The organism is Nonomuraea sp. NPDC049624, from assembly GCF_040675255.1.
Lineage (GTDB): Bacteria > Actinomycetota > Actinomycetes > Streptosporangiales > Streptosporangiaceae > Nonomuraea.
In genome coordinates this window covers 53,490-109,756 of record NZ_JBFAOR010000006.1, presented here as the reverse complement: position 1 = coordinate 109,756, position 56,267 = coordinate 53,490, and the positions used below count along the sequence as shown (strand labels likewise).

The 56,267-nt window shown below is 72.5% G+C and carries 52 protein-coding genes (1 of these 52 only partly in view); 32 read left to right on the top strand and 20 right to left on the bottom strand.

Annotation, left to right across the window (positions count from 1 at the left end):
* Positions 1–385: 385 nt before the first annotated feature.
* A complete protein-coding gene (locus tag AB0J76_RS25175; protein WP_352328846.1) occupies positions 386–2,629 on the top strand; it encodes an alpha/beta hydrolase in 2,244 nt (747 codons plus the stop codon).
* 98 nt (positions 2,630–2,727) lie between these two features.
* Positions 2,728–3,183 (top strand): GNAT family N-acetyltransferase, encoded by a 456-nt coding sequence (locus AB0J76_RS25170; protein WP_364390622.1) that lies wholly within the window; start codon positions 2,728–2,730, stop codon positions 3,181–3,183.
* A 266-nt stretch (positions 3,184–3,449) separates the two neighbouring features.
* On the opposite strand, the gene AB0J76_RS25165 is transcribed toward AB0J76_RS25170, so the two are convergent.
* Positions 3,450–4,022 (bottom strand): TetR family transcriptional regulator, encoded by a 573-nt coding sequence (locus AB0J76_RS25165; RefSeq protein WP_352323455.1) that lies wholly within the window; start codon positions 4,020–4,022, stop codon positions 3,450–3,452.
* A gap of 72 nt (positions 4,023–4,094) precedes the next feature.
* Here AB0J76_RS25165 and AB0J76_RS25160 point away from each other — a divergent pair, with 72 nt between their 5' ends.
* Genes AB0J76_RS25160 through coaE form a run of 3 tightly spaced genes read left to right on the top strand, consistent with a single transcriptional unit; the run spans position 4,095 to position 5,501 of the window.
* The gene (locus tag AB0J76_RS25160; RefSeq protein ID WP_352323456.1) at positions 4,095–4,667 is read left to right on the top strand and encodes a dihydrofolate reductase family protein; all 573 of its coding nucleotides are present in this window, start codon (positions 4,095–4,097) and stop codon (positions 4,665–4,667) included.
* A 24-nt stretch (positions 4,668–4,691) separates the two neighbouring features.
* Positions 4,692–4,850, top strand: a complete 159-nt coding sequence (locus tag AB0J76_RS25155) for a hypothetical protein (protein ID WP_352323457.1) — start codon at positions 4,692–4,694, stop codon at positions 4,848–4,850.
* A gap of 48 nt (positions 4,851–4,898) precedes the next feature.
* Entirely contained in the window at positions 4,899–5,501 is a 603-nt protein-coding gene (gene coaE, locus AB0J76_RS25150) for a dephospho-CoA kinase (RefSeq protein WP_352323458.1), read from the top strand.
* Between the two features lie 13 nt (positions 5,502–5,514).
* Here the strand turns inward: coaE and AB0J76_RS25145 are convergent, their stop codons facing one another.
* Positions 5,515–11,109 carry a TIR domain-containing protein gene (locus AB0J76_RS25145; protein WP_352323459.1) on the bottom strand — a complete coding sequence of 1,865 codons (5,595 nt, stop codon included), beginning with the start codon at positions 11,107–11,109 and terminating at the stop codon, positions 5,515–5,517.
* A gap of 75 nt (positions 11,110–11,184) precedes the next feature.
* Between AB0J76_RS25145 and AB0J76_RS25140 the strand changes: the two genes are divergently transcribed.
* Positions 11,185–12,339 carry an SLC13 family permease gene (locus AB0J76_RS25140; RefSeq protein ID WP_352323460.1) on the top strand — a complete coding sequence of 385 codons (1,155 nt, stop codon included), beginning with the start codon at positions 11,185–11,187 and terminating at the stop codon, positions 12,337–12,339.
* Between the two features lie 12 nt (positions 12,340–12,351).
* On the opposite strand, the gene AB0J76_RS25135 is transcribed toward AB0J76_RS25140, so the two are convergent.
* From AB0J76_RS25135 to AB0J76_RS25125, 3 genes are read right to left on the bottom strand one after another with little or no spacing between them, the layout of a single operon-like run.
* Positions 12,352–13,131: an inositol monophosphatase family protein gene (locus AB0J76_RS25135; RefSeq protein ID WP_364390618.1), complete on the bottom strand. Its 780-nt coding sequence runs from the start codon at positions 13,129–13,131 to the stop codon at positions 12,352–12,354.
* A gap of 34 nt (positions 13,132–13,165) precedes the next feature.
* Positions 13,166–13,786: a hypothetical protein gene (locus tag AB0J76_RS25130; RefSeq protein ID WP_352323462.1), complete on the bottom strand. Its 621-nt coding sequence runs from the start codon at positions 13,784–13,786 to the stop codon at positions 13,166–13,168.
* A 9-nt stretch (positions 13,787–13,795) separates the two neighbouring features.
* Positions 13,796–14,860, bottom strand: coding sequence for a hypothetical protein (locus AB0J76_RS25125; protein ID WP_352323463.1), 1,065 nt, complete (start codon positions 14,858–14,860; stop codon positions 13,796–13,798).
* A 179-nt stretch (positions 14,861–15,039) separates the two neighbouring features.
* Here AB0J76_RS25125 and AB0J76_RS25120 point away from each other — a divergent pair, with 179 nt between their 5' ends.
* Entirely contained in the window at positions 15,040–15,924 is an 885-nt protein-coding gene (locus AB0J76_RS25120) for a PIG-L family deacetylase (RefSeq protein ID WP_352323464.1), read from the top strand.
* Between the two features lie 34 nt (positions 15,925–15,958).
* Here AB0J76_RS25120 and AB0J76_RS25115 read toward each other — a convergent pair whose 3' ends face one another.
* The 3 genes from AB0J76_RS25115 to AB0J76_RS25105 are packed head-to-tail and all read right to left on the bottom strand — an operon-like array spanning position 15,959 to position 19,597.
* Positions 15,959–16,732: a sporulation protein gene (locus AB0J76_RS25115; RefSeq protein WP_352323465.1), complete on the bottom strand. Its 774-nt coding sequence runs from the start codon at positions 16,730–16,732 to the stop codon at positions 15,959–15,961.
* A gap of 10 nt (positions 16,733–16,742) precedes the next feature.
* Positions 16,743–17,984, bottom strand: coding sequence for an SPFH domain-containing protein (locus tag AB0J76_RS25110; protein ID WP_352323466.1), 1,242 nt, complete (start codon positions 17,982–17,984; stop codon positions 16,743–16,745).
* Positions 17,981–19,597 carry an SPFH domain-containing protein gene (locus AB0J76_RS25105; protein ID WP_352323467.1) on the bottom strand — a complete coding sequence of 539 codons (1,617 nt, stop codon included), beginning with the start codon at positions 19,595–19,597 and terminating at the stop codon, positions 17,981–17,983. Before AB0J76_RS25105 ends, AB0J76_RS25110 begins: the two co-directional genes overlap by 4 nt.
* 140 nt (positions 19,598–19,737) lie before the next feature.
* Here AB0J76_RS25105 and AB0J76_RS25100 point away from each other — a divergent pair, with 140 nt between their 5' ends.
* The 4 genes from AB0J76_RS25100 to AB0J76_RS25085 all read left to right on the top strand — a co-directional run bounded on the left by AB0J76_RS25100 (position 19,738) and on the right by AB0J76_RS25085 (position 24,023).
* Positions 19,738–19,971, top strand: a complete 234-nt coding sequence (locus AB0J76_RS25100; protein ID WP_352323468.1) for a helix-turn-helix transcriptional regulator — start codon at positions 19,738–19,740, stop codon at positions 19,969–19,971.
* A 35-nt stretch (positions 19,972–20,006) separates the two neighbouring features.
* Positions 20,007–22,115, top strand: coding sequence for an excinuclease ABC subunit UvrB (uvrB, locus tag AB0J76_RS25095; protein ID WP_352323469.1), 2,109 nt, complete (start codon positions 20,007–20,009; stop codon positions 22,113–22,115).
* A 148-nt stretch (positions 22,116–22,263) separates the two neighbouring features.
* Entirely contained in the window at positions 22,264–22,887 is a 624-nt protein-coding gene (locus tag AB0J76_RS25090) for a PepSY domain-containing protein (protein WP_352323470.1), read from the top strand.
* Positions 22,888–23,078: 191 nt separating this feature from the next.
* The gene (locus tag AB0J76_RS25085) at positions 23,079–24,023 is read left to right on the top strand and encodes a COX15/CtaA family protein (RefSeq protein ID WP_352323471.1); all 945 of its coding nucleotides are present in this window, start codon (positions 23,079–23,081) and stop codon (positions 24,021–24,023) included.
* Between the two features lie 57 nt (positions 24,024–24,080).
* On the opposite strand, the gene AB0J76_RS25080 is transcribed toward AB0J76_RS25085, so the two are convergent.
* Entirely contained in the window at positions 24,081–24,953 is an 873-nt protein-coding gene (locus AB0J76_RS25080; RefSeq protein ID WP_352323472.1) for an RIO1 family regulatory kinase/ATPase, read from the bottom strand.
* A 249-nt stretch (positions 24,954–25,202) separates the two neighbouring features.
* Here AB0J76_RS25080 and AB0J76_RS25075 point away from each other — a divergent pair, with 249 nt between their 5' ends.
* Positions 25,203–25,760: a hypothetical protein gene (locus AB0J76_RS25075; RefSeq protein WP_352323473.1), complete on the top strand. Its 558-nt coding sequence runs from the start codon at positions 25,203–25,205 to the stop codon at positions 25,758–25,760.
* A gap of 39 nt (positions 25,761–25,799) precedes the next feature.
* Here the strand turns inward: AB0J76_RS25075 and AB0J76_RS25070 are convergent, their stop codons facing one another.
* Positions 25,800–26,123 carry a transcriptional regulator gene (locus AB0J76_RS25070; RefSeq protein WP_352323474.1) on the bottom strand — a complete coding sequence of 108 codons (324 nt, stop codon included), beginning with the start codon at positions 26,121–26,123 and terminating at the stop codon, positions 25,800–25,802.
* The gene (locus AB0J76_RS25065; RefSeq protein WP_352323475.1) at positions 26,123–26,596 is read right to left on the bottom strand and encodes a hypothetical protein; all 474 of its coding nucleotides are present in this window, start codon (positions 26,594–26,596) and stop codon (positions 26,123–26,125) included. Before AB0J76_RS25065 ends, AB0J76_RS25070 begins: the two co-directional genes overlap by 1 nt.
* Before the next feature lie 175 nt (positions 26,597–26,771).
* Between AB0J76_RS25065 and AB0J76_RS25060 the strand changes: the two genes are divergently transcribed.
* Together AB0J76_RS25060 and AB0J76_RS25055 are read left to right on the top strand one after the other, a co-directional pair.
* Positions 26,772–28,274, top strand: a complete 1,503-nt coding sequence (locus AB0J76_RS25060) for a hypothetical protein (RefSeq protein WP_352323476.1) — start codon at positions 26,772–26,774, stop codon at positions 28,272–28,274.
* An 87-nt stretch (positions 28,275–28,361) separates the two neighbouring features.
* Entirely contained in the window at positions 28,362–28,925 is a 564-nt protein-coding gene (locus AB0J76_RS25055) for a dihydrofolate reductase family protein (RefSeq protein ID WP_352323477.1), read from the top strand.
* A 24-nt stretch (positions 28,926–28,949) separates the two neighbouring features.
* On the opposite strand, the gene AB0J76_RS25050 is transcribed toward AB0J76_RS25055, so the two are convergent.
* Positions 28,950–29,504: a Uma2 family endonuclease gene (locus AB0J76_RS25050; RefSeq protein ID WP_352323478.1), complete on the bottom strand. Its 555-nt coding sequence runs from the start codon at positions 29,502–29,504 to the stop codon at positions 28,950–28,952.
* A gap of 59 nt (positions 29,505–29,563) precedes the next feature.
* On the bottom strand, positions 29,564–30,169 hold the full coding sequence (locus tag AB0J76_RS25045; protein ID WP_352323479.1) for a hypothetical protein: 606 nt from the start codon (positions 30,167–30,169) through the stop codon (positions 29,564–29,566).
* Between the two features lie 161 nt (positions 30,170–30,330).
* Between AB0J76_RS25045 and AB0J76_RS25040 the strand changes: the two genes are divergently transcribed.
* From AB0J76_RS25040 to AB0J76_RS25030, 3 genes are read left to right on the top strand one after another with little or no spacing between them, the layout of a single operon-like run.
* Positions 30,331–31,125 (top strand): glucose 1-dehydrogenase, encoded by a 795-nt coding sequence (locus AB0J76_RS25040; RefSeq protein ID WP_352323480.1) that lies wholly within the window; start codon positions 30,331–30,333, stop codon positions 31,123–31,125.
* The gene (locus tag AB0J76_RS25035; protein WP_352323481.1) at positions 31,115–32,023 is read left to right on the top strand and encodes an alpha/beta hydrolase; all 909 of its coding nucleotides are present in this window, start codon (positions 31,115–31,117) and stop codon (positions 32,021–32,023) included. The genes AB0J76_RS25040 and AB0J76_RS25035 overlap by 11 nt, the downstream gene beginning before the upstream one ends.
* An 11-nt stretch (positions 32,024–32,034) precedes the next feature.
* Positions 32,035–32,829, top strand: coding sequence for an alpha/beta hydrolase (locus tag AB0J76_RS25030; protein WP_352323482.1), 795 nt, complete (start codon positions 32,035–32,037; stop codon positions 32,827–32,829).
* A 143-nt stretch (positions 32,830–32,972) separates the two neighbouring features.
* Here the strand turns inward: AB0J76_RS25030 and AB0J76_RS25025 are convergent, their stop codons facing one another.
* The 3 genes from AB0J76_RS25025 to AB0J76_RS25015 are packed head-to-tail and all read right to left on the bottom strand — an operon-like array spanning position 32,973 to position 35,685.
* Positions 32,973–34,109 carry a ScyD/ScyE family protein gene (locus AB0J76_RS25025; RefSeq protein ID WP_352323483.1) on the bottom strand — a complete coding sequence of 379 codons (1,137 nt, stop codon included), beginning with the start codon at positions 34,107–34,109 and terminating at the stop codon, positions 32,973–32,975.
* A gap of 60 nt (positions 34,110–34,169) precedes the next feature.
* Positions 34,170–34,775: a DUF4126 domain-containing protein gene (locus AB0J76_RS25020; RefSeq protein ID WP_352323484.1), complete on the bottom strand. Its 606-nt coding sequence runs from the start codon at positions 34,773–34,775 to the stop codon at positions 34,170–34,172.
* Between the two features lie 4 nt (positions 34,776–34,779).
* Positions 34,780–35,685 carry a phosphotransferase gene (locus tag AB0J76_RS25015; protein WP_352323485.1) on the bottom strand — a complete coding sequence of 302 codons (906 nt, stop codon included), beginning with the start codon at positions 35,683–35,685 and terminating at the stop codon, positions 34,780–34,782.
* Between the two features lie 68 nt (positions 35,686–35,753).
* Here AB0J76_RS25015 and AB0J76_RS25010 point away from each other — a divergent pair, with 68 nt between their 5' ends.
* Complete coding sequence (locus tag AB0J76_RS25010; protein WP_364390609.1) at positions 35,754–38,132, top strand: FAD-dependent oxidoreductase; 2,379 nt, start codon at positions 35,754–35,756, stop codon at positions 38,130–38,132.
* Here the strand turns inward: AB0J76_RS25010 and AB0J76_RS25005 are convergent.
* The 3 genes from AB0J76_RS25005 to AB0J76_RS24995 form a co-directional block, all read right to left on the bottom strand.
* Entirely contained in the window at positions 38,089–38,868 is a 780-nt protein-coding gene (locus AB0J76_RS25005; RefSeq protein WP_352321931.1) for a GntR family transcriptional regulator, read from the bottom strand. The two genes, AB0J76_RS25010 and AB0J76_RS25005, sit on opposite strands and share 44 nt — an antisense overlap.
* A 35-nt stretch (positions 38,869–38,903) precedes the next feature.
* Complete coding sequence (locus AB0J76_RS25000; protein ID WP_352321929.1) at positions 38,904–40,022, bottom strand: nitronate monooxygenase family protein; 1,119 nt, start codon at positions 40,020–40,022, stop codon at positions 38,904–38,906.
* Positions 40,023–40,089: 67 nt separating this feature from the next.
* Positions 40,090–40,752: an acyltransferase gene (locus AB0J76_RS24995; protein ID WP_352321928.1), complete on the bottom strand. Its 663-nt coding sequence runs from the start codon at positions 40,750–40,752 to the stop codon at positions 40,090–40,092.
* A 131-nt stretch (positions 40,753–40,883) separates the two neighbouring features.
* Between AB0J76_RS24995 and AB0J76_RS24990 the strand changes: the two genes are divergently transcribed.
* The 9 genes from AB0J76_RS24990 to AB0J76_RS24950 all read left to right on the top strand — a co-directional run bounded on the left by AB0J76_RS24990 (position 40,884) and on the right by AB0J76_RS24950 (position 50,405).
* Positions 40,884–42,548, top strand: a complete 1,665-nt coding sequence (locus AB0J76_RS24990; protein WP_352321926.1) for a CTP synthase — start codon at positions 40,884–40,886, stop codon at positions 42,546–42,548.
* 76 nt (positions 42,549–42,624) lie between these two features.
* Positions 42,625–43,233 (top strand): NUDIX hydrolase, encoded by a 609-nt coding sequence (locus tag AB0J76_RS24985; protein ID WP_352321924.1) that lies wholly within the window; start codon positions 42,625–42,627, stop codon positions 43,231–43,233.
* Positions 43,234–43,248: 15 nt separating this feature from the next.
* Positions 43,249–44,154 (top strand): site-specific tyrosine recombinase XerD, encoded by a 906-nt coding sequence (locus AB0J76_RS24980; protein ID WP_352321922.1) that lies wholly within the window; start codon positions 43,249–43,251, stop codon positions 44,152–44,154.
* A gap of 117 nt (positions 44,155–44,271) precedes the next feature.
* Positions 44,272–45,213, top strand: a complete 942-nt coding sequence (locus AB0J76_RS24975) for a ParA family protein (RefSeq protein WP_352321920.1) — start codon at positions 44,272–44,274, stop codon at positions 45,211–45,213.
* Positions 45,210–46,031, top strand: a complete 822-nt coding sequence (locus tag AB0J76_RS24970; RefSeq protein WP_352321918.1) for a segregation/condensation protein A — start codon at positions 45,210–45,212, stop codon at positions 46,029–46,031. Before AB0J76_RS24975 ends, AB0J76_RS24970 begins: the two co-directional genes overlap by 4 nt.
* Before the next feature lie 361 nt (positions 46,032–46,392).
* Positions 46,393–46,914 carry an SMC-Scp complex subunit ScpB gene (scpB, locus tag AB0J76_RS24965; protein WP_352321935.1) on the top strand — a complete coding sequence of 174 codons (522 nt, stop codon included), beginning with the start codon at positions 46,393–46,395 and terminating at the stop codon, positions 46,912–46,914.
* Positions 46,911–48,788, top strand: coding sequence for a pseudouridine synthase (locus AB0J76_RS24960; protein ID WP_352321917.1), 1,878 nt, complete (start codon positions 46,911–46,913; stop codon positions 48,786–48,788). Before scpB ends, AB0J76_RS24960 begins: the two co-directional genes overlap by 4 nt.
* Positions 48,789–48,859: 71 nt before the next feature.
* Complete coding sequence (gene aroH, locus AB0J76_RS24955; protein ID WP_352321915.1) at positions 48,860–49,219, top strand: chorismate mutase; 360 nt, start codon at positions 48,860–48,862, stop codon at positions 49,217–49,219.
* Between the two features lie 91 nt (positions 49,220–49,310).
* Positions 49,311–50,405, top strand: a complete 1,095-nt coding sequence (locus AB0J76_RS24950; protein ID WP_352321913.1) for a prephenate dehydrogenase — start codon at positions 49,311–49,313, stop codon at positions 50,403–50,405.
* A 65-nt stretch (positions 50,406–50,470) separates the two neighbouring features.
* Here the strand turns inward: AB0J76_RS24950 and AB0J76_RS24945 are convergent, their stop codons facing one another.
* Complete coding sequence (locus AB0J76_RS24945) at positions 50,471–51,325, bottom strand: glycosyltransferase (protein ID WP_352321911.1); 855 nt, start codon at positions 51,323–51,325, stop codon at positions 50,471–50,473.
* A 118-nt stretch (positions 51,326–51,443) separates the two neighbouring features.
* On the opposite strand from AB0J76_RS24945, the gene AB0J76_RS24940 reads away from it, so the two are divergent.
* From AB0J76_RS24940 to aspS, 5 genes are all read left to right on the top strand, one after another.
* Complete coding sequence (locus tag AB0J76_RS24940; protein ID WP_352321909.1) at positions 51,444–52,049, top strand: TetR/AcrR family transcriptional regulator; 606 nt, start codon at positions 51,444–51,446, stop codon at positions 52,047–52,049.
* A 13-nt stretch (positions 52,050–52,062) separates the two neighbouring features.
* Positions 52,063–53,421 carry a carotenoid oxygenase family protein gene (locus AB0J76_RS24935; protein WP_352321907.1) on the top strand — a complete coding sequence of 453 codons (1,359 nt, stop codon included), beginning with the start codon at positions 52,063–52,065 and terminating at the stop codon, positions 53,419–53,421.
* 54 nt (positions 53,422–53,475) lie between these two features.
* On the top strand, positions 53,476–54,132 hold the full coding sequence (cmk, locus tag AB0J76_RS24930) for a (d)CMP kinase (protein WP_352321906.1): 657 nt from the start codon (positions 53,476–53,478) through the stop codon (positions 54,130–54,132).
* A 36-nt stretch (positions 54,133–54,168) separates the two neighbouring features.
* Positions 54,169–55,560 (top strand): ribosome biogenesis GTPase Der, encoded by a 1,392-nt coding sequence (der, locus tag AB0J76_RS24925; protein WP_352321904.1) that lies wholly within the window; start codon positions 54,169–54,171, stop codon positions 55,558–55,560.
* Positions 55,561–55,833: 273 nt separating this feature from the next.
* On the top strand, positions 55,834–56,267 hold the 5' portion of the coding sequence (gene aspS, locus AB0J76_RS24920; protein WP_352321902.1) for an aspartate--tRNA(Asn) ligase. Its footprint extends 823 nt past the window's final position; 434 of the gene's 1,257 nt are visible here — the first part of the coding sequence; its start codon is at positions 55,834–55,836; its stop codon lies beyond the right edge, outside the window.

Here is a 56,267-nt window from a genome sequence, read left to right as displayed (position 1 = left end):
TAGTCGTTTCCCGGGCCGCCGGAGGGCGGCCTGGAGCATCGCCCGCCTGGCGTGGATGTAGGGCAAGCTCACGTCCCACCCGGCCACGACCGGCGCGGTCGCGCTCCGTCAAAAGTGGTCTGGGTTGGGGAGGCTGAGCCGCAAGGTGGGGCAGGGTGGCCCCTGAGGGGCCGGTTACAGCCGGTCTGTCTTTTCCGTCCTCTGGCCCGAGCGGGGTTCTGTGAGAGGGCGAGGGTTCGGCGGCACGGAGAATCGCCGAGCGGGCGCGAGATTTTACCCAACGACCTTTTACGACTTCTCTACCTGCGAAGACGGCCGCTGGGAAACTGGCATGCGGCTGGAGGTACGAGCGTTCGGGGGCGATGCGGTGCGTATTGTTCGGCGCGTGATCCCGGTGGTGGCGGCGGTGACCGTCCTGGTCTCGGCGGCAGGCGGGGGAGTCGGGCAGGCGATGCGCCTGGCCGCGTCGCCCACCCCCTGGCCGGAACGCGACGTGACCGAGCTCGCGCAGCCGCAACCCGAGGCCGCCTGGCCTGAGAAACCGGAGCAGGACACGTCCGGATCAGCCGGGTCAGCCGGATCAGCCCGGCCTGACCTAGGAGCGGCCGGATCGGCAGGCTCGGAGCTTGGGGCGGCTGGAACGGCAGCGTCCGAGTTGGGAGCGGCTGGATCGGCGACGTCCGAGTTCGGGGCGGCCGGATCGGCGGCGTCCGAGTTCGGGGCGGCCGGATCGGCAGGGCAGGAGGAGCTGGGAGCGTCGGAGCTCGGGGCGGTGGGACTGGAGGAGCGGGGTGCTGCCGGGCCGGTGCGGCCGGCGCCTGGGCGGCAGACGCTCGCCTGGTCCGAGTGCGGCGGCGGGCTGCGGTGCGCCACGTTGCCCGTCCCCGCCGACTGGGCCAGGCCGCGTGAGGCCCGAGTGGCCGTCCGGCTCGCCATGATGCCCGCCCAGGACCCGCTGCGGCGGCTCGGCGCGCTGGTGGTCAACACAGGGGCCCCGTCGGTCGTACGAGAGGTCGCAGCGCGGCCGGACACCGTGGGCGAACTGGCCAGATGGTTCGACGTCGTGCTGGTCGAGGCGCGCGGGGCCGGGGATGGGGGGCACGCGGGGGCGTGCCCCCGACCCCGGCCGGACCCGGCCCGGCTGCAGGTGGCCGAAGGGCGGACGGCCTGGCGCGCGTTCGCCCGGGACAACGCCGCCTACGACCGGGCCTGCCGGGCCGCGCTCGGGCCGTCCTACGCCGGGCTGACGTCCTGGCAGGTCGCTCACGACCTCGACGCCGTACGCGCCGCGCTGGGGGAGTCGCGGCTGCGCTACCTCGGCAACGGCTACGGGAGCGTGTACGGGCAGGCGTACCTGGAGCTGTTCCCCGGCCGGGCCGGGCGGATGTACCTGGAGGGGCTGCCCGACCACACCGAGACCGGGCTCGAACGGCGGCTGCTCGCCCACGCCCGTGCCCAGGAGCGGCAGCTCGGGCACTTCCGCGACTGGTGCCGGAACCGTGCCGGCTGCCCGCTCGGCCGTGCGGACGCCGTCCGGGTGTTCGACGGCCTGGTCAGGCGCGCACCGCTGCGGCCCGGTGGCGGCGGGCGTACCGTGAGCGGGCACGAGATCGCCGCGGCCGTCTGGGCGGGCCTCACGCCCGCACGGTGGCCGGCGCTCGCCCACGCCCTCTCCAGAGCCCGGACGGGCGACGCCACGGCCCTGACCGCCCTGCTCCCCGCCGACCCCCCGCAGCCGCCCCCTCCCGCCCCGACGGCAGCCACCCCCGGCACGGTCCAGCCGGCCCCCGCAGGTACGGCGGGAGCACGCCTGAGCGCGGGACAGGCGCCTCTCGGAACGGCCCGCGGCACCGGGCAGATGCCTCCCGCAACGGCCGGGGCCCGGCCCCCTGAGGCGCTGCCGGGGTTGGCGGGGGCGATTCCTCGGGGCGGAGCGGCGGTTCCTGGAGCGGCCGCCTCTGGAGCGGTGGCTCCCGGAGCGGCGGCTCCTGGAACGGCGGTTCCTAGTACCACGGCCCCTGGAGTGGCGGTTCCTGGAGCGGTCGCCCCTGGGGTGGCAGGGGGAGGCGTCGTGTCCGATGAGGGGACGGCGGGGGTGGTGGCGCGGCCTGGGGAAGCGGTGCCCGGCGTGGTGGGGGGAGTGGCGTCCGACCTGGGGGAGGTGGGGTCGGCGAGTGCGGAGGGGGTCAGGTGGTGTCGTGACTTCGGGTTGGCCGCGCCTGGTTATCGCAGCTTTCTCCAGGTGGAGGCGCGGCTGCGGAAGGCAGCGCCGCGGGTGGGGTGGCTGAGCGGGCGGGCGGAGGTGGCCAGGTGCCTGGGGGTGGCGCGCTCGCCGGGCTGGGCGCCGCACCCGTTGGCGTCCGGGCTCAAGGTGCCCCCGGTGCTGGTCGGGGTGGGACGGCTGGACAACGAGACCCCGTCCTCAGGGGCGGCCAGGGCGGCCGGGCAGATCCCGGGGGCGAGGGTGCTGTGGCACGGGGACGGGCAGGACGCGTACCTGGCGCAGGGCGTGAGCAGGCTGCGCGCGGCCTGCCTGCGTACGAAGGTGCACGACTACCTGGTCAACGGCGTCCTGCCGAAGCGCGGCACGTTCTGCCCGGGCGAGCTCACGGCGGGCAACGCTCCCTAGCCGGCGGCGCGAGAGGACCGTCCGAGGCGGGGAGGCAGGGGGCGGGAGGGCGTGGAAGTCGGCGGTGGCGGCGGGGACGCAGCCGATAGGGTGCTGGCGTGAAGGTCGAACGGGCGGTGGCGGCGGACGCGGGCGAGATCCTCACCCTGCAGCGGGCGGCGTACGTGAGCGAGGCCCAGCTCTACGGCGACCCCTACATCCCGCCGCTCGTGGAGTCGCTGGAGCAGGTGCGCAAGGCCGTCGAGACCGGCGTCGTGCTCAAGGCCGTGGACGCCGGCCGGATCGTCGGCGCCGTGCGCGGGCAGCTGGCCGGCACCACGTGCCTGGTCGGGCGGCTCGTGGTCGCGCCCGACCGGCAGGGGCAGGGGCTCGGTACGGCCCTGCTCGCGGCGCTGCACGAGCAGGTGCCGGAGGCGGGGGCGTTCGACCTGTTCACGGGGCATCTGTCGGAGGGCAACCTGCGGCTGTACCGGCGGCTCGGCTACCGCGAGACCCGGCGGGAGCGGATGGACGACCATCTCACCCTGATCCACCTGCGCCGCACCCCGACCTGACCGCTTCCCGGGGCACGCCCGGCCTCCGGCCTGTCCGGCGCCCAAGGTCACGGGCGGGATCGTGATCCCGGGGGCGAAGAGCTCACCTCGTGGCCGCTGCGCGGCCTGTCTCGTCCAGCCAGGACGCCATGACGCCCCCTGGCGGGAAGCCGCAGGCCCGATCGGTGAGCAATCGCAGGCGGGCGCCCGCTCCGGGCAGACGATCAAGGCCCTGGACATCACCGGCGACGGCAAACTCCTGACCGGATGACCCCGGCCCGGCGCTGTCAGCCGTTCAGTGATCTCCGGACGGCGGCGTCCACGAGCTGGCGCACCTCCTGCTCGCTGAAGATGTCGGGCAGGGTGAGCCGTTCGACGATGAGCCAGTTCAGGGCGAGGTAGAGCAATACCACCGAGGTCGAGTCGCCGGGCAGGCCCGAGGCGGCGTGGTAGCCGATGTTGGCGTCGATGTCCTCGCGGATGCGCTTGGTGAGCACGGCGCGCAGCTCAGGACGCCGGGTGGACTCCAGCCGCAGTTCGAGCAGCGCCAGGTACCCGGAGTTGAAGGCGGTGACCCGGTCCACCAGCTCGTGCATGAGCTCGGCGTAGCGGGTCTCGTCCTGCACGCCCTCCTGGCCGCGGGCGAGCGTGGCCGCGTCGGGCAGCAACCGTTCATAGATGCGTCCGCCGGCCTGGGTGAACAGGTCGTCGCGGTTGGCGAAGTAGTTGGACGCCGTGCCCGGCGGCACGGCCGCCTCGGCGTCGACGGCCCGGAACGTCAGCCCGCGCGCTCCTTCCCTGGCCAGCACCTCGATCGCCGCGTCGATCAGCGCCTGCCTCCGCTCGGGGTTCTTCCGCACTTGACACCACTCCAGACGTAGTACTACATTCAAACCACTTCACTCATAGTACTACAGCAGGAGTTGCTCCGGATGCGAAAGCTTGTCTACTACATCGGCGTCTCCCTCGACGGCTACATCGCCGGGCCCGGCGCCGAGTTCGACTTCTACCCCGTGTCCGCCCAGATGGCCGACTGGATCAACGCCCGCTATCCCGAGACGCTGCCCACCCACATCCGCAGCCTGGTCGGCCTTGAGGACGTGCCCAACAAGGTGTTCGACACCCTGGTGATGGGCCGCGGCACCTACGAGCCGGCCCTGCAGGTGCCCACCACCAGCCCCTACTCCCACCTGCGCCAGTACGTCGTCTCCAGCACGCTGACGATCGACGACCCCACGGTCCACGTGGAGACGGGCGACCCGATCGAGCTCGTCCGGCGGCTGAAGGCCGAGGACACCGGCATGGACATCTACCTCTGCGGCGGCGGCAAGCTCGCCGGCTCCCTGCTCCCGGAGATCGACGAGCTCATCCTCAAGAGCTATCCCGTGGTGGCGGGGGCGGGCATCCCCATGTTCTCCGGCGGGTTCAGCCCCACCCTGTTCACCCCCACCAGGCGCGAGTCCTTCGACAACGGCGCCCAGGTCACCTGGCTCACCCGCGCCTGACGCACACCCCCAAGGAGAAAAAATATGCATGTCAAGCTTCCCGCCACGATCACCCAGGCCAGGTCCGAGCAGCAGGCCCGCTCTCCGCACCGGCACGAGCAGCCGGCGCGCGACCTCAAGCCCACGGGCCGGGCCAACCCCTCCCGCCGTCCGACCGCCGCCCCACGCCGTGGCGGGTACTGAGCGGGCCGTCGGGATGACCGGGTACGCCGGGATGGGTAGTCTTTTCCGGTGCTGAAGATTGGGCTCACCGGCGGCATCGGCTCCGGCAAGAGCGAGGTGTCCAGGCGGCTGTCGGCCAGGGGCGCCGTCGTCATCGACGCCGACAAGATCGCGCGAGAGGTGGTCGAGCCCGGCACGGTGGGGCTGTCCCGGGTGGTGGCCGCGTTCGGGGAAGAGGTGCTGCACCCCGACGGCTCGCTGAACCGGGAGCGGCTGGGCTCGGTGGTCTTCGCCGACCCCGACCGGCTGGCCGCGCTCAATGCGATCGTGCATCCGCTGGTGGGGGAGCGGGTGGCCGAGCTGCAGGGCCAGGCGGCCGACGACGCGATCGTGGTCTACGACGTGCCGCTGCTCGTGGAGAACAAGCTGGCCCCCATGTACGACGTGGTGATCGTGGTCGACGCGGCCGACGAGGTGCGCATCCGGCGCCTGGCCGACCACCGCGGCATGCCGGAGGCCGACGCCAAGGCCCGCATCGCCGCCCAGGCGAGCCGGAAGGACCGCCTGGCCGCCGCCGACCTGGTGATCCCCAACGAGGGCTCGCTCGACGACCTGGAGGCCCGGGTCGACGAGGTCTGGCACGAGCTCGTACGCCGGGCCGCCCGCGGCTAGCCACCCCCCGCGGTCAGAAGGGCGAGTCGAGCGGCACCTGACTGACCTCCGGCAGGTACGGATCCAGCTCTCCCAGCTCGAACCGCGACATCCCGATGACGTGCCAGAACTGGCCGCCCGGCTCGCCGTGCACCTTGTACCGCCCGTCCGGCGCCAGGGCGGCCCAGCCCTCGGGCAGCCCCAGCAGCGTCGCCCGCCGCCGGCCGCCCTCCCAGAGGATCACCACGCCGTCGTCGCCGGCGCTGGCCAGCAGGTCGGACGTGGGGCTGTAGGCCACCGACCACACCCGGCGCGCGTGCCCGGCGAGGGTGTGCAGCAGCTGCCCGGTCGCGGTCTCCCACACCCGTACGGTCATGTCGTCGCCGCCGGTCGCCAGGTGGCGGCCCGTGGCGTCGAAGGCCAGGCTCCACAGCCGGCCGTCGTGCTGGGTGAGCGTGTGCACCAGGCGCGGCTGCCAGGGCTGGCCGGGCCGCAGCTCCCACACCAGCGCGCGGCCGTCGTTGCCGGCGCTGGCCAGGTAGCGGCCGTCGGGGGAGAAGGCCACGGAGTACACCCGGTCGGTGTGGCCCTCCAGCGTCGCCACCCGGCCGCCGGAGGAGACGTGCCACAGGCGGACGAGCTTGTCGTCGCAGCCGGTGGCCACGTAGTCGCCGAGCGGGCTGAAGGCGATCGAGCGCACCCGCCCCCGGTGGTCGACCAGGTCGACGGCCATGCGGCCGGTCGGCCGGTACCAGATCTTGACGCTGTCGTCGTCGTTGGCGGTGGCCAGCATGTTGCCGTCGGGGCTGAACGCCTCGGCCCACACGTGGTCGGTCTCGGCGTGCAGCTCGCGCTCGTAGTCGCCGGTGGTGGCGTTCCAGAAGTGCACGCCGCCGTCGTTGCTGGAGGTGGCCAGCACCGGGCCGGCGGGCGAGAACAGGGCGGAGATCAGCCGGTCGGCGGTGCCGGTGAACTCCCGCAGCCGCCGCCCGGTGCGCGGCTCCCACACCCGGACGACGCCGTCGTTGCCGCTGGTGGCCAGCATCGAGCCGTCGGCGCTGAAGCGCACCGACGAGATCCGCCGGCCGTGGCCGCGCAGCACCCGCTGGCACTGCCCGGACACCGGGTCCCACAGGCGGACGGTGCCGTCGTTGCTGCTGGTGGCCAGCTGCTGGCCGTCGGGACGGAACGCGAACGGCCAGACCGAGCTGCGATGGCCGGTCAGCTCGACGCGCTTGCCGCCGCCCACGGGCTGCAGCCGGACCGTGCCGCCGGAGTCGCCGCTGGCCAGCGTGCGGCCGTCGGGGCTGAAGGTCACCTGGTAGACGGCCGCCGTGTGGGCGGTGTGCACGCCGAGCGGCTCGCCCGACGCCTGCCACAGGCGGACGCTGCCGGCCGTGTCGCCGCTGGCCAGGATCGAGCCGTCGGGGGAGAACGTCAGGCAGTAGACGCTGCCGGCGTGCCCGGCCAGCTCGTGCCGGGGGGACCAGGTGGCGGTGTCCCAGAGGCGGATCGTGCCCGCCTCGTCGCCGGTGGCCAGCAGGGTGCCGTCGGGGCTGTGCACGGCCCGGTAGACGCTGCCGCGGTGGCCGTCGAGGGTCACGGCCGTCTCCCCGGTGGCCAGGTCCCAGACCCGGACGACGCCCGCGGAGTCGCCGGTCACCAGCTGCGAGCGGCCGAAGGAGGCGGTGTAGACCGGCGCGCGGTGGCCCGGCAGCTCGTGGACCAGCCGGCCGGTCGCGGTCTCCCACACCCGGACCACGCCGTCGCCGCCGCCGGCCGCCACCAGCTCGCCCGAGTCGTTGAGGCGTACCGGCCACACGCCGTCGGGATGGCCGGTGAGCGTGTGCAGGCGCCGGCCGGTGAGGGTGTCCCAGAGCTGGACCGTGCCGTCGCTCGCGCCGGTGGCCAGCAGGTCGCCGGCGAAGGTGACGGCGTATACGCGGCCGCGGTGGCCCTGGAGGGTGCGGACCGGGGAGCCGCCGGCGCACAGCAGCACGCCGCCGTCCTCGTTGCCGATGGCGATGGTCGAGCCGTCGGGGCTGTAGGCGATGGGCTCGGGCAGGCGGGAGGTCTGGAAGTGGTAGCCGTACGGGACGCCGATGCCGGCGGGCGCGAACTCCACCTCCACCGGCTGGCCCGGCACCACCGCCGCGCCCCGCAACGGCGGCAGCGTGCCGGTGACGTTGATCAGGGACGCCCGGTGCCAGCGGGCGCCCTCGACCGTGACGTCGCTCAGGTCGACCTGCGCCAGCCGCGCGCCCGACAGGTCGGCCCCGGTCAGGTCGGCGCCGGTCAGCCTGGCGCCGTCGAGCCGGGCGCCGGCCAGGCTGGCGTCGCGCAGGACCGCTCTGGACAGGTTCGTGCCGGCGAGGGTGGCCTCCGACAGGTCGGCGCCGGTCAGGTCGACCTCCTGCAGGTCGCGCGCCGACAGGTCCTCGCCCTTGAGGTTCGCGCCGCGCAGGTCGGCCTTGGCCGGGGTGCGCAGCCTGGCCGCGATCTTGACCGCGTTCGCCCTGGCCACGTCGTCGGGGGGCGGGTCGGCCACCCAGGCGCGCAACGCCCGTACGTCGGCCAGGTCGCACAGGAACTCGACGGTCAGCGCCGACAGCGGCCTGCGGGTCAGCGGGAGGGGGTTGTCGAGGTTCGCGGCGATGTGGCGGGCGATGAGCCATTCCATCACCGAGGCGTGGATGAACCCGAACATGCCCTCCTCGGTGCGTACGAGCAGGCTGCCCGAGCCCATCGCGTGCGCGGCGTGCGCGGGCGAGAGCTGGCCCGAGGCCAGGTCGCTCAGCGTCTCGCCGATCTCGGTCAGCTCGTCGACGCCGAGCAGCGTCTCGCCGCTGTCCCACAGGCGCAGCGCCAGCGCGGTCACCACCCGCCACAGCTCGCCGATCGACAACGCGCCGGGCGAGCCGGGGACGCGGGCCCGCCGCTCCTCGAAGGCCAGCCAGGTGCTGAGGATCTCCTCGTACAGCAGGGCCGGGCTGAGGGTGTGCTGGGCGCCGGCGACCGTGCGCAGACGGTCGGCGTCGAGGTCGGCGATGAAGCTGAGCATGCGCGGGTTCTGGGCCAGGGCCAGCAGGTCCTTGATCTCGCCCATGAGCGACATGCGGGCGCCGGCCTCGTCGCCGTCGTCGAACCGGTTGGCCAGGTAGGAGCGGATCTGGTCGTGCGTGAAGTCCTCCACGCTGAGCACCCGCCGCTGCGGCAGCACGCCCACCATCTCGCCGAGCGAGGTCAGCACCTGGCTGTGCGACTTGAAGTGCTGCGTACGGCTGGCCACCACGATCTTGGCCTTGTCCTCGGCCGCGGCGAGCAGGGTGGCCAGGTGGTCGGCCGCCCGGTCGTAGGTCAGCCGGGTGACCAGCTCGTCGAACCCGTCGAACAGCAGCACGATGCGCCCCTGCCGGAGCAGGTAGCGGAACGCCTTGAGGTCGATGAACTCCTCGCCGTGCCCGGCCAGGTGCGCGGCGACCAGGGCGTCGACCGAATGGGCCTTGTCCAGGGCGCGCAGCTCGATGAAGATCGGCGTCAGGTGCGGCAGCTCGGCCGGGATGCGCCTGGCCAGCTCGCGCAGCGCGAACGTCTTGCCGTGGCCGAAGTCGCCGAGCAGCAGCAGGAACCGGCCGTGGTCGGCGGCCAGCAGCCGCATCAGCTCGTCGGTGAGCCCCTGCCTGATCTGGCTGCCCGGCCGGTCGAGCTCGCGATAGCGCTGGGGGACGTAGAGGCCCGGCGGGTAGCGGCGGTCGCCGGTGAGCCTCGCGGTCTGCTCGGCGACGTACCCCGACAGGTCAAGCAGGCCCTGGAACTCCAGGAAGCTGCGCACCCGCACGCCCTTGCGCATCAGGTCGTCGCGGAGCGCGCGGGAGGCCGGCGGGCCCTGGTAGATCAGCTCGGCGGCCAGGTCGGCGGCGTGGGCGCGGCGGGCGAACCCGGTCGCGGCGGCCTCGGTCAGCTCGCCGACGTGCGCGCCGATCATGAGCTGCCGGACGAAGCCGTCCTCGGGATGGGTGACCACCAGATGGTCGGGGAAGCGCCGGATCTTGGCCCGCTCGTGCCGGGCCTCGCAGACCTCGGTGATGCGGTCGAGCAGCAGCTCGACGGGGCTGGGCTCGCGCTCCTCGGGCTGGGCGGCGGGCGGCGGGGTGCCGGGGGTCTCGCCGGTGAACGTGGCCCGCACCGCCCGCCAGGCGTGCCGGGCGCGGGCGGGTTTGCCGGTGTCGGGCGTCCAGGTGCGCATGCCGTCGGGGGAGATCTCGATCACCTGGTGGCGGCCGGAGCGCGGGGCCGCGACGGCGGCGAAGCCCGGCCGTGGCTCGGCGGCCGGGACGCCCGCGCCGGACCCGTGGAAGAGCAGGTTGAGCCGGTGGGTGAGCAGCCGGTCGAACGTGGGCGCGTCCCGCAGCGCGGCGGGCGGATGGCCGATCGCGCCCAGCCGCAGCCAGGCGCTCTCCTCGTAGGGGCGCAGCCGCTCGGCGAACCACGCGGCCTGCGCCTCGCCCACCAGCGCGTACGCGTCGCGCTCCAGGTGGCTCATCGCCATCGTCGAGTTGAGCCCCGCCACGACCACCCTCAGGTCGGGCACCTCGAACAACGTCCAGGGCTGGCCGCCGTCGAACACCCGGTCGTCGAGCCCCTGGTAGACCTCGCGGAACAAGCCGGCGAAATGCCGCCACTTGGGCCAGTAGGGCGGCTGCGGGCTCACGTCGTCGGCCTCGCACGTCATGAAGTACGCGCTGGCCGCGGCCTTGGTGACGTCGCGCGGGCCGGGCAGCAGCACCAGCCGGTGGGGCTCCAGCCCGATCAGCAGCCGCAGGTCGGTGACGAACTGCGTGGCCTGCGCGAACTGCCCGAGACTCCCCGACTCGGTCAGGTCGCCGCTGACCACCATGAGGTCGGGACGCGGCATGCCCCGGTCGTACATGGCTGTCAGGTCGGCCCAGATGCGGGCCTGCATGTCCTCCGGCGTGAACGGCTCGCCGGGATCGGGCAGCGCCCGCCCGAACCGCGGCCCGCCGATGTGCAGGACGTTGACCGACTCGCGCCCGCGGTCGTCGCCGCCCGAGGGCGGGAACTTGGGGGCCGTCACCGGGGTGCGGCGGGCCCTGGCCAGATCGGTCGTCGGCGGCAGCGTCGGGACGGCCGGGGGCGGGACGACCCGGCCCGAGGGGAAGGCGGGGGCGGCCGCCGGCTTGGCCCGCCCGGCCAGCGCCTCGCCGACCCGGCCCAGCAGCAGCGCTCTGGCCTGCCCGGAGTCGGTGACGCCGAGCAGGTCGACCCAGGTGATCGTGGACAGCAGGCCCTCCAGCTGCACGTCCTCCAGCCGGATCGTGACGAGCTTGTTGGAGGGGTTGTCGGGGTCGGCGCGCATGGCCGCCTGCCATTCCATGCGCCCGTAGCGCGAGGTGAGGTAGTTGCGCGAGAGCACGGCCACGACGAGCTGCGCCTCGCTGACCCCGCGGTCCATGAAGTCGATGAAGTTGGTGCCGGGCACGAAGTCCCAGGCTTGGATCATGGTCCGGTAGCCGGCCGCCTCCAGCTCCCAGGCGATCCAGGTCGCCCAGGCGGTGTCGGCCGGGGAGTAGCTGACGAAGATCTCGGTCGGCCTGCCGTCACGTGCCATCTGCTCAGTATCCACCGTGGAATCGGTGATTTGGAGTCAGTGTGCGATCATCGTCGAGTGTGGCGGCGTCTGGCTGTGCTCGATCTGATCCGGATCGGGCTGCTTGCTCTCGGTCTGGTCTTCGTGGCGACCGGTCTGCTGCCGTGGCGCGACGCCGTCGAGAGCCTGGAGACGATCGGGCCGCTGCTGATCTTCCTGGTGGCCATCATCGTGCTGGCCGAGCTGACCAAGGAAGCGCAGGTCTTCGACGCCATCGCGGCCAGGATGGCGGTGCTCGGCCGCGGTAACTACACCGCACTTTTCTTTCTTTGTACGGCTTTCGCGTCTTTTGTCACGATATTTCTGAACCTTGACACCACGGCCGTCCTGCTCACCCCCGTCATGCTCGCCCTGGCGCCACGGGCCCGCATCGCCGCCCTGCCGCTGGCGATGACCACCATCTGGCTGGCCAACACCGCCAGCCTGCTGCTGCCGGTCTCCAACCTGACCAACCTGCTCGGCATGGAGAAGCTCGGCCTCGACGCCCAGGGTTTCGCCGCCCGCATGTGGGCCCCGCAGATCGCCTCGATCGCGGTGACGATGGTGTTCCTGTGGGTGTTCTTCTGGCGCCGCGGCGAGCGCCGCGACCTGCGCTACACGCCGCCGGTGCTGGAGCCGGTGGCCGACCGCGTGCTGTTCGGCGCGGCCTCGGCGGGCTGCCTGCTGTTCATCGTCCTGCTGCTGCTCAAGGCGCACGTCGCCGTCGCCGCCACCGCCGCGGCGGTGCTGGTGGTGGCCGCCTTCCTGGTGCGCGACCGGGCCCGGCTGACCTGGAGCCTGATCCCCTGGCAGCTCGTCGTCTTCGTGACGGGGCTGTTCCTGGTGGTGCCCACGCTCAGCGCCCACGGGCTCGACGCGCTGATGACATGGATGATCGGCACGGAGGGCGACCCGTACCGGACGGCCGCGGTGGGCGCGGGCCTGTCCAACGCGATCAACAACCTGCCCGCCTACAAGGCCGTCGAGGCGGTGATCACGGCCGCCGACCAGGACCGCCTGCTGGCCCTGCTCGTTGGCACGAACGTGGGCACGGTGATCACCCCGTGGGCCTCGCTGGCCACGCTCCTGTGGTTCGAGTCGTGCCGCCGCCACGGCGTCGCGGTGCCGCTGCGTCGTTTCCTGCTGACCGGCGCCGGCCTGGCCGTCACCGGTCTGCTGGCCACCGTCTGGGCCCTGGTCACGTTCGGCTGAGCGCCGGGCGTCTCAGCCGGGCAGCAGCGACAGCAGGCCGGGAAGGGCGCGCGGGTGGGCGGCCACGAAGCTGCGGTCGTCGGCCGTGCCGTCGATGCTCTCCTCGAACGGGCCGCCGTCGAGCGCCCTGATCTCGATCCCGGCCTCCTGGGCCAGCAGCGCGCCGGCCGGCAGGTCGACCGCCTCGGCGCGGTAGCCGACGATGCCGTCGATGTCGCCGCGGGCCAGCATCGCCCACGACAGCAGCGGCGCCCACAGTTGCAGCACCCGCCGCGCGCCCACCTCCAGCGCCGTCTTCAGCGCCAGCACGGTGGCGTCGCCCCGGCTCACGCCGTACCCCTGGGTCCAGGCCAGCAGCAGGCCGTGCGGGCTGGCCGTGTACGGCGGCGCCAGCCGCGTCCCCGTGGACGCCACGGCCCCGCGCCCCCGGATCGCCGACCAGGTCTGGGACGTCACCGGATCGTGCACCACGCCCAGCACCGGCCGCCCGGCCCGGCACAACGCCACCCCCACCACGTACGTGGGCAGCCCGATGGCCACGTTGTTGGTGCCGTCGAGCGGGTCGACCAGCCACGTCCACTCGCCGCCCGCCGCGCCGATCAGCCCCGACTCCTCGGCCACGATCGTGTGCGAGGGGAAGGCCGTCAGGATGCGCTCGACCAGCAGCTTCTCCGAGGCCAGGTCGAGATCGGTGACGACGTCGCCGGCGTCGCCCTTGGCCCGGATGCCGACGGCCCCGCGCGTGCCCGCGGCGAGCAGCGCCCCGGCGGCCTGGGCGGCCTCGACGGCCACAGAGCGAGCGTGATCCAGGTCCATCGGGCACCCCTCAGGTCAGGTGGGCGGTGATCAGCCGGACGGCCAGCGCCGTCTCCGCGGCGCTCAGCGGTTCCCGGGGAACGTGGTGGCCGCCCGCTTCGAGCGGGCCGAGCGACAGGTCGCGGCTGCCGGGCCGGCCGCGACCGAGCGCGATCGTGGCCGCCTCGCCGCCCTCCGGGACGACGCTGCTGTGGAAGCGGTCGGCCGACAGGGTGTAGGTGTCGCCGGGGCCGAACAGCTCCACCAGCCCGGTCGCGTGCCGCACGGTGCGGCGGGTGGGCGAGATGCGGTCGCCGTCGGCGCCGCTGACCACCTCGAACACCCGGTGCGTGGCGTCGGGCCCCGCGTCGGTGACCACCGCGTGCACGTTGCGCACCTGGCCGTAGAGCACGTGGCTGACCAGGTCCCAGCTGTGGCAGTGGATCTGCGAGGTGGTGCTCTCGGCGTGCTGGAGCGAGTCGGACCACAGGTGGAGGCATACCCCCTCGCCGCCCTCACGCTCCAGCGGCAGGCAGACGAAGCCGAGCGGATGGCGTACGGCCCTCGGGCGCGCGGTTTCCCTCAGCACGCCGAGCGCCCACGACCTGGCCTGTCCGTCGCGGACCCGCTGGAAGACCGACCGATAGCTCATGAGTCGCACTCACGTTCCGTCTCGTCGGAGGGCCGCAGGACGCGCCTCGCCGTAGGGATCGACGGCGCGCAGGGCCTTGCGCGCGATGTCCACGACGTCGCGGCCGTCGTAGGCCTTGGGAAGAGGCACTCCGATGCGACCGAACAGGTCCTGGACCTCCTCGATCGTGGGCTCGTCGCCGAGCGGCGCCTTCTTGTACATGTCCATCGGCACCCGCCGCGCCTGCTCGAAGCTGAGCCGCAGCTCGGTGTCGCAGTTCTCGTAGTAGAACGTGCCGGCCAGCGCGGTCATGGCGCGGTTGGGGTCCTCCACCGTCATGATCAGGCGGGTGGCCGACAGGTCCCAGCGGAACGTCGTCATCGACGACGACAGGCCGACCTCGATGTCGAGCAGGCCGTAACGCTGGCGGTACCAGAAGGCGGCCAGGATCGTCGCGTACGACTCCTTCCTGACCCGGTCGGTCGTCCACGTCTCGCCGGTCGCGTCGGGGGAGTCCGACAGGGAGCGCCGGTAATGGGCGTACGTCTCGCACACCTCGACGTTGGACGGGTCGATCACCTCGACCCGCACCACGAGGTGCCGTTTCTCCCGGCGGGCGGCGGCCACGCACTCGGGCAGGGTGACCGCGCGCAGGTAGGTGCCGGTGCCGCCCTTGAAGCTCCACCGGGTGGTGTCCTTGCGCGCCTCGGCGTGCATCTGGGCGATCTCCTGCTTGCTGCCCAGCACCCTGACGAGCTGCAGCGCGTCGAGGGCCTTGCGGGTGCCGTGGACGAGCGTCTCGATCTCCTCCAGCCGCGACAGCCGGACGGGGAGCTGGGCCAGCGCGCCGGAGGTGATGGTCTCCTCGACCGGGGCCTGACGGGCGCGGTCGCGCAGCAGGGCGGTGGCCACCAGCGCCATGATCACCAGCGTCGCGGCGTTGACGAGCTGCGTCTGCACATCGGTCGGCACCACCTCGTCGGGCATGATGCCGAGCACGCCGATCACGACCGCCAGTAACAGCGCGATGGCGCCGTCGGCGTTCTGGGCCGCCCATGGGGCGACCCGCTTCAGCGCCGCCGTGAACCGTGCCATCGTTCGCCCGCCCGTCCGACGATCAGTCAATCCCTAGGTCATCGTAACGACCGGCGGCATGCGACTTCCAGCGCACGGGAAGGAGGTATCTCCTACCCGGGAATGACATGACATCTCCCCCTGGCAGCTCAGGACCGGGACCTGACCAGGCTCGATACTGGAAGCGCACGGGGGTGGGGATGAAGGGGATCAGGATGTTCGCGGCGGCCGCGCTGGCGCTGGTGCTGGTGGCCGTGCTGGCGTGCCCGGCCCCGCCCGCGGCGGCGTGGGCGGAGGTCCACCGGCCGTCGTTGGCGGAACGGTTCCTGCAGGTCGTGGCCCATCCGGACGACGACCTGCTGTTCATGAGCCCCGACCTGTACGGCGCCGTCCAGTGGCACCGCCCCACGGTGACCGTCTACCTGACCGCGGGCGAGGGCCAGGCCGGCTGGGACGACGACCGCGACCCCGTCGTCTACGCCCGCGACCGCGCGCAGGGCCTGCGGGCCGCGTACGCCTTCCTGGCCGGCGCGCCCGACGTCTGGCGGGTCACGACGATCACGGCGGGCGGCTTCCCCGTCCGGCTGGAGGAGCTGGCCGGCACGCCGGCGGTCAGGCTCGCCTTCGTCGGGCTGCCCGACGGCGGCGACCCGCGCGCCGACGGCGGCCGCGACGCGCTGACCAGGCTGTGGCAGGACCGCTCCTGCGTGCGCCCGTTCGGCGCCGGCCCCGAGCCGCGCTGCGTCGGCCGGCAGGACGTGGTCGGCGTGCTGCGCGCGCTCTACGCCCGCTTCCGGCCGACGGTGCTGCGCACGCTCGACCCCGAGCCGCCCGCCCGCCGGGGGTTGTGCGACCACCCCGACCACGTGGCCTCGGCCCGCTTCGCGCTGGCCGCGGCGAGCGGGCTGGGCCTGCGGACGGTCTCCTACCGCGGCTACCCGATGACCGGCTGGGCCCCCAACGTCGCGGGGCCGCTGCGCGAGCTCAAGCGCAAGGTCTTCGGCGTCTACCTGGGCCACGACTACCGCGTCGGGCACACCTGGCGCTACCGGGCCTGGACCGAGCGCATGTACCGGGTCCCCTGAGCCGGGACGCCGCCCGGCCCCGGGGAGCGCCCGGCTAGAACCAGCCGCGGCGGCGGGCCATCTGCTCCAGGCCGTGCTGCAACGCCTGGTCGGCCGCGCCGGGGTGGTCGTCGTAGCGCACGGTGAAGCGGTTGTAGGTGTCGTGGCTGGAGGTCATGAAGCCGCCGCGCTTGTCGGCCTCCAGGATGACGTCCATCTGCCGCGGCCCGGCGATGAACGTCAGCTCCAGCTCGTTGAAGTGCCGCCGCCACTGGCCGCCCGCGTAGTACTCGATCTCCTGGAAGAACGGCATCGTCGAGCCGTACAGCGTGCCGCGCTCCAGGTCGGCCTTCTTGAAGCCGAAGCCCAGCCGGTCGAGGGCGGCGATGACGTGCTCCTGGGCCGGCAGCGGGCTGACGAACAGCGGGTCGAGGTCGCCCTTGTCGATCGCGCCCGCCAGCGCCAGCTCCGTCTGGACGCCGAGCCGCATGCCGTGCAGCGGGTGGCCGCCGATCGCGCTGATCGGCGTCTCCCACGGCACCATGATCTCGAACGGCTGCTGGTGCTGGGCGCCCGAGGCGAGCTGGAACGTCCCGGCCACCTGCTGGCGCAGGAAGCTGTAGGTCGTCTTGTACTCGTTGTCGCCGCTCTCGACCTCCACCACTGCGGTCAGGTCGAGGTAGATGCCCTCGACCTTGTAGTCGGAGCCGCCGCCGCGGAAGTGCACGACGCCGCGCAGCGGCTCACCGGGACGCACGGTCCTGTCGGTCAGCACCGTGTCGACCTCGACGCCCGCGCCGAAGGCGGCCATCAACTTGCGGAACACCATGGGGTCTCTCCTATGCGGTGGGGGTCTGGCCGTTGGCGGCGGGGTGTCCCGTGCCCGAGATGCGGGGGAGCAGCTGGGCCAGGACGAGGGTGGACAGCGCCGAGTCGGCCTGGCCCTGCTGGGTCCGTACGACCAGCGGCTGGGGGGCGTTCTCGGCGAGCTTGGCGCCCACGTCCAGGCGCCGGCGGGCCAGCTCGTACTGCAGCACGGCCCGGTTGTCGCGGTAGGACTCGGCCAGCCTGCGCAGGGCCTTGGCCTCGTTCTCGGCGGCGGTCAGCTCGGCCCTGCCGCGCGCCTCGATCTCCCACGTCACGCGCTGGGCCTCGGTCTCCTGCTCCTCCAGCATGCGCGCCACGTTCTTGCGCGCGGTGTTGTGGGCGGCCTTGACCTCGACCACGCGGGCGTCGCGGGTCTTCTTGGAGCGCTCGATCTCCATGAGCAGCGTGTCGATGCGGCGCTTGCGGGTCAGCTCCCACTCGCGCTCGTAGGCCGACAGCTCCTTGGCGACCTTCTCCCGGGTGGCCAGGTGCTGCTGGTACTGGTCGGGGAGCTGGACGTCGGGGATGTTGGCGCCGGTGACGCGCACGCCGTACCGGCCGAGCTGGCGGTTGAGCGCCTCCTGCATGTCGCCGACGTCGGAGCCGCGCAGGTCGTAGGCGCGCTCGGTGTTGACCCGCCGGCTGCGCTGCCTGATCGCGTCCTGCACGGCGCTGGAGAGCACGAGGTCGAAGTTGCCCGCGCCGATCGTCCGGACGAACGCCACCGGGTCCACGATGCGGAACTTCAGGAAGAACTCGATCGACTTCAGCGGCACGTTCTCGGCCGTCGGGCAGGCCACGATCGGCGCCGAGTAGGGGATCTCGGTGGAGGTGTCCACGACCGCGTCCACCCGGTCCCACGGCAGCCACAGGTAGTGGCGGCCCGGCGGGAGCGTGCCGGTGATCGCCCCCCAGCGGCTGCGCACGCCGGTGGTGCCCTCCTCGATCTCGATGATCGCCTTGCGCCACATCGTGACCAGCGCCACGACCAGGAAGAACAGCGCGGCCAGCGCGGCGGGCACGGTGAGGTCGGTGAGCGCGGCCATCCCGGCGAAGTACAGGGCCAGCAGGACGAGCGCCATCCAGGCGAAGCCGCGCCGGTCCTTGGGGATCACCACCGGCACGAGCTGGCCCTGCTCGCCGCCGCGCAGCAGTTGGCGGATGTCGGACCAGGAGGCCAGCGACTCCTTGATCTTCGAGAACTCGCGGGTCATCGGACCTCACCCTCGCTCAGGTGGCCGGGCAGCAGGCGCTCGACCGTGCGTTCCAGGTCGTTGTCGGGCTCGGGCGTGGCCTGCGGCTCGCTGACGTCGGCGGCGGCCTTCTTCAGCAGGGCCGCGATCTCGTCCTCGCGGCCGCTGACGCGGGCGGCGATCTCGTCGAGCCGGCCGCGGATGGCGGCCATGTCCTCGGCGGAGAACAGCGTCGCGCCCTTGCCGCCCACGAGCTGCTGGGCCAGGGCCAGGAAGTCGATGTCGGTCTGCTCGCCCACCTGAACCACCTGCGGCAGCCGGGTGGCCACCGACTCCAGCTTGGTCAGCAGGTCCTGCTGGAAGCGGTAGTCGAGGATCTCGGGGGCCTCGGCGGCCGACAGCGCCCGGATGTCCAGGGCCTGGGCCTCCAGGAGCGCGGCGTTGGCGTTGGCCGTGGACTCGGCCTCGACCAGGCGCTGCCTGGCCTGCGCGGTGGCCTGGTGGCTGGCGCGTTCGAGCGCGGTGTCCATGCGGGCCTGGTAGCCGGCGATCTCGGCCTGGATGGCGCTCAGCGTCTCCTGCAGCCCCGCCAGCTCCTTGACCAGGTCGCCCTCGTTCTGCTCCTTGCGGAGCTGGAGCTCGTACTCGTAGGTGTAGGCCTCCTTGGCCACCCGGACCATCTCGGGGGCGGCCAGGTCCATGCGGTACTCCTGGCTGGACGGCTCGGCGTGGGTGATGTTCACGTCGGTGAGCCGTACGGCGGGCAGGAACTGCTGGTTCAGGTTCTCCAGCATGCCGAGGGTGCTCTCGCCCACCAGGTCGTAGATGTCCTCGGCCCGCTGGGCGTAGATCAGCGAGCGGGTGACCTCGCTGATGGCGTTCTGCAGCTTGGACTGGAAGCCGCTGACCGAGCCGAGCACGAAGATGAACTCGGCCGGGTTCTCGATCCTGAACTGCAGGAACAGGTCGACGCTGGCCTTGACGCCCTGCTGGGTCGGCGCCTCCCTGATGGGGGCGTTGAACGGGTACTCGCGCGTGGTGTTGACGATGTAGCTGACCCGCTTCCACGGGTTGAACAGCGTCACCCGGCCCGGGTCGGCGATGTGCACCAGCTTGCCGAACTTGGTGATCAGCGCCTTGCAGCCCTCGGGGACCATCACGACGCTCCTGCGCCACCACAGGAACGCGGCGGCCAGCACCAGCGTCACCCAGTAGTGCGGGCCGAAGAAGATGTCCGACCCCGGCACGATGCCGCCGAGCGCGCCGATCAGGCCCAGGACGACGAGAACGGTCAGCGGGATGACCACCTTGGCCGTGCTGCCCTTGGGGATCACCACCGGCGAGATGACGTGCATGCCGTTCTCGGCGAAGCTGCGGTTGACGATCTCGCCGGCCTCGTTCAGCGAGGCGGACCTGGCCTCGATCAGCGTGCCGACGGAGGCGCCGCCGTCGCGGGCGGCGGCGAAGTCGTGCGGGTTGAGCGCGAAGCCGGGCGCCTGGCCGGTGAGCTGGCCGGCCTGGTCGGCGACCTGTCCGATCGCCTGGCTCATCGCCTGCCGTACGTCACCTCCGCCGGCGACCGCTTGGGCTATGCCCTGACCTGCCTGGATCAGTGCCTCTCGGGGTCGTGACATCGAACCTTCCTTTTCCGCTACAGGCGAATCTGACCGTATCGGGTATGACTTGCTGTTCGCTTGCAATGTGTCGTCATATGACTGTTACGTCCCGTAGCAGGTGTGTTATGGATGGAGCAGGTCTGCTACCTGGAGGGTTGATGAGCGAGACCGTCCACAACCGCATCGCGCTGCTGCGCGCCGAGCGGGGGGTGAGCCGCAGGCAGCTCGCGCAGGCGCTGGGGGTGCACTACCAGACCGTGGGATACCTGGAGCGGGGCGAATACAGCCCGAGTCTTCACCTGGCGTTGCGCATGGCCGGATATTTCGGGGTGCCGGTCGAGGTGGTGTTCTCCACCACGCCGTTCCCCCGGATCGGGCAGCCCACGGCCTGACGGTTTCTGTCGGTGGCGCCGCCTACAGTGGCAGCATGCGTCCGGTCACAGATTTGCAGCGGAAGGTGGCGCCTTTCGAGGTCGTCACCGAGATGACTCCATCCGGCGACCAGCCGACGGCCATCGCCGAGCTGGAGCGCCGCGTCCGGGCCGGGGAGAAGGACAGCGTCCTGCTCGGCGCCACCGGCACCGGCAAGACGGCCACGATCGCCTGGCTGATCGAGCGCCTGCAGCGGCCCGCGCTGGTCATGCAGCCCAACAAGACGCTCGCCGCCCAGTTCGCCAACGAGCTGCGCGAGATGCTGCCCAACAACGCGGTCGAATATTTCGTCTCGTACTACGACTACTACCAGCCCGAGGCGTACGTGCCGCAGAGCGACACGTACATCGAGAAGGACTCCTCGATCAACGACGAGGTCGAGCGGCTGCGCCACTCGGCCACCAACTCGCTGCTCACCCGCCGCGACACCATCGTGGTCGCCTCCGTCTCGTGCATCTACGGCCTGGGCACCCCGCAGGAATACGTCGACCGCATGGCCAGGCTCCGCGTCGGCATGGAGGTCGACCGCGACCAGCTGCTGCGCCGCCTGGTCGACATGCAGTACACGCGCAACGACCTGGCCTTCACCCGGGGCACCTTCCGGGTGCGCGGCGACACGATCGAGATCATCCCGAAGTACGAAGAGCTGGCCGTGCGCATCGAGATGTTCGGCGACGAGATCGAGAAGCTCGCCACCATGCACCCGCTGACCGGCGAGGTCATCACCGAGGACGAAGAGCTCTACATCTTCCCCGCCTCCCACTACATCGCCGGCGAGGAGCGCATGGCGGCGGCCGTGGCCGGCATCGAGGCCGAGCTGGCCGCCCGCCTGTCGGAGCTGGAGCGGCAGGGCAAGCTGCTGGAGGCCCAGCGGCTGCGCATGCGCACCACCTACGACATCGAGATGATGCGCCAGATCGGCACCTGCTCCGGCATCGAGAACTACTCCCGCCACCTCGACGGCCGCGCCGCCGGCACCGCGCCCAACACGCTGCTCGACTACTTCCCCGAAGACTTCCTGCTGGTCCTCGACGAGTCCCACCAGACCGTGCCGCAGATCGGCGCGATGTACGAGGGCGACGCCTCGCGCAAGCGCACGCTGGTCGACCACGGGTTCCGGCTGCCGTCCGCGCTGGACAACCGGCCGCTGAAGTGGGAGGAGTTCCTGGAGCGCATCGGGCAGTCGGTCTACCTGTCGGCCACGCCCGGCCCGTACGAGCTGGGGCGGGTCAAGGGCGACGTCGTCGAGCAGGTCATCCGCCCCACCGGCCTGGTCGACCCCGAGATCGTCGTCAAGCCCACCAAGGGGCAGATCGACGACCTGGTCCACGAGATCCGCGAGCGCGCCGAGCGTGACGAGCGCGTCCTGGTCACCACGCTGACCAAGAAGATGTCCGAAGACTTGACCGACTATCTTCTGGAGCTCGGCATCCGGGTGCGCTACCTGCACAGCGAGGTCGACACGCTGCGCCGCATCGAGCTGCTGCGCGAGCTGCGCACCGGCGAGTTCGACGTGCTGGTCGGCATCAACCTGCTGCGCGAGGGCCTCGACCTGCCCGAGGTGTCGCTGGTGGCCATCCTCGACGCCGACAAGGAGGGTTTCCTGCGCTCGGAGACCTCCCTGATCCAGACCATCGGCCGCGCCGCCCGAAACGTGTCCGGCCAGGTCCACATGTACGCCGACAAGATCACGCCGTCGATGGAGCGGGCCATCGACGAGACCAACCGGCGCCGTGCCAAGCAGATGGCCTACAACGAGGCCAACGGCATCGACCCGCAGCCGCTGCGCAAGAAGATCGCCGACATCCTCGACTCCCTCCAGCGCGAGGACGCCGACACCGACAAGCTGCTCGGCGGCGGCCGCCAGCAGTCGCGCGGCAAGGCCCCGGTGCCCGGCTTCGCCGCCCGCCAGGCGGGCCAGCACGCCAAGGCCATCGCGGGCGAGATGCCGCGGGCGCAGATGGAGTCGCTGATCGAGTCGCTGACCGAGCAGATGCACCAGTCGGCCGCCGACCTGCAGTTCGAGGTGGCCGCGCGGCTGCGCGACGAGATCAAGGAGCTCAAGCGCGAGCTGCGCGACATGCGGGAAGCAGGCGTCAAGTAGGGGCCGGCGGCAGGCGCGAAGCAGGCGGCCCGTAGGGCCTGGCGGGCCGGTGGCGTGCGCCCGGGTGGCGCGTTCCGCCGGTCCCGGGCTTGGCCCGGGGGTCTGACCTGCGGGAATGAAGGCCGGATCCTGGGGCAGCGGTCCAGGTATGAACAAGTCGATCATCGGGGCTCTGGTCGGTGCGGCGCTGCTCGCAGCCGGCTGCGGCGCCGTACGGGAAGTCGGCCAGTTCGCCGTCGAGCCGACGCCGGGCCCCACCATGGGAAGCCCGTCTCCGTCGATGGAAAGCCCGCCAGAAACGGGGACCATGTCCCCCTCGCCGGGCGCCACGTCCATGAAGCCAGGAGCCGGAGAGCTCAAGGACGCCGCCAAGGTCGCGATGGCCGCGGTGCCCGGATCCAAGGTCGTCTCTGTCGAGAGCGAGGAGAACGGCATGGTCTGGGAGGTCAAGGTCGTCGGCTCCGACGGCACCGAACACCAGGTCGACGTGCAGTCCGGCAAGGTCGTCAAGGGGCCGACGGCCGAGCAGATGGACGAGCAGGAGAAGGCCAAGATGCAGACCCGCATCAACGAGGCCAAGCTCGACTACGCCCAGGCCGCCGACAAGGTCGCCGCGGACGTACCGGAGGGACGCGTCACCGAGCTGAAGCTCGACACCGAGAACGGCAAGACCGTCTGGAAGTCGGACGTGATGACCCCGGACGGGACCAAGCACGAGGTGATGGTCGACGCCGCCACCGGTGAGGTCACCAAGAAGAACGAAACCAGCTGACCCAACGGGGGAGCAGGCCACCTCCGGCCATCGGCGGAGGTGGCCGTCCCGCGGCGTCGCGGGGATGTCTCACGGCTCTGGACGCCTTCCCAGCCGGGCAAGTGCTCTACGGGTTGTAGAGTAAAGTCTTGATCGCGTTTTCGGCCGCCACCCGCGGCGGTTCGCCGAGCAGCAGAGAGACCTCTTCCCCCATGACCACTCCTTTCCAGTGGCTCGCCACCCGGGTCGCCTTCGAACGAGCCGCCCTGCGACGGGCCGCGGGCGCGGCGCTGGCCACCAGCCTGATGATCATCGTGACCGGCGGGGTCGTCCGGCTGACCGGGTCCGGGCTGGGCTGTGACGGGTGGCCGCGCTGCTCGGAGGCCGGTTTCGCGGCCACGCCCGAGCTCGGCGTGCACGGCGCGATCGAGTTCACCAACCGGGTGTTGTCCGGGGTCGTGTGCGTCGCCGTCGGCTGGCTCATCGTCGTCGCCCGGCTGCAGAGCCGTCCGGTGCCCGAGCTGACCCGGTGGGGGTGGGTGCAGTTCTGGATCGTCGTGCTGAACGCGGTCGTCGGCGGCCTCACCGTGTGGGCGCGGCTGAGCCCGTACCTCGTCGCCGCGCACTTCCTGGCCGCCGTGCTGTTCCTGACCGCCACCACGGTCGTCTGGCACAAGGCCCGCCTGCTCGACCGGCCCGCGCGGCCGCTCTCGGCGCCGGTGGGCCGGCTTCCGGCCGCGCTGGTCGCGTCCGTGGCGCTGCTGGTCGCGGCGGGCACGATCGTCACCGGCGCCGGGCCGCACGCGGGTGACTCCTCCGACGTGCCGCGCATGCCGTTCAACTGGACGGCGATGGTGTGGCTGCACGGGGTCGCCGCCGCGCTCAGCCTCGGCCTGGGCGTCGCCCTGTGGCTCAGGACCCGGCGGGAGCCAGGCTCGGCGGCCCACCTGCGCACCACGCTGTTCCTCGCCGTGCTGCTCGCCCAGGGGCTCGTCGGCCTGACGCAGATCGTGACGGACCTGCCGGAGGTCGTCGTGCTCGCCCACCTGCTCGGCTCGGCGATGGTGTGGGTGGGCGCGGTACGCGTCCTCCTCGACAGCCGGCTCCCGGCAGTGGCGGGGGAGGCACGGCCCCTGCCCGCCCCCGCCCGTACGTAGCCGGTCCGCGCGGACGGGCCCCGGAGTAGGTCCGGGGCCGCGCGCGTTCCGCGCCGGTCACGTCCGGCCGGACTCCTTGCGGAGCAGGTCGGCCAGCGCGTCGGGGTCCGCGGCGGTCACGCCCTTGGCTGCGAACCAGGTGGCCACGTTGCGGGCGTCCCGGTCCAGGTAGGACGGGCCCGCCGGGTGGGCGATCACGTCGACGATCTGCGGCAGGTCGATGATCACCAGCCGCCCCTCGTGCACCAGCAGGTTGTACGGCGACAGGTCCCCGTGCGCCAGCCCTTCCGCGGCCAGCGTCACCATGGCCGCCACGAGCTGCTCCCACAGGTCGTCGAGGCCGTCGGAGACCTGGGCCAGCCGCGGGGCGGCATAGCCGTCGGGGGTGCCGACGAACTCCTCCAGGATCTCCGTCCCGACGATCTGCACCGGGTACGGCACCGGCACCCCCAGCTCCCGGAGCCGGCAGAGCGCCGTGAACTCGGCCACCGCCCACTGCGCGGCGATCACCTGCTTGCCGAAGGCGGTGCGATTGGCCATGGCCCGGTTCATCCGGCTCTCGCGGGCCCTGCGGCCCTCCAGGTAACCGGCGTCCCGGTGGAACAGGCGGTGCTCGGAGGAGCGGTAACGCTTGGCCGCCAGCAGGCAGACCCGGTCGGTGCCGGGCACGCCCCGCGAGATCAGGTGGACGTCGGCCTCCTTGCCGGTCTTGAGCAGGCCGAGCTCGGTGTCGACGGCGGCCAGCTCGGTGACCAGCCAGCCGGGGTACGGCTTCGGCCCCTTCTCGGTGGGCGTGCTCTGGTCCCAGGTGGACCAGCGGTCGCCCTCGGGCGGCCCGTCATCGGTCTCGGGGGTGCCTTCGAGCCATTCGATGTCGTCGGCGTCGAGCGCGAACTTGCCACGGCGGCGGTGCTGCGAGTGCTTGGGCACGGTGAGATGTCTCCAGTTTCGAGGCCCCACCGGCTCGCCGGACGGATCAGGTCAGCGGACACCTGGTGGGAAGGTCTGAGGTCGCGGAAAACGGCACGCGGGCAACGGTCGTCACGGTCTCAGCCTCCCTTCGTCTCGCTGCGATCGACGCGGATGAGTATGCCGCGTCCGGCACGGCACTCGCAATCGAATAAACGGCGGCCCGATAATCGGGTGCGCCGCCATCTGCCTGGCTTGTACGGTTCCGCCATGCGGCGATGTGAGGTGTGCGGACATCGGGAACCCGCCGGCGCGCCGGACTGCGACCGCTGCGCCGGGCTGGTGGACGAACTGGTCGAGGAGGGCTGGCGGGCCTTCCTGCTCGCCGAGTTCGGCACCGTGGCCCCGCCGGACGAGCAGCTCATCGCCCGCATGGTGGTCGACGAGCCCGACAGGCACCCGTGGCGGGTCGTCGACGCCGCCTACGACCGCCTGACGTGCCCCGAGTGCGGCGGCCGGCTGAGCCGCGGCCCGGCCGGATGCGCCTCCTGCGACCTCGCGAACGGCTTCCGCTACTCGGCCGTCGAGATCGACCGTCCCGGCGTGCCGCCCGGCAACGAGCACGCGCTGCGGGTCAACGTGGCCGTGACGCGCCGCCCGTATGGCATCGCGGCCACGGAGGTGCTGGCGCGCCGGCTCTCGCTGCCCGTGCTGATCGAGGGCCGCCTGCCCACGACGGCCCAGGCCCAGGCCACCAAGGCCCTGGCCCGCAAGGGCGCCACGGAACAGGAGCTGGCCGCCGTGATCTACGCGGACTGGGACAGCTGAGTGTGACGCGCGGCCGGGCGAAGGGCTCGGCGGGGCCCGTCACTGCTGGTCGGCGGCGGGCCGGTCGGCGGAGTCGCGGGCGAGGGCGACGATCCGCTCCAGGGCCGCCGCATGCCGCTGGAAGGCCGACCGTCCCTGGGGGGTGAGCTGCACGTACGTCCGCCGCGCCCGCTTGTCCTGGTCCTTGCGCACGACCACGTATCCGGCGGCGGCCAGCGCGGAGACCTGCTTGGACAGCGCCGAGTCGCTGGTGCCGACCGAGTCCCTGAGGAAGCCGAAGTCCACCCAGTCGGCCGGCGCCAGCAGCGCCACGACCGACAGTCGCGCAGGGACGTGCAGGAACTCGTCGAAGAGCGGATCCATCAGGCGACGCCGCCGTCCTGCCGCACGATCGACCTCATGACGCGGCGGTTGACGGGCGTGGCCGCGACGTACAGCACGGCCGCCACGACCGCGCCCGCGACCGCCTGCGACGGCAGCCCGTGCGCCGGCAGGTCGAACAGCGCGAAGGCGGCGATCCGGCCGATGCCGAAGGCCACCATGACGCAGGCCAGCAGCACGCCGTGGAACAGGGCCTCGCGGCCGGTGGCCGTCCGCCGGACCGCGGCCCGGTGCTCGCAGACGATGCCCACGCCCGCGTACACGACCACCCCGAGCGCCGCGCCGAGGTAGAACCACGGGCTCGGCAGGTCGACGGACGCGAGCATGACGAAGAGGCCGAGCGCGGAGACGACCACGCGGGGGAGCGCGAAGCTCTGGCGGACGATCTGCTGCCGGGTCCTGGCCTGGAGGCGGTGGATGTCGTCGAGCGAAGTCTGGGCGTCGTGCTGGTTCATGGGCCTTCCCCGAGGTCGACTACTGCTTTCCTGTGAGGAAAGTACCATCTGTTTTCCTCTCGGGAAAGTCGTCGCTGGCCGAACGGCCCGGCGCCGGAGGTGAGACATGCCTCTTTGATCTTCGGCGCCGGCGGAACTAGGGTCGCTGCATGGTCAAGGCCAGAGGTGACAAACCGTGATCGGCCGCGCAAAGCTCGCCCTCGGGCGGCCGCTCGGGCGTGAGGGCCAGGGAATGGTCCACGAGGAGCTCAGCGGCAGGATCAACGGCCGGCCGGGCGTCGCGTACAAGGAGATCGACTACGACGTCCGGCCCGGGCTCGACGTCGCCGTCCTCGCCGCGATGACGCAGTTGACCGGCCGTCTCTCCTCGTCGGACGCCGCCTGGCTGGAGGAGCGCGCGGCCTGGCCCGCCGAGCTGGTGGAGGAGAACGGCGCCGTCGTCGGCTTCCTGATGCGGACCGTGCCTCAGCGGTTCTTCCGGGAGACGCCCGGCCCGTCCGGAGCCGTACGCCGGCTGGCGACCCTCGACCGTCTGTTCGGCCAGGAGCAGGAGGACGTCACCGACCGCGACCGCCTGCTGATCCTGGCCGATCTCGCCGACACGCTCGCCCGCCTGCACGCGACGGGCGTCGTCGCCGGTGACCTGTCCCCCAAGAACGTGCTGTTCACGACGGAGCCCCGGCCGGGGTGTTTCCTCATCGGCTGCGACGCGATGGGGCTGGGCGGCGCGCGAGCGCTGCCGCCCGTGGAGCCGCCCTCCGACCGGCGGATCCCCGCCGGGGAGCGGCCGGGGACGCCGCAGGGTGACGCCTACCAGTTCGCGCTGCTGGTCATCCGGGTCTTCGCCCGTGACCCGTCCGCCACCGACGTGTCCGCGTTGGCCGCCGTCCATCCCGGTCTGGCGGAGTTCGCCACGGCCGCGCTCGACCAGCCCCCGTTCGGCCGTCCCATGCCCGCGCAGTGGGCCGCGCGATTACGCGAGGCGGCGCAGCCGGAGCCGGTCTCGCCGCCTGCCCGGCAGGCCGCGGCGGCTCCGGGTTCCGGGCGGTCGAAACTGCTCGGCATCGGGGCCGCGGTGGGGGCCGTCGTGCTGGTGCTGCTCGCGGTGGTCGCAAAGAATGTGATCAAGAACAACGTACGCGAGGCACTGACCGGCCCTTCGACGGTCGTGACCGAGCCCGCCGAGACATCGTCGTCCCCCGCGCCTGCCGACTCTCCCACCCAGGCGGCACCCACCTCGGCCCCGACCGTGGCGCCAACCGTGGCCCCGACCTCGGCCCCGAGCGAGCCGGTGGCCGCCTTCAAAGTCGGCGACTGCCTGTCCGGCCTGCCGGACACGCCTGTGGTCGACAGTTGCAAGCAGGGCGCGCCCTACCGGGTGGCCGCCGTCACCACTCCCTCCGGGCTCTGCGACGGCACGACCAACCACCGCTATCTCATCCACGACGACGTGCTGTACTGCCTGGCCTACCAGTTCGGGCGGAACTACTGCTACAAGTGGTCGCACAACGAGGCGTTCGTGGACTTCGCCCGGAAATGCCGAGCGCCGAAGACGTTCACCGTGCGGCGCGTCCTGCGCGGCAACGCCGACAAGGACGCCACCGCCTGCGACGGCGTGACCAGACATTCCTGGACGTGGCCCGTCCCCGCGCTGACCATCTGCGTCGACAAGTACTGAGCGGCGACCGGCCGGACACCGATGATTTCCAGGCGGCTCCGGTGTCGTACCTGTCGCCGGACGACCCGCGACCACGGAGGCACGCTCATGCGGACGCTGATAGCGACAGTGTTCAACTACTCCCTCGACGGCCTGCTCGCCGACGAGGGCACCGACTTCTGGAAATTCTGCTTCGACCTGCCCGAGAACAGCCGGCCCGACTCCCCGGCCTACCTCGACTTCCTGCGCGGCGCGCACGCGCACGTCATGGGCCGCAACGCCTACGAGGGCATCGCCAAGGGCATGACGACCGCCACCGACCACCCGTTCGCCGACATCTTGACCGCCGGGCGCAAGGTCGTCTTCTCCCGGACCCTGAAGACGGCCGACTGGGCCAACACCACCATCGCCGACGGCGACACGGCGGCAGAGATCGACAAACTCCGGCTGGACGGCGACGGCCACCTCCTGGTCTGGGGCGGTGTCGGCCTCTGGCGGTCGCTCATGCGGCTCGACCTGATCGACGAGTTCCGGCTGAGCGTGTTCCCCTACGTCGCGGGCGAGGGCACCAGGCTGTTCGACGGCTTCCCCAAGTCCTACCGGCTCGACCTGGTCTCCAGCTTCGCCTCCGGCGGCGGCATCATGGAGCTGCAGTACCGCCGGCACCGCTGACCCCCGCCGGGGCCGGCGCCGCGGCTAGGCGAGCGGCCATTCCAGGCCGAGGTCGATGTCCACGTCGAACCCGGCGTCGAGGCGCAGCCGCCCGCGATGGACGCCGGCGGACACGTACGCCCCGGCGTCGCGGCCGAGGCGGAAGGCGTGCACCACCGGCTGGTCGTCCTCGCAGGCCACCCGCCAGTAGTGCTCGATGCCCGCCTCGGCGTACCGGCTGCGGCGATCCCGCCCCCGGGCCCCCGCCGGGACCACCTCGCACACGAGGTGCACCTGATCAGGACGGAAGGACGTGGTGGCCGGGCCGATCGCCGGTCTGCCGGCCACCAGGACGTCCGGCGAGAGCAGCAGGCGCGGCCCGAGGGCCACGGTCATCGACCGGATCACCGCCAGGTGCGCGGGCGGCCTGAGCGACCGCTCGAACAGCCGGGCCGCGAACATGTGGAAGGCGCTCCGGGGTGGCCGCGTCGTGAGGACGCCGTCGATCAGCTCGGCGCGCCGGGGTGCGTCCGGCGGGAGCGCGTCGAGCGGGCCGGTCGTGGTGAAGCGGCGCGACCAGGCGGGCAGGGCTGGGGACATTGGACGGGCACCTTCCAGGCGAGCGCGCGGCGCGCTCATGGTGCCACGTCAGGCGGAGCTCAGGAGTGGTCTTTGCGCTGCTCCATCGAGCGGCGGTAGAGCTCGTCGATCTGGTCCAGCGGGTCCGGGGGACGGCGGCGGGCCTCGATCTCCAGCTCCGTGCGCGAGTACAGCTCGTCGATGCCGGAGGACGCGTGGTGCATCTGGTCGCCCAGCAGGTCGGCGCGGATGCGGGCGCACATGGCGGTCAGCTTGGCCTGGTGCTCGCGCAGCCGGTCGAGGGCGGCGTGGTCGACGTACGGCGAGACGCGGCGCTGCTGGGCGTACATGCCGAGCTGGCCGTCGTGCACGTCGGCCTGGGCCGACAGGTCGGCCAGCAGCCGGGGCAGGTCGCCGAGGCCCCAGCCGCGCTGCTGGGCCTGTTCGACGGCCTGGCGGGTGAGGGCCACCTCGCGGCGCAGGTCGAGGCGGAGGCGTTCGACCTCGGCCGCGTCGCCGGTGCCCATGGCGTTGACGTGCGTGGTCAGCCGGGTGGTGGCCTGCCGGGCCTTCCTGGCCGCCTTCTTGCCCACCTTGACCAGCAGATAGACGCCCACGCCGGTCAGCAGCAGGAGGAACGCCAGGATGGCCAGCACGATGACAAGGAACTCGCTGATCTCCGCCACCTCCCGTGGGGTTGTTGCCTAGAAGGATAGTTCGACCCCCAAGGAGTTCAACGCGCGACGGGGATCCGGGGTTCCGGCGACCGCGCCGAGCAAGCTCTTGATCGGGGACGTGGGCGCGTGTTTCAGTGCACATGTTCGGTCGTCTCCGATGAGGGGTGCGCGTGCTCGACGGCAAGGTAGTGATCATCACGGGCGGCGCCCGGGGCATGGGCGCGGCCACGGCGCGCCGGTGCGCGGCGGCCGGGGCGCGGGTCGTGCTCACCGACGTGCTCACCGAGGAGGGGACGGCCACCGCCAAGGACGTCGGGGGCACGTTCGTCCCGCACGACGTCACGGACCCGGAGCAGTGGGCGGCGGTCGTGGCCGCGACCGTCGAGGCGCACGGGCGGCTCGACGGGCTGGTGAACAACGCCGGGATCGTCACCGTGCGGACCATCGAGCAGCAGTCCCTGGCGGAGTTCGAGCGGGTGCTCCAGGTGAACCTGGTCGGCGTGTTCCTCGGGCTGAAGGCCGTGGCCGGGGCCATGCGGGCGGCCGGCGGCGGGGCCGTGGTGAACCTCTCGTCGGTCGCAGGGCTGACCGCGCTGCCCGGCACGGGCGGGTACGGAGCGTCGAAGTGGGGCGTACGCGGGCTGACCAAGATCGCGGCGCTGGAGTTCGGGCGGGACCGCATCAGGGTGAACTCGGTGCATCCCGGGATGATCGTCACCCCGATGACCGCCTCGCTGGGCGCGGTCTCGGGCGAGGGCACGTTCCCGCTGGCCGCCGCCGGGCGATGGGGTGAGCCCGAGGAGGTCGCCGAGGCCATCGCGTTCCTGCTGTCCGACGCGGCCTCCTACGTCACGGGCGCGGAGCTGGCGATCGACGGCGGCTGGACGGCGGGGGAGACGGCCCTGCTCGGCTCCGTCCCGCGCGCGGCCGCCGCCGCGGAGGAGGAGGCCGGAGATGGCCGTTGACGAGCCGACCCGCGCGGTCATCGACCTGATGAGCGAGTTCTTCCCCAAGGGGGAGGGGCCCTGGGACCCGGTGGCGGCGCGCCGCGTGCTGGCCTCGGTCCCGAGCCCCGAGCCGCTGCCCGTGGGCCGGGTGGAGGACCGCGACGCGGCGGGCGTCCCCGTGCGGGTCTACTGGCCGCCGGAGGGCGCCGAGGGGCGGCCGCTGGTCGTGTACTTCCACGGCGGCGGGTTCACCCTGGGGTCGCTGGACAGCCATGACGGCGTCTGCCGCCAGATCTGCGCCGGGTCCGGGGCGGTCGTGGTCGCCGCCGACTACCGGCTCGCGCCCGAGCATCCCTATCCGGCCGCCGTCGAGGACGCCTTCGCCGTCGCCCGGTGGGCCCACGAGCACGCGGCCGGGCTCGGCGCCGACCCGGGGGCGCTGGCGGTGGCGGGCGACAGCGCGGGCGGCAACCTCGCCACCGTCACCTGCCTGCGGGCGCGCGAGGAGGGCGGGCCGCCGATCGTGCTGCAGGTGCTGGTCTATCCCGCGACGGACGCCGTCCGCCACTGGCCCTCGTACGACCAGAACGGCGAGGGATATTTCCTGACGACGGCGCACATGCGGTGGTTCTGGGACTGCTACCAGCCCGACCATGGGCGGCGCGGGGAGCCGTACAGCTCGCCCCTGGGCGCGGACGTGAGCGGCCTGCCGCCGGCCCTGGTGATCACGGCAGGGCACGACCCGCTGCGCGACGAGGGCGAGGCGTACGCCCGCCACCTGCGCCACTCCGGGGTCGAGGCGGAGTGCGTCCGGTACGAGGGCCTGTTCCACGGCTTCTTCGGCACGGGCCCGATCCTGCCCGCCGCCGCCGACGCCATGGACCGGGTGTGCGCCGCCATCCGCGCCCTCAAATAAGGGGATATTTCATGCCGTACGCCGAAATTTCGGCAACCATCAGCCTCTTCTACACCGACGACGGCGCCGGCGACCCGCCGCTGCTGCTCGTGCACGGCTGGGGCGCCGACTCCCACCAGTGGTCCTGGCACATCGACGCCCTGGCCGCCCGCCACCGCGTCATCGCCGTGGACCTGCGCGGCCACGGCTACTCCTCGGTCCCGGAGACCGGCAACACCCCACAGGCGATGGCCGAGGACCTGAACACGCTGCTCGACCGCCTGGAGGTCCCCGAGGTGGTCGCGGTCGGCCACTCCATGGGCGGCCAGGTCGCCTCGATCCTCGCGGTCGAGCATCCGGGGCGCGTACGGGCGCTGGTCACCCTCGACCCCGGCTACGGCATGGGCCAGGACCTCGCCGCGGGCTTCCCCGGCATGATCGCGGGCCTGCGCGGCGAGCACCCGCACGCCGTCGCCGAGGAGATCGACCGGTGGTGCACCACCTCCGCGACCCCCGCCGTCATCCGGCGCTGGCACAAGCGCCGCCTGTACGGCATGCCCCCGCACGTGCTGGCCGAGGCGTTCGAGGCCATGTTCACCGGCCCAGGGGCCATCGGCGTGCGGCCGGCCAGCGACGAGTACCTGGCCCGCCGGAGCTGCCCGGTGTTGTCGATCTGGGCCGACCCCGGACGCGCGGCCTGGGAGGCCGGGCTGCTCAAGAACCCGGGCTCGAAGGTCGTGTGCTGGGAGGGCTCGGGTCACCGGCTGCACGAGGAGCGCCCGGCGGAGTTCGTGCGCGTGCTGGAGGGCTGGCTCAGGGCGCGTTGACCGGCAGGGCGAGGCATGGTGAGGCATGGTGAGGCGTGGTGAGGCATGGTGAGGCATGGTGAAGGGCCCGGCAGCGCGGACGCTGCTGCCGGGCCCTCCGTGTGAGCGCGCCACGGGATTTGGGGGCCATGACGCTCACACGTCTATGCGGGCAGTTCCACCCGGACGATCTCGCCCTTGCCGGGAGTGAAGCCCTTGTTCGACACGTAGACCGAACCGTCGGCGGCGACCGCCATGCCCAGCGGCACGGTCAGCGTGCCCGGCTTGAGCAGCTCGGTGCGCGTGCCGTCGGCCTCGATCCGGTAGAGCGACGTACGGGGCTGGTGGTCGGCGGGCACCGGGCCGACCGAGCCGAGCACGAGCAGCCGGCCCGAGGCGTCGAAGGCGACGTCGACGGCGGTGGTGAAGCCCTTGACGGCGGTCGCGGCCTTCCTGCCGGCCAGCCTGAACACCCTGGCCACGCCCTCGGGCTGCGGGAACCCGGCGTGCTCGGCGACGTAGTAGGAGCCGTCGGGGGCGGCCGCGATGCCCATCGGCACGGACTGCATCGGGACCTTGCTGCCCTTGGGGAGCTTGAGCATGGCCGGGGCCGCGACCTTGCGCGCGTGGAACACCGCCCGCAGCGTCACCTTGCCCGACGCGCTGACCTGGAGCACGTCGTTGGCGCCCACGTCCGTGACCAGCGCGCCGCCCTGCGGGGTCGGCACGACCGCGAACGGGTACGAGTCGATCGCGCTGCCCTTGTCCTTCTTGTCGGGGTTGTGCTTGGCCTCGAACGCCAGCAGGTCGCCCATGACGGACGACTTCCCGTCCTTGATCTTCAGCAGCGTGCCGAGGGTGCGGCCCTTGGGGCCGAGGTCGGCCCGCAGCTTGCCGTTGCCGCCCAGGCCGACGGGCACCAGCATGGAGCCGTCCGCGGCGAAGGCGACGTCGTGCGGGCCGGTGCCGAGCCCGTCGGACCCGGCCGAGGGCAGGTCCTTGACCACGGTGGTCAGCGTGCCGTCGGCCAGCTTGGAGATCTTCCCGGTGAGGCCGAGGCACACCTTGCTCGCCTCGCCGCCCGGCTCGGCGGGCACGGTCGCGCACTTGATCTTACCGCCGGAGCCGGACTCGGCGACGTACAGGGCGCCGTCGGGGCCGAAGGTCAGGCCGCGCGGGCCGTCGAGCTTGGCGGCGACGACGGTGACGCTCGCCTGCGCGGACGCCGACGCCGGGACGGGCGCGACCGACGCGGCCAGGCCGAGAGCAGCGACTCCCCCCGTGATGATGACTCGCTTCATGAGGGAACACCGTAGAAGCGCTGGACGGGGCGGCGGATCAACCCGCAGGGTGAGGCGTACTCAGCCTGGGGGTGGATTTCTTCTGATCCGGCGCCGGGCGCGCAGCCGGCGTACCCGCCGGAAGGTCCACCACGCGAGCAGGACGAGCAGCAGCAGCGCGACGATCACCAGCACCGGCAGGAACACCGCGATCAGGCTCATGCCGAGCGAGCCGGCGTCCTCGGCGGTGCTCACCACGGGCGCGCCCACCCCCGCCGTGCCCGCGTTGATCACCGGGCGGGCCGTCGCCTTCAGCGTGTGGACGGCCAGCGCCATCACGATGCCCAGCAGCCAGCCGGCCCACGGGTTCTCGGTCATCCAGGTCGAGTGGTCGAGCTCGGCGGCGGCGTTGGTGGCGGAGAAGACCACGCCGCCCGCGGCCGGGCGCACCACGGTCTGGACGGCGTCGTTGACGGTGTCGACGGCCGGCACCTTGTCGAGGACCATCTCGGCGAGCAGCAGCACCGCGATGATCGCCAGCACGCCCCAGTTCGACAGCCAGGCGTAGCCCTCGGGCAGCTTCACCCGGTCGGTGAGGTTGGCCAGCACGCCCACGACCAGGAGCGGGATGTAGGCGTTCAGGCCGGCGGCGGTGGAGAGGCCGAGACCGGTCAGGGCGGCGAACATCCCCCTAGTCTGCCCCCGCCGCGGCCTCCATCACGCGGGCCAGGCCCGGCCGGGTGAACTCGGCCGCCGCACGCTCGTACCTCTCCATGCCCCAGGACCAGAAGTCGAAGTCGATCGTGTCGTTGGCGCCGTCCTGGATCGAGGCCCACAGGGTCCAGCCGTACTTGGACATCAGGCCGAGCAGCCGGGCGCGGGCGATCCTGTGGCGCAGGCGGCAGCCGTAGTAGGCGGTGACGAGCTCGTCCAGGTGGCCGGGCGGCAGGTCGGCCTCGCTCCAGAGGTTGCCCAGCTCGAAGCAGGGGTCGTTGTTGCCGGCGTACTCGTAGTCGATGAGGTGGAGGCGGTCGCCGCTCTCGACGATGTTGCCGGGGAGCAGATCGTTGTGGCAGGGGACGGTGGGCTCGGCGCGTACCGCCAGACATTTCCTAATTTCTGCGACGGCGGGCATGAAATCCAGATATTTCGGAGGAAGTCGGAAACCTCGCTCCTGGACGATCCGCAGATACCCCCGCTGCACCTCGAACATGTCGAAATCGCGCACGAAGCGCGGCCCCGCGTGCAGCCGCCGGCACACCTGCGCCACCCGCGCCAGGTTCGCCGGCTCCCACAGGTCGGCCTCGGTGAACGTCCGGCCCGGCAGGAACCCGATCACCAGCACGCCCGCCTCCGGCAGGTAGCCGTGCACGGGCGCCCCCACCCCGGCCCGCGCGGCCGCGAGCGAGTCGGCGTGCTCGGCGTCCTTGTCGATGCCCAGCAGGGAGCCGTCGCTGGCGGCCACGCGCACGACGTAGACCCCGTCCGGGGTGGTGACCTTGTAGTTGCGGTTGGTCATCCCGCCGGGCAGCTCCTCGACGGAGCGCGGCAGGCCGGACAGCAGCGGGATGCGGTCGAGGACCCGGGCGATCGCCATGATCGATGCTAGCTCCGCCGTCCTAAACGGTCTAGACCTTTTACGGTACGCGGGTTAGCCTCGCGACCATGAGCGACTCGGCCCGCATCGTGATCATCGGCGGCGGGGTGGGCGGCGCGTCCGTCGCCTACCACCTCACCCTGCGCGGCGAACGCGACGTCGTCCTGCTGGAGCGGGACGAGCTCACCAGCGGCTCCACCTTCCACTCGGCGGGCCTGGTCGGCCAGCTCCGCTCCGACCCCACCCTGACCCGGATGAACCAGTACTCCGTCGAGCTCTACCGCACCCTCGACGCCGGCTGGACCGAGTGCGGCGGACTCAAGCTGGCCTCCACCCCCGAGCGGATGGCCGAGATCCGCCGCCAGATCGGCTGGGCCAGGACGTTCGGGCTGCCGCTGGAGGAGATCTCGGTCGCCGCGGCGGTGGAGCTGTTCCCGCTGATGGATCCGTCGGGGGTGGTGGGGGCGGCGTACCTGCCGACCGACGGCCAGGTGGACCCCTCGATGCTGTGTTACGCCCTCGCCGCCCGCGCCCGCGAGGGCGGCGCCCGCCTGCGCACCCGTACGCGGGTGCTGGGCATCGGCGTCGAGCGCGGGCGCGTCACCGGCGTCCGCACCGACCAGGGGGACATCGCCTGCGAGATCGTGGTCAACTGCGGCGGCATGTTCGCCGCCGAGATCGGCCGCATGGCCGGGGTGCGCATCCCGATCGTGCCGATGTCCCACCAGTACGTCGTCACCGACGCCTGCCACGACCATCCCGTCCTGCCCACGCTGCGCGACCCCGACCTGCTCGTCTACTACCGGCAGGAGGTGCGCGGCCTGGTCATGGGCGGCTACGAGCGCACCTGCGCCCCCTGGACCGCCTCCGAGACCTCCTACGACGCCGTGCCGGCCGACTTCAACGGCAGGCTGCTGCCCGAGGACTGGCCGCGCCTGGAGGAGATCTCCGCCAACTCCCGGATCCGGGTGCCCGCGATGGCCGACGTCGGCATCCGCAAGCTGATCAACGGGCCGGAGGCGTTCACCCCGGACAACGAGTTCTGCCTGGGGGAGACCGAGGTGGGCGGGTTCTTCGTGGCGGCCGGGTTCTGCGCCCACGGCATCGCCGGCGCGGGCGGCATCGGCAGGGTCATGGCCGACTGGATCGTCGACGGCGAGCCCGGCATGGACGTCCACCACATGGACGTACGCCGCTTCGGCCGCCAGTACCGGTCGCCGTCGTACACGGTCAAGCGCTCGGTCGAGAACTACGAGACGTACTACGACATCCGCTACCCGGGCCACGAGCGCGCGGCCGGGCGCCCGCTGCGGGTCTCGCCCGCCTACTCCTGGCACGCCGCCCACGGGGCGGTCTTCGGCGAGAAGGCGGGCTGGGAGCGGGTCAACCACTACTCGGCCGCCCCCGGCGGCGCCGACGAGCGCCCCCGCGGCTGGGCCGGACGCCTGTGGTCGCCCGCCGTCGGGGCCGAGCACCGCGCCACCCGCACCGCGGCCGGGCTGTTCGACGAGAGCTCCTTCGCCAAGATCGAGGTCACCGGTCCGGACGCCGCCGCCCTGCTGGAATGGGTGTGCGACAACCGCGTGGCCCGCGAGGTGGGCGCCGTCACCTACACCCAGGCGCTGAACCGGCGCGGCGGCATCGAGTGCGACTTCACCGTCACCCGGCGCGGCGAGCAGGAGTTCCTGATCGTCACCGGCACCGCGTCGGGCTCCCGCGACCTCGCCTGGCTGCGCCGGCAGGCCGCGCTCACCGGCTCGACGGCCAGGATCGCCGACGTCACCGGCCAGTACGCCTGTTTCGCCCTGTGGGGCCCCAAGGCCCGCGACATCCTGTCCGGGCTGACCCCGGACCCGCCGGACCTGCCGTTCATGTCGGCCCGGGAGCTCACCGTGGGGGACGTGCCCGCGCTGGCGCTGCGGGTGACGTTCGTGGGGGAGCACGGCTGGGAGCTGTACTGCTCCAGCGAGTACGGGCTCGCGCTGTGGGAGACGCTGTGGCGGGCGGGCGAGCCGTACGGGCTGGTCGCGGGCGGCTACCGGGCCATCGACAGCCTCCGGCTGGAGAAGGGGTACCGGGTGTGGGGCGCCGACATCGGGCCCGAGACGACGCCGTACGAGGCCGGGCTCGGCTTCTGCGTCAAGCCCGGCAAGGACTTCCTCGGCCGCGACGCCCTGGACCCGCACCCGGCCCGCCGCCTGCGCTGCCTCACCCTGTCCGACCCGCGGGCGGTCGCCCTGGGCAACGAGCCCGTACGGGTGGACGGCCAGGTCGTGGCCCGGGTCACCTCCGGCGGCTACGGGTACACGGTCGAGCGGTCGATCGCCTACGCGTACCTGCCGGTCGGGCCGGGGGCCGAGCTGGAGGTCGAGGTCGAGGGGGAGTGGGTGCCCGGCGTCGTGGTCAGGGAGCCGCTGCACGACCCGGCGGGGTCGCGGGCGCGGTGACGCCGCTGCGCACCGACAGGCGCACCCGGTCGGGGCGGAACAGGTCGCGGGCGTACTCGACGGGGCTGCCGTCGGCGGCGTAGGCCGTGCGCTCGATCAGCATGAGCGGCGCGCCCGCCGCGATGCCCAGCTCGGCCGCCTCCGCCGGACCGGCGATCACCGGGTCCAGATGCTCGACCGCGGTCCGCGGCTCCAGCCCGTAGCGGCCGGCCAGCAGGGCGTAGAGCGAGCCGCCGAGGTCCTCGTCGAGGAAGCCGGGCAGCGCCGGGAAGAAGGACCGTTCGAGCGCCACCGGCGAACGGCCCGCCGACCGCACCCGGGCCACCTCGTGCACCGGCTCGCCCGGCGCGACGCCGAGCGCGGCGGCCACGGCCGCCGGCGCGGGCACGGTGGCGGCCGTCAGGATCCGCGCCTCGGCCCGCAGGTGGGCGCGGCGCATCTGCTCGGTGAACCCGGCCAGGCCCGTCAGGTCGCACTCGATGCGCGGCTCGGCCACGAACGCGCCGCCCGACCTGCCGGGCAGCCTGATCAGCACGCCGTCGCGTTCGAGGGTGGCCAGGGCCTGGCGCAGGGTCATCCGGCTCACGCCGAGGCGGGCGGCCAGCTCCCGCTCGCCGGGCAGCCGGTCGCCCGGGGCCATCTCGCCGGAGGAGATCGCCGCCAGCAGCCACTGCTCGATCTGCGTGTGCGCGGGAACCCCGGTGCCACGCTCCAGCTCAGGCGGTGTCCCGACCACACGCGCATGCTACCGGGCCATCCGGGAGGAACCACTCAGGACGACGAGAGGCGGGCCACGGCGTCGGTGAACTCGCTGATCATGTCGTACACCACGTCCCGGGCCGGCCGCACGCGATCGAGCTGGCCCACCACCTGGCCCACGTAGTACGTGACGAGTTCCTGGGCGCCGGGGTCGCCGCGGTCGGCCGCCGCGCCGATGCGGGCCATCGCCCCCTCGGCCAGCAGCAGTTGCAGGGGCATGCCCAGCGGCCCGGGGCTCTCCTGCCCGGAGTCCCACTCCTCGGTCCAGGCCGACCTGAGCTGCCGCGCCGGCTTGCCCGTACGCGACCGGGACCGGACGGTGTCCAGCGACGAGGCGGCCAGCAGCTTGCGGCGCAGCGCGGGCGACGTCTCCGCCTCCTCGGTGGTCAGCCACACCGAGCCGCACCAGACCCCCTCGGCCCCGAGCGCCATGGCCGCGGCCATCTGGCGTCCCGAGGCGATGCCGCCCGCGGCCAGCACCGGGACTGGCGCGACCGCGTCCACGACCTGCGGCACGAGCACCATCGTGGAGATCTCGCCGGTGTGGCCGCCCGCCTCGGTGCCCTGGGCCACGACGATGTCCGCCCCGGCCGCCACCTGCCTGCGGGCGTGCTCCACGGTTCCGACCAGCGCCGCCACCGGCACGCCCGCCGCCCTGGCGCTCGCCACCATCTGCGGCGGCGGCGGTCCGAGCGCGCTGGCGATGAGCCCGATCGGGTGCTTGAGCGCCACGTCGATCAGCGCGGTCGCCCCCGATGCCGTCACCCGCCGGCCGAACTCGTCGGCCACCGCGCTCAGGGGCTGCGGCGGCGCGTTCACGCCGTACTTGGACAGCAGGTGGGCGACGAAGTCGCGGTGGCGGTCGGGCACGAAGTCCAGCAGGTGGGCCCGCAGGTCGAGCGCGGAGGCGTCGATCCGGCCCGGGACGAGCACGTCCACCCCGTACGGCCGCCCGCCCACCCGCTCGTCGATCCAGGTCAGCTCGGCGTCCAGCCGCTCCGGCGAGTACGCGACGGCCCCCAGCACCCCGAACCCGCCCGCGTTCGTGACCGCGGCCACCACGTCGCGGCAGTGGCTGAAGGCGAACAACGGGAACTCGACGCCCAGGCGCTCACAGATGGCGGTCCGCATGCACCGACGCTAACCTCCAGAAGCTTGTTCGGTCCATCCCCGTTCTCGGGGCCGCACGTCCCTGCTGTCAGGACGGTCCGATCTGCCCGTCGAGCGCCAGGGCGATCGCGGCGGCGGCCTCGGCGGCGCCGGGGGCGTGCCAGCCGAGCTCCGGCGTGTACCCGCGGACGCGCTTGGCGGGCACCCCGGCGACCACGCTGTGGTCGGGGAACTCGCCGCGCACCACCGCGCCTCCCGCCACCACGCACTGCCGCCCGAGGACCGTGCCCGGCAGGATGATCGCGCCGGTGCCGAGCCAGGAGCCGGCGCCGATCGAGACCGGGCTGTTGCGCGGCCACTGCCGTCCGATCGGCGTCTCGGGGTCGTCGTAGACGTGGTTCTGGTCGGTGATGTAGACGTACGGGCCGGTGAAGACGTGGTCGCCGATGTCGATCGACTGGTGGGCCACGATGTGCGAGCCCCGGCCGATCGAGCACGAGCCGCCGATCCGCAGGATCGAGTCGGGGCCGAGATCGACGTCCGGCCACATGCCGCAGGAGATCGACACGCGCTCGCCGATCAGCGTGTGCTCGCCGATCTCGATCCACCGCTCGCCGAAGATCGCCCCCGGCGGGAAGGCGATGCAGACTCCCTCGCCGATCCGGCGGAAACGATAACCCGCCGTGGAGTCCGGGGAGATCGCCCCGGCGTGGCGGATCGCCGCGTACGCACGGTGAATCAGTGCGCCCATGGCCCGGCGTACTAGTGACATAGGGCCCAAAGTTACCGCTAGGTCATGCCGTTCGGGCATGTGAGGGGCGTTGTTTGATATCCTGAGAGCCCGTGGACACTTCGGCCACCATTCGAGCCACGGGAGCCCCTTTGCGCAGCGCATCGCAAACCAAGCATCTGTTCGTCACCGGCGGTGTCGCCTCCAGTCTCGGCAAGGGGCTCACGGCCTCCAGCCTCGGCCGGTTGCTCAAGGGGCGCGGTCTGCGGGTCACCATGCAGAAGCTCGACCCCTACCTCAACGTCGACCCCGGCACGATGAACCCGTTCCAGCACGGCGAGGTCTTCGTCACCGACGACGGCTCCGAGACCGACCTCGACGTCGGCCACTACGAGCGTTTCCTCGACACCGACCTGCACGGCTCGGCCAACGTCACCACCGGCCAGGTCTACTCCAACGTCATCGCCAAGGAGCGGCGCGGCGAATACCTGGGTGACACCGTCCAGGTCATCCCGCACATCACCAACGAGATCAAAGACCGCATCCGGGGCATGGCCGGCCCCGACGTCGACGTCGTCATCACCGAGGTCGGCGGCACGGTCGGCGACATCGAGTCGCTGCCGTTCCTGGAGGCCGTCCGTCAGATCAGGCACGAGGTCGGCCGCGACAACGTCTTCTTCCTGCACGTGTCGCTGCTGCCCTACATCGGCCCGTCCGGCGAACTGAAGACCAAGCCCACCCAGCACAGCGTGGCCGCGCTGCGCAGCATCGGCATCCAGCCCGACGCGATCGTGCTGCGCTCCGACCGTCCGGTCCAGACGGCGATCAAGCGCAAGATCAGCCTCATGTGCGACGTCGACGAGGACGCCGTCGTCTCCGCCGTCGACGCCGCCTCCATCTACGACATCCCCAAGGTGCTGCACGCCGAGGGCCTCGACGCCTACGTCGTGCGCCGCCTCGGCCTGCCCTTCCGCGACGTCGACTGGAAGGAGTGGGAGCAGCTCCTGCGCCGCGTGCACCGGCCGGCCAAGGAGGTCACGATCGCGCTGGTCGGCAAGTACATCGACCTGCCCGACGCGTACCTGTCGGTCACCGAGGCGCTGCGCGCCGGCGGCTTCGCCAACGACGCGCGGGTCAACATCCGCTGGGTCAAGAGCGACGACTGCGAGACCCCCGAGGGCGCCGAGCGCGAGCTCGACGGCGTCGACGGCGTGCTGATCCCCGGCGGCTTCGGCGTGCGCGGCATCGAGGGCAAGATCGGCGCCATCCGGCACGCCCGCGAGGGCCGGATCCCGCTGCTCGGCATCTGCCTCGGCATGCAGGGCATGGTCATCGAGGCCGCCCGCAACATGGCCGGCATCGAGGACGCCAACTCCGCCGAGTTCGACCCCGACACCAAGCACGCGGTCATCTCCACCATGGCCGACCAGGAGGACGTCGTCGCCGGCGAGCGCGACATGGGCGGCACCATGCGGCTCGGCAGCTACACCGCCAAGCTCGGCGAGGGCACGCTGGCCAGGCAGCTCTACGGCGGCAAGGCCAAGGCCGACGAGCGCCACCGTCACAGGTACGAGGTCAACAACGCCTACCGCGAGCGCCTGGAGAACGTCGGCCTGGTCTTCTCCGGCCTGTCGCCCGACGGCCGCCTGGTGGAGTACACCGAGCTGCCCCTCGACGTGCACCCGTTCTTCATCGGCACGCAGGCGCACCCCGAGTTCCGCTCCCGTCCCACCCGGGCCAACCCGATGTTCAAGGGCCTCATCGGCGCCGCCCTGGCCTACGCCGACAGCCGCGTGACCACCAAGGTCGGCAAGTGAACGTCACCGCAGCGGCGAGCCTCGGCCCGGAGGCGGTAGCCTGCGTGACCACGGAGGACCGGAAGCGAGTGCGGCCATGATCAGAGACACGCCCGAGGCGTGGGACGTCGTCGCGTCCAAGGAACACTTCCAGGGGTACGTGATCAAGGTCGTCACCGACACGGTCAGGATGCCCCAGGACGAGGTCGCCGACCGCGACTACGTCGTCCACCCCGGCTCGGTCGCCGTGCTCGCGCTCGACGACCGCGACCGCGTCCTGATGATCAGGCAGTACCGCCACCCCACCCGGCAGCTCATGTGGGAACTGCCGGCCGGCATCCGCGACGTGGCGGGCGAACCGCTCGCCGACACCGCGGCCCGCGAGCTCGCCGAGGAGGCCGGCTACCGCGCCGACACCTGGCACACCCTGGTCGACCTGCGCTCCTCTCCCGGCATGACCGACGAGCGGATCAGGGTCTTCCTCGCCCGCGGCCTGAGCAGGATCCCCGACGAGGAGAACACCTTCGTCCACCGGCACGAGGAGATCGGCATGCCGGTCGAATGGGTGCCGCTGTCCGACGCGGTCGAGAAGGCGCTCATGGGAATGATCCACAATTCCCCGGCCGTGGCCGGTATCCTCGCCGCATATGCGGCTTCGGTTGAGGGATTCGCCCTGTTGCGCCCCGCCGACGCCCCGGAGGCGTGACGGAAGGACCATGTCGTGGAGGCGGTGCTCTCCAGCTACCTCGCCCATCTGGCGGTGGAGCGGGGCCTGGCTGCCAACACGCTCGCGTCCTACCGCCGTGACCTGCGGCGATACTTCGAACATCTGCAGGCGCGCGGGCGGCTGAAGCTCGACGAGGTGGGGGAGGCCGACGTCCAGGCCTTCCTCGCCGCGCTGCGCGAGGGCGACCGGGAGCATCCCGCCCTCGTGGCCAGCTCGGCCGCGCGGGCCGTCTCGGCCGTACGGGGGCTCCACCGGTTCGCCCTGCGCGAAGGCGTCACGGCCCACGACCCCGCCCACGAGGTACGCCCGCCGCGCCAGCTCCGCAGGCTGCCCAAGGCGATCGCCGTCGACGAGGTCGAACGCCTCATCGCCGCCTCCGGCCCCGACGGCGCCCCGCTCACCCTGCGCAACCGCGCCCTGCTGGAGGTCCTGTACGGCACCGGCGCCCGCATCTCCGAAGCCGTCGGCCTGGCCGTGGACGACCTCGAACCCGACCAGGTGCGGCTGCGCGGCAAGGGCGGCCGCACCCGCGTCGTCCCGCTCGGCCGCTACGCCCGCTCGGCGCTCGACGCCTACCTCGTCCGCGCCAGGCCCGGCTTGCTGGCCCACGGCCGCGGTACCCCCGCGGTCTTCCTCAACGCCCGCGGTGGCCGGCTGACCAGGCAGGGAGCCTGGGAAGTGCTCCAGGCCGCGGCCGAACGCGCCGGCCTGGCCGGCATCAGCCCGCACGTCCTGCGCCACTCCTTCGCCACCCACCTGCTCGACGGCGGCGCGGACGTCCGGGTGGTCCAGGAGCTGCTCGGTCACGCCTCCGTCACGACCACGCAGGTCTACACCCTGGTGACGGTCGACAAACTCCGTGAGGTCTACGCCGCGGCGCACCCGCGCGCCCGGCAGTGATCTATAGTCTTTTGCGCGTGCGCGGTGCCCCGGCGTGCCGCCTTGCCGCGTTTAGTGGTGACGCCATAGTGTCCGTCCGGACGGTCCGGTTCGGGATCGTCAGGGAGGTTCGAGCTGGTGACTGTGACGACCAAGGGTTCGACCCCGGGGACCCCCGACAACCCCTGGGGTGACACCAAGACCAACGCGCCTTCCAACGGCGTCAACCTGGGCCCCACCCAGCGCCCGCGGCCGGTGTTCCCTGAACCGGCCCCGCCGCAGGTGCACGGCCCGGCGCGAGTGGTCGCGATGGTCAACCAGAAGGGCGGCGTCGGCAAGACGACCACCACCATCAACCTGGGCGCGGCGCTGGTCGAGTGCGGGCTGAAGGTGCTGCTGGTCGACTTCGACCCGCAGGGCGCGCTCTCGGTCGGCCTGGGCATCAACCCGCTCCAGCTCGACCTGACCGTCTACAACCTGCTGATGGACCGCGGCGTCACCGCCGAGGACGTCCTGCTGGAGACCGGCGTCGAGGGCCTCGACCTGCTGCCCAGCAACATCGACCTGTCGGCCGCCGAAGTGCAGCTCGTCACCGAGGTCGCCCGCGAGCAGGTGCTCGGCCGGGTGATCAAGCCGCTGCTGCCGCACTACGACGTCTGCCTCATCGACTGCCAGCCGTCGCTCGGCCTGCTCACCATCAACGCGCTGACCTGCGCCCACGGCGTCATGGTGCCGCTGGAGTGCGAGTTCTTCGCGCTGCGCGGCGTCGCGCTGCTCATGGACACCATCTCCAAGGTCCAGGAGCGGCTCAACGAAGACCTCGAGATCGAGGGCCTGCTCGCCACCATGTACGACGCCCGTACCCTGCACGGCCGCGAGGTGCTGGCCCGCGTGGTGGAGGCGTTCGGCGACAAGGTGTTCCACACGGTGATCAACCGTACGGTCCGCTTCCCCGACGCCACCGTCGCCGGCGAGCCGATCACCACCTTCGACCCGTCGTCCCTGGGCGCCAACGCCTACCGCGAACTGGCCCGCGAGGTGCTCTCGCGCTGGCCGGCTCCTGCGACAATGGCCAGGTGACCGCAGAGCAGACCGAGGCCCCCCAAGGCTTCCAGGTACACCTGGACGTCTTCGAAGGCCCCTTCGACCTGCTCCTCGGCCTGATCGCCAAGCACAAGCTCGACATCACCGAGGTCTCGCTCTCCAAGGTCACCGACGAGTTCATCGCCTACATCCGGTCCAGGGGCCCGGAGTGGGACCTCGACCAGACCAGCCACTTCCTGCTGGTCGCGGCCACGCTGCTCGACCTGAAGGCGGCCCGGCTGCTGCCGTCCGGCGAGGTGGAGGACGAAGAGGACCTCGCGCTCCTGGAGGCCAGAGACCTGCTGTTCGCCCGGTTGCTGCAGTACAAGGCGTACAAGGAGGTCGCGAAGGTCTTCGCGGGGCGGATGGCCGAGGAGAGCCTGCGTTTCCCCCGCACGGTGTCGCTGGAGCCGCAGTTCGCCAACCTGCTGCCCGAGCTCATCCTCGGCATCGGGCCCGAGCAGCTCGCCCGCATCGCGGCCAAGGCGTTCACCCCGAAACTGCCGCCCACCGTCAGCGTCGGCCACATCTACCAGCCGCTGGCCAGCGTCAAGGAGCAGGCGGCCATCCTGGTCATGCACCTGCGCAGGCTGCGCCGGGCCACCTTCCGCGCGCTGACGGCCGACTGCGAGGGCACCTTCGAGGTCATCGCCCGCTTCCTGGCGGTGCTGGAGCTGTTCCGGGAGTCCGCGGTGACGTTCGAGCAGGTCGAGGCGCTGGGAGAGCTCCATGTGACCTGGACGGGCGCCGACGACGGCGACGTCGCGGTGGGGGACGACTACGAGGAATCCGCGGAGAAACCATCGAATGACTGACAACCCCAACCCCCTGCCGGGCCCCCGCAAGGCCCCCGACTCGGGGTCGCCGCTGCCCGCCTGGATGACCCTCCCGGGCTCCCTCGTCCAGCCGGCCTCCCCGGAGGAGGCGTCCGCCCTGCCCGCCGGCCCCGACCTGCCGGTCGCGTCGCCGGAGCCCTCGCCCTCGCCCTCGCCGGAGCCCTCGCCGTCGCCGGAGCCCTCGCCGTCGCCCGAGTCGCCGTCCGCCGGGTCTTCGTTTCCCGAGTCGCCTTCCGCGGGCCCCGAGTGGCCCTCGGACACCGCTGCCGACCCGGAGGAAGACCAGCAGGACACCCCGGAGGACGACGTCCAGGCGGAGGGGCCCGCTCTTGAGGCGGCGCTGGAGGCCATCCTGATGGTCGTCGACGAGCCCGTCGCCGAGATCACGCTGGCCCAGGTGCTGGAGCGCCCCACCCACGAGGTCGCGGCGTCGCTCAGGAGGCTGGCGGCGGAATATACGGCCGCCGGGCGGGGTTTTGATCTGCGGGAAGTCGCGGGTGGCTGGCGTTTCTACACGCGGGCCGACTGCGCGGCGCTGGTCGAGCGGTTCGTCCGCGACGGCCAGCAGACGCGGCTGACCCAGGCCGCGCTGGAGACCCTCGCGGTCGTGGCCTACCGGCAACCGGTGAGCCGCGCCCGTGTCGCCGCCGTGCGCGGCGTCAACAGCGACGGCGTCATGCGGACGCTCGTCGCCAGGGGGCTGGTCGAGGAGGCCGGCACCGACCCGGAGAGCCAGGCAGTGCTCTACCGGACAAGCTCATACTTCCTGGAACGTCTGGGACTACGGGATCTGAGCGAGCTTCCCGAGCTCGCCCCCTTCCTCCCCGACGACGTGGAGAACCTCGAGGAGACAACAAAGTGATCAACAGGCGCAGCACCCCGTCCGGTGATGGACGCGGTCGTGGACGTACCGGCGGCTCCGGCCGCGGCGGGCGTCCCGCCTTCCGCTCCGACGACAACCGCCGCGACGGCTCCGGCGGCGGCTTCGGCGGGGCCGACCCCCGCCGCGACTCCCTTCGCGCCGACCGCGGCGGCGCCCGCGCCCGCTTCGGCGACCGCGACGACCGCCCCCGCCAGGACTTCGGCTCTCGCGGCGGCGAGCGCTCCGGCCGCCCTGACTTCGGCGGCGACCGTTCGGGTCGTCCCGGCTTCGGTGGTGACCGTTCGGGTCGCCCTGGCTTCGGTGGTGACCGTTCGGGGCGTCCCGTGTCCGGTGGCGACCGCTTCGGCCGTTCCGGCGGCGACCGCGACGGCTACTCGCGCGGCGACCGTGACGGCTACTCGCGCGGCGACCGTGACGGCTACTCGCGCGGCGACCGGGCGGACCGTCCGGCGCGTGACGACCGCGACGGCCGTTACCAGCGCGCCGACCGGCCCGCCGGTGGCGACCGCTTCCGTGACGACCGTCCCCGTGACGACCGCGGTGACCGCGGCCCGCGCGGCGACCGTTTCGACCGTCCGCGCCGTGAGGGCGGGTTCGACCGTCCCCGCCGTGAGGGCGGGTTCGAGCGTCCGCGCCGTGAGGGCGGGGACCGGCCGCGTGGCGAGGGCTTCGGCGGGGCTTCCCGGTCCGGCGACCGGGGCAGGTTCGGCGACGACCGGCGCGGCGGCTACGGCGCCGACCGGCGCGGTGAGCGCGGCGGTCAGGCCGGTGGCGAGCGCGGCGGATACGCCGGTTCCCGCAGCGGCGGGCGTCCCGTGCGTGGCGGCGACGGCGAGCGTCAGGAGCGCGGCGGCTTCCGTGCCGACCGCGGCGGACGCAGGGACGACGCCCCCAGGTCCGGCTCCGCCGGCAACACCCGCGCCCGTTTCGGCAGGCGCGAGGACAACCCCCGTGGGCAGCAGCCGCGTACCCCGAGGCGCGACGACGTGCAGACGCTCGGCGGCGGACGGCGTCCGGCCGGCTCCGAGAGCCCCCAGGCCAGGCGCGTCAAGGCCGCCCGCCAGCCGCTGCGCGACCGTGCCTTCTACGACGACGACTACACCGACGAGCGCGACACCACCGAGGTGCCCGACGGCGTGCGCCTGCAGAAGGTGCTCGCCCAGGCGGGCGTGGCCAGCAGGCGCGCCTGCGAGGAGATGATCGGCGACGGCCGCGTCACGGTCAACGGCCAGGTCGTGCGCCGGTTCGGCGCCAAGGTCGACCCCGCCACCCAGATCATCCACGTCGACGGCAAGCGCATCCCGACCGCCCCCGACCTCGTCTACTACGCCCTCAACAAGCCGATCGGCGTCGTGTCCACCATGGACGACCCGCAGGGCCGTCCGTGCCTGGCCGACTACGTCGAGGAGCTGGCGCCCCGCCTGTTCCACGTCGGCCGGCTCGACACCGAGACCGAGGGCCTGCTGCTGCTCACCAACGACGGCGAGCTGGCCAACCGGCTGACGCACCCGAGCTACGGGGTGCAGAAGAAGTACTGGGCCAAGGTGCCGGGGCCGATCCCGCGCGACCTGGGCCGCAGGCTCAAGCAGGGCATCGAGCTGGAGGACGGCATCGCCAAGGCCGACAGCTTCGCCATCGTGCAGGAGCACGGCCAGCAGGCGCTGGTCGAGGTGGTGCTGCACGAGGGCCGCAAGCACGTCGTGCGGCGCATGCTGGAGGAGGCCGGTCACCGGGTGATCGACCTGGCCCGGATCGAGTTCGGTCCGGTGAAGCTGGGCCGCACCAAGGCCGGCACGGTCCGCGCGCTGAGCCTGAAGGAGGTCGGCGACCTTTACGCGGCCGTGAAGCTGTAATCTGGCCGGAACGCAGGGGCCCGTGCGCATCTCCGCACGGGCTCTCCCGCTATGGAAGGGGATAAGGGCGCATGGTGCGGGCGATCCGCGGGGCGATCCAGGTGGACGCCGACGACCGCGACTCGATCATCCAAGGGACGACCGAGCTGGTCCAGGCGATCATGGAGCGCAACAGCCTGACCACCGACGACGTGATCAGCGTGCTGTTCACCGCCACCCCCGACCTGAAGTCCGAGTTCCCCGCCCTCGCCGCGCGCAAGCTGGGTTTCCACGACGTGCCGCTGATCTGCTGCACCGAGATCGACGTGCCGGGGGCGCTGCCGCGCGTGGTGCGTCTGATGGCGCATGTGGAGACCGACCGTCCGCGGGCAGAGATGCAGCATGTGTATCTGCGGGGCGCGGTGGCGCTGCGGCAGGACATCGCCCAGTAGGCGACCGGCGTGAGCCGGATCGTCGTGCGGCACGTGCCTGACGGACACGGCAGGCAACACTCTCACTAGCCCGATAAATCAGGACATCGATATGGCCTCGGAACTCCGTACCGTGCTCGTCGTCGGCACCGGTCTCATCGGCACCTCGGCGGCCCTGGCGCTGCGCAAGCACGACGTGCGGGTGCTGCTCGCCGACCGTGACGCGGGCGCCGTGCGGCTGGCCAGGGAACTGGGCGCGGGCGAGGAGTGGGAGCCGGAGCGGCTGCCCGCCGGTCAGGTCGACCTGGCGGTCATCGCGGTGCCCCCGGCGCACGTGGCCGACGAGCTGCTGAAGCTGCAGAGCCGCGGCGTGGCCCGGTTCTACACCGACGTCGCCAGCGTCAAGGCCGAGCCCATCCGCATGGCCGCGCGGCTCGGCTGCGACCTGACGACCTACGTCGCCTCCCACCCGCTGGCCGGGCGGGAGAAGTCCGGGCCGGGGGCGGCCAGGGCCGACCTGTTCCTCGGCCGGCCGTGGGCGCTGTGCCCGACCGGCGAGGCCGCCGACGACGCCAGGGCGGCGGTGCTCAGGCTGGTCGAGCTGTGCGGCGCCAACCCGGTCGAGGTGGGCGCGGAGGAGCACGACCGCGCGGTCGCCGTCGTCTCGCACGCCCCCCACGTCGCCGCCTCGGCCGTGGCGGCCCGCCTGGCCGACGCCACCGAGGTCGCGCTCGGCCTGGCCGGGCAGGGGGTGCGCGACGTGACCAGGATCGCGGGCGGCGACCCCGGGCTCTGGCTCGGCATCCTGTCGGGCAACGCGACCCCGGTCGCCGAGGTGCTGGAGGCGGTCTCCCGCGACCTGGCCGAGGCCGCGACCGCGCTGCGCTCCCTGGCCGAGGGCGACGGCACCGCGAGCGGCGACCTCACCCAGCTCCTCAAGCGCGGCGTCGCCGGGCACGGGCGCATCCCGGGCAAGCACGGCGGCCCCGCCCCCGCGTACGTGGTCGTCCAGGTGGTCATCGGCGACCGTCCCGGGCAGCTCGCGCGGCTGTTCCAGGTGTGCGACGAGGTCGGCGTCAACGTCGAGGACGTGCGGCTGGAGCACGCGCCCGGGCTGCCCCTGGGCATCGCGGAGCTGTGGGTCCAGCCGGACGCGGCCGCCCCGCTCGCCGACGCCCTGCGCGAACGCGGCTGGCAGGTCCCCTGACGTCCGCTGACCGGGGGCGTTGAGCACGACGTGACGGGCGGGCGCCGAGCGCGCCGCCCACGGCGTCAGCCGGCCGTGCGTTCCAGCCTGCGGCGGGCGCGTTCCACGGCGACCGGCAGGCCGCGCCGGGCGGCCAGGGCCCTGGGCAGCCGCCGTACGGCGGTGCGCAGCCCCTCCCGGCCCGCCGGACCGGCCAGCAGCGCCTCCAGGGACCGGCGCGCCACCACCGGCCAGGGACGGCGCAGCACGGCGGTCAGCACGGCGTTGCGCGCCGCCAGCGCCTGCCTGCCGCGCGGGTCGCGGGCGGGGGAGGGGTGATGGTGGGCGACGACGTCGTCCACGTAGGCCAGCCCCCAGCCGCGCGCGGCCAGGTCAACGGCCAGCCGTTCCTCCTCGCCGAAGAAGAAGATCACGTCGTCGAAGCCGCCCGCCTCCAGGAACGCCTCCCTGCGCACGACGGCCCCGCAGGCCAGGAAGCCCAGGACGCTCGGCCCCGGCAGGTCGTCCTCGACGCCGAGCGGGGAGTCGCGCATCGCCTGCGACACCGCGTCCAGCCGCTCCTGCGGCCCGACCAGCACGCGCGCGCCCAGCACGGCCAGGCGGGGGTGGGCGTCCAGCACGTCGGCGGCCAGCTCCAGGGCGCCGGGCGCCCACCAGGAGTCGTCGTCGGCGAAGGCGACGTAGGGGGTCTCGGCCAGGCGCACGCCGACGTTGCGGCCCGGCGCGCCCAGGTTGGCCCCCGCCTCGACCACCTGGACGTCGGGGAAGTGCTTGCGGACGAACCCGGCGGTCCCGTCGGACGAGCCGTTGTCGACGAGGATCACCGGCCTCGGGTGGCGGGGGATCGTCCGGGCCAGCGTTCTGACCCGGTCCCTGGTGGCCACCACGACCGTGACCCGCGCTCGGTTCGTCTCCGTCACGCCGGACCTCCTTACCTGGGCCGACGCTCTTACTCCTCGCCGGCGGGATTGACGGCGGGACGCAGGAGGCGTACAAAGGTCGGTAACAGCGTTACCGAAAAGAAACGGTGTTACTCACATGGCGGTCACCGCGTACCGGCAAGCCCAGCAGGAAGGCCAGAGCGTGGTCAGGACGGCCATCCTCGACGCCGCCAAACACCTGCTCGTCGCCGAGGGCCCGGCGGCGCTCACCGTCCGGCGCATCTCCGGCGAGGTCGGCTGCTCCACGAAGGTGATCTACACCCTCTTCGGCGGCAAGGACGGCCTCAGCGAGGCTCTGTGGCTGGAGGGCTTCGCCCGGCTGGAGGCGCGCCTTCTGGCCGTCCCCGCCCCGGACGACCCGCTCCCGGCGCTGCACGCGGGCCTGGCGGCCTACCGCGAGTACGCGCTGGACGAACCCGACTACTACCGGGTCATGTTCCAGAACGCGATGCACGGCTTCCAGCCCGCCCCCGACGCGGTCGCGGCCGGCCGGCGCACCTTCGACATCCTGGTCGAGGCCGTGGCCGCCTGCCTGGAGTCCGGACGGCTGCGCGGGGCCGCCGCCGGCGAGATAGCCGACGTGCTGTGGATGGCGATCCACGGCGCGGTGAGCCTGGAGATCTCCGGCTTCTTCGACAGCGCCGAGGCGGAGCGGCGCTACCGGCTGCTCTACACCTCCGTGCTCACGCCGTTCCTGACCTGAGAGGAAGCGCACGATGACCAGCACCCCCTTCCGCAACGGCTTCGCACCCGCGACGGAGGAGATCACGGCCTTCGACCTGGAGGTCACCGGCCGCATCCCCGCCGAGCTCGACGGCCGCTACCTGCGCAACGGCCCCAACCCGCTCAGCCTCGACGACCCGGCCGCCACCCACCTGTTCATGGGGGAGGGCATGGTCCACGGCGTGCGGCTGCGCGGCGGGCGGGCCGAGTGGTACCGCAACCGGTGGGTGCGCAACGCCGAGGTGGCCCGCCGGCTGGGCGAGCCGCCGGCGCCGGGCCCGGTGCACGCGGGCATGGACTTCGCGGCCAACACGCACGTCATCGGCATCGCCGGGCGCACGTTCGCGACCGTCGAGGCGGGCGGGCTGCCGTACGAGCTGAGCTACGAGCTCGACACGGTCGGCGCGTGCGACTTCGTCGGCGGCCTGCCCGGCGGGTACGCCGCCCACACCCACCTCGACCCGGTCACCGGCGAGCTGCACGCGATGGCCTACTTCGCCGGCTGGGACCACCACCAGCACATCGTGATCGACCCCAAGGGCGTGGTCGCCCAGGTCAGGGACATCCCGGTCGCCGACCGCCCGATGCTGCACGACTTCGCGCTGACCCGCCGGCACGTCGTGATCTACGACCTGCCGGTCACGCTCAGCATGGCCCACGCCGAGCGCGGCGCGCCGCTGCCGTACGCGTGGGACGACGCCCGGCCCGCCCGGCTCGGCCTGCTCTCCCGCGAGACCGGCGACGTGCGGTGGGTGGAGATCGACCCGTGCTGGGTCTTCCACACCCTCAACGCCTACGACGACGGCGACCAGGTCGTGGTGGACGTCGTCCGCTACCCCAAGCGGTTCGTGGACGCCCGGCTCGACCTCGGCGGCGCCCCCACGCTCGACCGGTGGCGCATCGACCCCGTCGCGGGCCGGGTCACCACCACCCGCCTGGACGACCGTCCCCAGGAGTTCCCCCGCATCGACGAGCGCCGCACCGGCAGCCCGTACCGCTACGGCTACACCGCTGCCGCCGCCGACCTGCACGACGTGATCTACCCGGCCGCCGAGCTGGAGGACCTGCCGGACGAGGCGTTCGACAACACGCTCATCAAGCACGACCTGGAACGCGGCACGCAGGAGGCGCGGCGGTTCGGGCGCGGCGCGTACGTGGGGGAGCCGGTCTTCGTGCCCTCCGGCGCCGCCGAGGACGACGGCTACCTGCTCACCTACGTCAACGACCCGGCCAGGGGAGCGGCCGACCTGGTGATCCTGTCGGCCCAGGACTTCACCGGCGAGCCGGTCGCGGTCGTGCACCTGCCCGCCAGGGTCCCGCTCGGCTTCCACGGGAGCTGGATCGCGGACTGACCGGAGGCGGTAGCCTCTTCAGGTTGGGGAAACACACGTGAAGAGGGAGAGGCCGTGTCCGGTCTGGTCGTCGCCATGGACGGTCCTTCGGGGTCGGGCAAGTCGAGCGTGTCGCGCGGGGTCGCCCGTGCGCTGGGCCTGCGTTACCTCGACACCGGGGCCATGTACCGGGCGATGACGTGGTGGATGCTCCGGCAGGGCGTCGACCTGGCCGATCCCGAGGCGATCGCGGCCCGTTGCGGCGAGCCGTCCATCGTCTCCGGCACCGACCCCGAGGGCCCCGCGATCCTGGTCGACGGCGTCGACGTGGGCGGGCCCATCCGGGAGGCCGAGGTGACCGGCGCGGTCTCCGCCGTGGCCGCCGTCCCCGAGGTGCGCAGGCGGCTGGTCGCGCTGCAACGGGAGATCGCCGCCGCCGGTGACATCGTGGTCGAGGGCCGCGACATCGGCAAGGTCGTCTGCCCCGACGCGCCCGTCAAGGTCTACCTGACGGCCAGCGCCGAGGCCCGCGCCCGCCGCAGGAGCGCCGAGCTGGCCGGCTCCACGGTGGAGGCGCAGCAGGCCGCCATGGCCCGGCGTGACACCCTGGACTCGACACGTAAGACGGACCCACTCTCGATGGCGGATGGCGCCGTCGAGCTCGACACCACCGCGCTGAACCTCGAAGAGGTCATCGCGGAGGTGCTGAGGCTGGTCAAGGAGCGCACCTGACCTCCAGGTGCGGTACTCACCTAAGGATGAACAACCATGTCAACGGGGGATTGGGTCGAGGCTGACCTCGACGAGCTGGAAGTCACCGAGCACGGCGACACCACGCCTCTGCCGGTCGTGGCCATCGTGGGCCGCCCCAACGTGGGCAAGTCCACGCTGGTCAACCGCATCATCGGCCGCCGCGAGGCGGTCGTGGAAGACGTGCCGGGCGTCACCCGCGACCGCGTCACCTACGACGCCAACTGGCGCGGCCGCCGCTTCACCGTCGTCGACACCGGCGGCTGGGACCCCGACGCCACCGGCATGAACCTGCGCATCGCCGAGCAGGCCCAGGTCGCCGTCGAGCTGGCCGACGTGATCGTGTTCGTGGTCGACGCCACCGTGGGCGCCACCGACGCCGACGAGATCGTGGGCGCGGTGCTGCGCCAGTCGGGCAAGCCGGTGCTGCTGGCCGCCAACAAGGTCGACAACCAGCAGCTGGAGCTGGAGGCCGCCGCGCTGTGGTCGCTCGGGCTGGGCGAGCCCTACCCGGTCTCGGCACTGCACGGCCGCTCCAGCGGCGACCTGCTCGACGTGGTGCTCGACGCGCTGCCCGAGACGCCGCAGCTGACCTTCGGCGGCGAGCGCGGCCCGGCCCGCGTGGCGCTGCTCGGCAAGCCCAACGTGGGCAAGTCCTCGCTGCTCAACAAGCTGGCGGGGGAGGAGCGGGTGCTGGTCGACCCGATGGCGGGCACCACCCGCGACCCGGTCGACGAGCTGATCGAGCTGGGCGGGCGCACCTGGCGCTTCGTCGACACCGCCGGCATCCGGCGGCGCGACCGCGAGCTGCAGGGCGCCGACTTCTACGCGGCCATGCGCACCCGCGCCGCGCTGGAGCGCTCGGAGGTGGCGATCGTGCTGATCGACGCCAGCGAGCCGCTCACCGAGCAGGACCTGCGGATCATCGGCCTGGTGATCGAGTCGGGGCGGGCCATGGTGGTGGCCTTCAACAAGTGGGACCTCGTCGACGAAGACCGCCGCTACTACCTGGAGAAGGAGATCGACCGGCAGCTCGTGCGCACCCCGTGGGCGCTGCGGGTGAACATCTCCGCCAAGACCGGCCGCCACATGGACCGGCTGGTGCCGGCGCTGGAGAAGGCGCTCGACTCCTGGTCCACCCGGGTCCCGACGGCGCGGCTCAACGCGTTCCTCACCGAGCTGGTGCACGCGACGCCGCCGCCCGTCCGGGGTGGCAAGCAGCCGAAGATCCTGTTCGCCACGCAGGCGTCCGTCGAGCCGCCCAAGTTCGTGCTGTTCACCTCCGGCTGGCTGGAGGACACCTACCGGCGCTTCATCGAGCGGCGCATCCGTGAGGAGTTCGGGTTCGCCGGGTCGCCGATCGACGTCACGATGAAGATCCGCGAGAAGCGCCCCAAGAAGGACAAGTAACGGCGTTGCCGTATCATCTACGGCAACACGTGGACGGAGACGAGTAGCCAGCGGGCCGCACGGGCCCAGAGAGCCGCCGGCAGCTGTGAAGGCGGTCCCGTGTCCGCTGGTGAAGACACTCCTGAGTGCGGGGAGGAAATGCCCCGCCGGCTGACCCCCGTCACCGGGTCGTGGAGGCCGCCCCTCGCGGGGCGGCGAAAGTGCGGTGGCACCGGGAGCTCCCTTCTCCCCCGCACTCCCAAGGGGTCATGCATTTCCTGCAGAGGAGCTGTAATGATCTCTCGTGTCCTGTCGGCGTCGCTCGCTGAGCACGCCGGCCGACGAGTGACGATCGCCGGCTGGGTCCATCGCCGCCGGCACCTGAAATCCGTCTCCTTCCTGGTCGTACGCGACCGTGCCGGGCTGGCCCAGGTGGTCAGCGCGGACGGGGAGCTGCCGCCGGAGGAGAGCGTCGTCCGGGTCACCGGCACCGTGACCCCGGCCGGGCAGGCTCCCGGCGGGGTCGAGCTGACCGGGCCGGAGATCGAGGTCCTGGCCGAGCCCGCGCAGGCGCCGCCGTTCGACCTCTACCGGCCGGTCGTGGCCGCGACGCTGCCGACGGTCCTCGACCACGCGCCCGTCGCGCTGCGGCATCCGCTGCTGCGGGCGCCGCTGGAGATCTCGGCGGCGAGCGTGGCCGGGTTCCGCGAGACGCTGGACGGCCTCGG

Bases quoted from the DNA above. Each gene is read 5' to 3' on its own strand.
- AB0J76_RS25160 (WP_352323456.1), top strand. From the start codon at position 4,095: ATGCGAAAGCTTGTCTACTACATCGGCGTCTCCCTCGACGGCTACATC.
- AB0J76_RS25155 (WP_352323457.1), top strand. From the start codon at position 4,692: ATGCATGTCAAGCTTCCCGCCACGATCACCCAGGCCAGGTCCGAGCAG.
- AB0J76_RS25145 (WP_352323459.1), bottom strand. From the start codon at position 11,109: ATGGCACGTGACGGCAGGCCGACCGAGATCTTCGTCAGCTACTCCCCG.
- AB0J76_RS25130 (WP_352323462.1), bottom strand. From the start codon at position 13,786: ATGAGCTATCGGTCGGTCTTCCAGCGGGTCCGCGACGGACAGGCCAGG.
- AB0J76_RS25125 (WP_352323463.1), bottom strand. From the start codon at position 14,860: ATGGCACGGTTCACGGCGGCGCTGAAGCGGGTCGCCCCATGGGCGGCC.
- AB0J76_RS25120 (WP_352323464.1), top strand. From the start codon at position 15,040: ATGAAGGGGATCAGGATGTTCGCGGCGGCCGCGCTGGCGCTGGTGCTG.
- AB0J76_RS25115 (WP_352323465.1), bottom strand. From the start codon at position 16,732: ATGGTGTTCCGCAAGTTGATGGCCGCCTTCGGCGCGGGCGTCGAGGTC.
- AB0J76_RS25110 (WP_352323466.1), bottom strand. From the start codon at position 17,984: ATGACCCGCGAGTTCTCGAAGATCAAGGAGTCGCTGGCCTCCTGGTCC.
- AB0J76_RS25105 (WP_352323467.1), bottom strand. From the start codon at position 19,597: ATGTCACGACCCCGAGAGGCACTGATCCAGGCAGGTCAGGGCATAGCC.
- AB0J76_RS25100 (WP_352323468.1), top strand. From the start codon at position 19,738: ATGAGCGAGACCGTCCACAACCGCATCGCGCTGCTGCGCGCCGAGCGG.
- uvrB (WP_352323469.1), top strand. From the start codon at position 20,007: ATGCGTCCGGTCACAGATTTGCAGCGGAAGGTGGCGCCTTTCGAGGTC.
- AB0J76_RS25090 (WP_352323470.1), top strand. From the start codon at position 22,264: ATGAACAAGTCGATCATCGGGGCTCTGGTCGGTGCGGCGCTGCTCGCA.
- AB0J76_RS25085 (WP_352323471.1), top strand. From the start codon at position 23,079: ATGACCACTCCTTTCCAGTGGCTCGCCACCCGGGTCGCCTTCGAACGA.
- AB0J76_RS25075 (WP_352323473.1), top strand. From the start codon at position 25,203: ATGCGGCGATGTGAGGTGTGCGGACATCGGGAACCCGCCGGCGCGCCG.
- AB0J76_RS25070 (WP_352323474.1), bottom strand. From the start codon at position 26,123: ATGGATCCGCTCTTCGACGAGTTCCTGCACGTCCCTGCGCGACTGTCG.
- AB0J76_RS25065 (WP_352323475.1), bottom strand. From the start codon at position 26,596: ATGAACCAGCACGACGCCCAGACTTCGCTCGACGACATCCACCGCCTC.
- AB0J76_RS25055 (WP_352323477.1), top strand. From the start codon at position 28,362: ATGCGGACGCTGATAGCGACAGTGTTCAACTACTCCCTCGACGGCCTG.
- AB0J76_RS25050 (WP_352323478.1), bottom strand. From the start codon at position 29,504: ATGTCCCCAGCCCTGCCCGCCTGGTCGCGCCGCTTCACCACGACCGGC.
- AB0J76_RS25035 (WP_352323481.1), top strand. From the start codon at position 31,115: ATGGCCGTTGACGAGCCGACCCGCGCGGTCATCGACCTGATGAGCGAG.
- AB0J76_RS25030 (WP_352323482.1), top strand. From the start codon at position 32,035: ATGCCGTACGCCGAAATTTCGGCAACCATCAGCCTCTTCTACACCGAC.
- AB0J76_RS25025 (WP_352323483.1), bottom strand. From the start codon at position 34,109: ATGAAGCGAGTCATCATCACGGGGGGAGTCGCTGCTCTCGGCCTGGCC.
- AB0J76_RS25020 (WP_352323484.1), bottom strand. From the start codon at position 34,775: ATGTTCGCCGCCCTGACCGGTCTCGGCCTCTCCACCGCCGCCGGCCTG.
- AB0J76_RS25015 (WP_352323485.1), bottom strand. From the start codon at position 35,685: ATGGCGATCGCCCGGGTCCTCGACCGCATCCCGCTGCTGTCCGGCCTG.
- AB0J76_RS25010 (WP_364390609.1), top strand. From the start codon at position 35,754: ATGAGCGACTCGGCCCGCATCGTGATCATCGGCGGCGGGGTGGGCGGC.
- AB0J76_RS25000 (WP_352321929.1), bottom strand. From the start codon at position 40,022: ATGCGGACCGCCATCTGTGAGCGCCTGGGCGTCGAGTTCCCGTTGTTC.
- AB0J76_RS24995 (WP_352321928.1), bottom strand. From the start codon at position 40,752: ATGGGCGCACTGATTCACCGTGCGTACGCGGCGATCCGCCACGCCGGG.
- AB0J76_RS24985 (WP_352321924.1), top strand. From the start codon at position 42,625: ATGATCAGAGACACGCCCGAGGCGTGGGACGTCGTCGCGTCCAAGGAA.
- aroH (WP_352321915.1), top strand. From the start codon at position 48,860: ATGGTGCGGGCGATCCGCGGGGCGATCCAGGTGGACGCCGACGACCGC.
- AB0J76_RS24950 (WP_352321913.1), top strand. From the start codon at position 49,311: ATGGCCTCGGAACTCCGTACCGTGCTCGTCGTCGGCACCGGTCTCATC.
- AB0J76_RS24940 (WP_352321909.1), top strand. From the start codon at position 51,444: ATGGCGGTCACCGCGTACCGGCAAGCCCAGCAGGAAGGCCAGAGCGTG.
- AB0J76_RS24935 (WP_352321907.1), top strand. From the start codon at position 52,063: ATGACCAGCACCCCCTTCCGCAACGGCTTCGCACCCGCGACGGAGGAG.
- der (WP_352321904.1), top strand. From the start codon at position 54,169: ATGTCAACGGGGGATTGGGTCGAGGCTGACCTCGACGAGCTGGAAGTC.